Source organism: Enterobacter sp. CPE_E1241, assembly GCF_045618265.1.
In the GTDB taxonomy this organism is placed as follows: domain Bacteria; phylum Pseudomonadota; class Gammaproteobacteria; order Enterobacterales; family Enterobacteriaceae; genus Enterobacter; species Enterobacter adelaidei.
The window spans coordinates 3,990,411-4,048,081 of the sequence record NZ_JBIWYV010000001.1; the positions used below are offsets into that span (position 1 = coordinate 3,990,411).

The window sequence follows — 57,671 nt, forward strand, 5'->3', positions numbered from 1 at the left end:
CATGGATGAAGGCACTGCTCTCTGGTATAACTTAGCGCAACCGCCATCAGTCGGGCTGGCGGCTCCCGTGGAGCGCCTGTTACAGCAATTACGTGCCGGTGCAATGGTTTAGCATCGGCTAAAAAAGAGGAATGAGTATGGCCAGAACGATTTTTTGTACTTTCCTGCAGCGTGACGCTGAAGGCCAGGACTTCCAGCTTTATCCGGGCGATCTGGGTAAGCGCATTTATAACGAAATCTCCAAAGAAGCCTGGGGACAGTGGCAGAAAAAACAGACCATGCTGATCAACGAGAAAAAACTCAGCATGATGAACCCGGAACACCGCAAGCTGCTGGAGCAGGAGATGGTGAGCTTCCTGTTTGAAGGCAAAGACGTACACATCGAAGGCTATACGCCGCCGGAAAAATAACAGCGCGCGGGGATGCCCCCGCCGTTAAAGCAAACACAACACGCACTCCCGGAATGATGAAAAAACTTTTAGCGCTAGCCCTTGTTGCGCCGTTGCTTGTCTCGTGTTCGTCAAAAAAAGGCGAAGATTACAACGAAGCCTGGATCAAGGACACCAACGGTTTTGACATTTTGATGGGGCAGTTTGCCCACAACATCGAGAATATATGGGGATTTAACGAAGTTCTTATTGCCGGACCTAAGGACTACGTTAAGTACACCGACGCTTATCTGACCCGTAGCCACATCAACTTTGATGAAGGTACGATCACGATAGAGACCATCGCAGGTACGGATCCGGCGGCACGGTTAAGGCAGGCAATTATCAAAACCCTGCTGATGGGTGACGATCCAGGCTCTATCGATCTCTACTCCGATGCCGACGATATTACGATCTCGAAAGAGCCGTTCCTGTACGGTCAGGTGGTCGATCAGACCGGACAGCCAATCCGTTGGGAAGGTCGCGCCACAAAATTTGCTGACTATCTGCTGCAGACCCGTCTGAAAAGCCGCTCAAACGGCCTGAAGATTATCTACAGCGTCACCATCAACCTCGTCCCGAACCACCTCGACAAGCGTGCGCATAAATACCTGGGAATGGTGCGTCAGGCCTCACGTAAATATGGTGTGGATGAGTCGCTGATCCTGGCGATCATGCAAACGGAATCTTCGTTTAACCCATACGCGGTAAGTCGTTCCGATGCTCTGGGGCTGATGCAGGTTGTGCAACACAGCGCCGGTAAAGATGTCTTCCGTGCTCAGGGTAAATCCGGTACGCCAAGCCGCGGCTATCTGTTCGATCCACAGAGCAACATTGATACCGGTACGGCTTATCTGGCGATGCTCAACAATGTGTACCTGGGCGGAATTGATAACCCGACGTCACGTCGTTATGCGGTGATTACTGCGTATAACGGTGGTGCGGGCAGCGTGCTGCGCGTGTTCTCGAATGACAAGGTTCAGGCCGCAAACATCATCAACAGCATGGCGCCGGGGGATGTCTACTCAACCCTCACCACTCGCCACCCGTCTGCGGAATCCCGCCGCTATCTGTATAAGGTGAATACGGCACAGAAAAACTACCGCCGCCGTTGATCAACACACCTTCTCCTAAACGGAGAAGGTGTTCTGTTTCCCCCACCCATACGAAAATGTTATTTGCATCACAATCCAAACTGCAAATTAATGTGGATTGCATTTTTTTGCGGGAGGTAACAAAACATATCGTTGCCAACTGATAGAATTGCATCAAATAACAACCCTGAATGTTCCCAAAACAACATATCTCCCGCTCACTTGTGAGGAAAGTAACATGAACCTTAAGCTGCAGCTTAAAATATTGTCGTTTCTGCAGTTCTGCCTGTGGGGTAGCTGGCTGACTACGCTCGGCTCCTATATGTTTGTGACGCTCAAGTTCGATGGCGCGTCAATCGGTGCCGTATACAGCTCGCTCGGTATTGCGGCTGTTTTCATGCCAACGCTGCTGGGTATCGTGGCGGATAAGTGGTTAAGTGCGAAATGGCTGTACATGCTTTGCCATCTGGTAGGCGCGGGGACGCTGTTTATGGCAGCCCAGGTAACCACGCCGGGGGCGATGTTCATGGTGATCCTGCTTAACTCGCTGGCCTACATGCCAACGCTTGGGCTGATCAACACCATCTCCTACTACCGCCTGAAATCCAATGATATGGATATCGTGACCGATTTCCCGCCAATCCGTATCTGGGGCACCATCGGCTTTATTATGGCGATGTGGGGCGTGAGCTTCGCAGGCTTCGAACTGAGCCATATGCAGCTCTATATCGGTGCAGCGCTCTCCGTGGTGCTGGCGATCTTCACCCTGACGCTGCCGCATATTCCGGTCTCAAACCAGCAGAAAAACCAGAGCTGGAGTACCATGCTCGGCCTGGACGCGTTCGCGCTGTTCAAAAACAAACGCATGGCGATCTTCTTTATCTTCTCCATGCTGCTGGGAGCTGAGCTGCAGATCACCAACATGTTTGGCAACACCTTCCTGCACAGCTTCGATAACAACCCGCTGTTCTCTGGCAGCTTTATCGTTGAACATGCGTCAGTGATGATGTCCATCTCTCAGATCTCTGAGACGCTGTTCATCCTGACCATCCCGTTCTTCCTGAGCCGCTACGGCATCAAGAACGTGATGCTTATCAGTATCGCGGCGTGGATGTTGCGCTTCGGTCTGTTCGCCTATGGCGACCCAAGCCCGTTCGGTACCGTGCTGCTGGTTCTGTCGATGATTGTTTACGGCTGTGCCTTCGACTTCTTCAACATCTCCGGTTCGGTGTTTGTGGAAAAAGAGGTGAAGCCTGAAATCCGCGCCAGTGCGCAGGGCATGTTCCTGATGATGACCAACGGCTTCGGCTGTATTCTGGGCGGTGTGGTGAGCGGTAAAGTGGTTGAGATGTATACCACTAACGGCATCACCAACTGGCAGCCAGTGTGGCTCATCTTCGCAGCATATTCGCTGGTGCTGTTCTTCGCGTTCATCGCGCTGTTCAAGTACAAGCACGTCCGCGAAGCACACGGTACACAGCCGATAGCGCATTGATTGTTGTGCCCGGTGGCGCTGCGCTTACCGGGCCTACAAAACCAGACCGTAGGCCGGGTAAGGCGAAGCCGCCACCCGGCTATTTTATTGCAGAGAGCACCCACCCCACCGACAGTAAATCCGCGCTCCCCCCCGGACTCAGATTGCGTTCAATCAATGCCTTATCCATTCTAAGCAACGCCTCGCGATCCCAGCCGTTAGCCAGTAATTCGCGCGCATATCCCTGTACATAGCGCAGCCCCTCAATGCCGCCGCGTGACACCAGATTGCTGTCCTGATTGACTGCCATCAGGCGTAACAGCAGGCCGTGAAGTGAATGTCCGTTCCATTGCGCCAGCGCTTTACGCACCGTAGCAAAGCCGCTTTCTGCCTCACCGCGCGCGCCGGTTAAACCATACTGCTGAAACTGACGCTCTCCCGCCGTCGCCTGTCCGCTGCGGGCGACCAGCTCCCGCGACACCATCCCACTGCAGATGTTACTTACCTCACAGCAGAGGCTTTCTGGGGAGACATTTTTCACACGTCCGGCGGCATAGCACAGTAAACCCAGGGCAAAAATTCCGCCTTTGTGCGTGTTCACCCCGTTCGTCGCGGCGTACATCGCCTGCTCGCAGGCCATTCCCATTGGGCGAATAATCCGTAACTGATCATCTGCGGGCCTATCTGCATGCGCGTTACCGAGTTCTGCAAAGCGCGAAAACCACGGCGTAATCGCCGCAATACTGCGGACAAACAGCGCGTGGTCCATATCGCGATGGGAACCATTATTGAGTTTGTCCACCAGCCCCGGCTTGGGCGTCAGTTCCAGCTCCTGCCACAACGCCGCTTCGGCAAGCGCAGGCACGTCAGCCCGGCGCGGTTTAGTCGCGAGCAAACCAGTCATCGATCATCTTCTCCACGCGAGAAACCACCTGTTCAACGGGATGGTTACGCGAACGGGAACAGGCGTGGGCCGGTTCATCGCAAATCAAACAGCGCCTGAGATTGGTTCCCAGCGACTGGCGCCCGACATGGCCGTGCTGAGGGCAGATCACGTCCAGATCCCACAGCCTGCCGAGCGGGTGCGTTTGCTCCAGCTCCGCACAGTGCGCTTTGATTTCCACCGCCGGATGGGCCACACACCAAAGCGCTTCGGGCCCGGTTGGCAACCACAGCACCTGGCGGTCGAGCACCTGCCAGCGGTTTTCCCACAGCAGTTGATCGCACATCTGTAATGCCACGCCCATGGTATTGCGATAGCGCAGGCTGTCTTTAATTTTTCCTGGCGTAACCAACGTGAGGGAAATCACCGGTTGTTGATAGTGCGTAAGCCAGTCAGCCTGACGCGCTGCGCGGCACTCTTTCGCCGCCAGCAGTTCGTCCAGGCTGACACCCGCCCGCACGGGTGTCGCTAAAGTCATAACTACTCCTTCACCTGTCGAACGGTGTCGATCACGCTGCCATCACGGTAGCGGATCACCCCGACGATCTTGTCGGTAAATTCAATCGGTTTGGGCACGCCCGTCAGGGAAATCGCCCGTTCGTAAAGCGCGTTGATATCCACAACCTTCAGCCCGGCGTCCAGCAGCCGCTCGCGGATCTCCGGGCGCGCCGGGTTGACCGCAATGCCGTGATCGGTAACCAGCACGTCGATGCTTTCGCCCGGCGTGAGGCGCGTGGTGACTCGCTTCACGACCGTCGGAATGCGGCTGCGCAACAGTGGCGCGACCACAATGGTCAGGTTCGCTGCGGCGGCCACGTCGCAGTGCCCGCCGGAGGCGCCGCGCATCACGCCGTCGGAACCGGTGATGACGTTGACGTTGAAATCAACGTCGATCTCCAGCGCACTGAGGATCACCACGTCGAGCTGATCGCAGCTTGCCGCCTTACTGCCCGGGTTGGCGTAAACGTTGGTGGAGATTTCCACGTGGTTCGGGTTGCGCGCCAGCGATGCTGCTGCCTGGCCGTCAAAGCACTGGGTGTCCAGCAGCTTTTCGATCAGCCCTTTTTCGTGCAGATCCACCAGGCTGCCGGTGATGCCGCCGAGCGCAAAACGTGCCTTCACGCCGCTGCGCTCCATCTTCTCTTCCATAAAGCGCGTGCAGGCGGTGGCCGCCGCGCCGGAGCCGGTCTGCATCGAGAAGCCTGGTTTGAAGTAGCCGGAGTGTTCAATCACATCTGCCGCATAACGGGCAATCATCAGCTCGCGCGGATTGCTGGTGACGCGCGCCGCGCCGACGCTAATTTTCGCCGGATCGCCCACGCTCTCGACCTGCACAATGTAGTCCACCTGGTCCTGCACCAGACTGGCGGGCATATTGGGGAACGGCACTAGCTCTTCGGTCAGCAGTACTACCTTGCTGGCAAAGTGCGCGTCCACCATGGCGTAGCCCAGCGAGCCGCAGCTCGATTTGCCGTGCGTGCCGTTGGCATTGCCGAACTCATCGCTGCATGGCACGCCAAGAAACGCCACGTCGATGTTCAGCTCGCCGTCCTGCAACAGCTTCACGCGCCCACCGTGGGAGTGAATTTGCACCGGCTCGTCCATCAGGCCGTGAGAGATGGCATCCGCCAGCTTGCCGCGCATTCCGGAAGTATAAATCCGGGTGATCACGCCGCGTTCAATATGTTCAATCAACGCATCGTTGCAGGTCATCAGTGAGCTGGAGGCCAGGGTCAGGTTTTTGAACCCCATCTTCGCCAACAGTGCCACGACGGTGTTAATCACCCTGTCACCTTCGCGAAACGCATGGTGGAAGGAGATGGTCATCCCGTCCTGCAAGCCGCTACGTAACACGGCCTCTTCAATGGAAGCACACAGTTTACGGGTATGTTTTTCTTCTGGATTGCTCAGCCACGGCGTCGCGCTGTGGGCGGTATCAAACGGTTTTAAGTCCCGCAGATGGGGAAAATTCACATGGAGCAGTTCTGTCTGATTCATTATCTCATCCTTAACGACGCACGCCGGAAGCCGCCGCGCGTTCCAGCACCACCTGCGCGTGGTTAATAATCGGTGCATCCACCATTTTGCCGTTGAGCGACACCACGCCCAGCCCGTTGCGCTCGCCCTCTTCTGCCGCTTCAATCACCCGCTTCGCGTGATCCACCTCTTCCTGCGTCGGGGCATAAGCGTTATGCAGCAGGTCGATCTGGCGCGGGTTAATCAGCGATTTGCCGTTAAAGCCCATCTTGCGGATCAGATCGACCTCGCGCAGGAACCCGGCCTCGTCGTTAACGTCTGACCACACCACGTCGAAGGCGTCGATGCCTGCCGCACGAGCGGCGTGCAGCACGGCACAGCGGGCGTAGAACAGCTCGGTGCCGTCGCCGCGCTCGGTCTGCATATCCATCACGTAGTCAAAGGCGGCCAGCGCGATACCGATCAAGCGCGGAGAGCTGCGGGCAATTGCCACGGCGTTAATCACACCAATGGCTGACTCTATGGCCGCCATCACACGGGTAGAACCGACCTCGCGCCCGCATTCTTGCTCAATGCGCTCCAGGTGGCCTTCCAGTTCGTAGATGTCATCCGGAGTATCGGTTTTCGGCAGACGGATCACGTCCACGCCAGCCCGCACGGCGGCTTCCAGATCCAGCAAGCCAAACGGCGTGCTCAGCGGGTTAATGCGCACCACGGTTTCGATATCCTGGTACATCGGGTGCTGCAACGCGTGGAACACCAGCATGCGGGCGGTGTCTTTCTCGCGCAGAGCGACGGCGTCTTCAAGGTCAAACATGATGGAGTCAGGACGGTAGATAAACGCGGTTGAGAGCATGGCGGCGTTAGCACCAGGCAGGAACAGCATGCTGCGACGGAGTTTGCTCATTTCAGCGCCCCCCAGTTGATAGCCTGTTCATCCGCAGCACGCAGGAGTGCGCTCTGCAGGCGGGCGCGGATCACACAGTCCAGCGCCCCTTTATCTTCAATAATGATTAATCCCTGTTGCACGTTCATAGCGCGCAATGTGTCGTTGACCACCTGGCGGATCTGCTCGCCAAACTGCTTAATCACTTCACTGTGGATGACAACCTCCAGCTCGCCGTGAGCGGGAGCGATTTTCACCATCAGGTCGCTGGACTCCTGTGTTCCGGCCAGCGCCTCCCTAACAATTTTCATGATAAATTCCTGGTAATTAAGCGACTTCCGCACTCGCACGGTAATGCGTTTCGAGATGCGCGAAGGTGGAGTCCGGAACAATCTCCCGGATCCGGGAAAACTGCTGTGTCTTGAGTAAGCGGCGTACTTCTGACGCCGAAATAGCGTTACCGGTGGCCTTGATGCGCGGCATCTCCACCACCTCGATATGCGTGGCCAGCAGGTCGTGCAGCGTCTGGTTGTACTGACGGGTGATATCGCAAAATGGCTCCGAGCCAATAAAGCGATGGGTAATCCCCAGCGCCGGGGCGATGAAGTCCCGGAAGATCAGCACGTCGATTTCGCTCCACGCCTGCTGCACTTTGCCGGTCTCCTTCAGGAAATAGGCCGGAAATGTGGCGCGGGAGATGATGTACTGCGAGCCTTCATGCACCACCACGTTCGGCAGATGCGCCACGCCCGCCCGCACCATCTCGATGCGTGCGCAGAAGGGGAAGAACGAGGCGTCTTCGCGCACCACGAACAGATGCAGGGCATCGCACTGCTGCGCCGCCTGCTCCACCAGATGACGATGGCCGAGGGTGAACGGATTGGCGTTCATTACGATCGCGCCAATGTTCTCCCCGCACTTGCGCTTCGCGCGCAGAGATCGGCAGTAGCGTTCGATCCCCTGCGGGGTGTTCTCCATCAGTACAGCGTTGTTGCCGCTCTGGGCAATCGGCCAGAAACCGCTGCGGGCAAAGCGCTCCCTGTTGCACGGGCGGGTGCAGAGGAAGAGGTGAAAATGGCCGCGCTCCAGCGCCACATTTTGCACCTCTGCCAGCAGGCGCGCGCTGAGGTTCTCCCCACGAAGCTGCTCGTTTACGGCCACACACTTGATGACGTTTGCGGCGAGCCCGACACAACCCACTAACTGCGTGCCGGACCAGGCTTCGACAAACAGCTCAATGTCGTTGTCCAGGCCAAGGCCGCTGTCTGCCAGCAGGTAACGGATCTGGCTTAAGCGTTCCGGGTGTTTCGCCACGAGGGTGTGGCGAAAATCAATGGGTTGCGATTGCATACTGCCGCCTTACTTAATGTGCTGCCGCAAGCGTGGTCGCTGGCGCTTCCATGATCACGTTACTCAGATGGCCGATATGTTCGATCTCCACCTCAATGCGATCTCCCTCTTTCATAAACAGCGGTGGGTTGCGCTTTTTACCGACGCCACCCGGGGAGCCGGTGATGATCACATCGCCCGGGCTCAGTCGGGTGAAAGTGCTGATGTACTCGATCAGTTCCGCGACCTTGTGGATCATGCTGCTGGTGTTGTCTTCCTGCACCATGCGGCCATTCAGCCAGGTGCGGATCGCTAACTGGTGTGGGTCAGGAATTTCATCCGCTGTGGCCATCCACGGACCGAACGCCCCGGTCTGACGCCAGTTCTTCCCGGCGGTAAACCAGGTGTGCTGCCAGTCGCGGGCGGAACCGTCCATGTAGCAGCTGTAACCGGCCACGTGGCGCAGGGCGTCGTCGCGGCTGATGTTCTCCCCGCCTTTACCAATAATCACCGCCAGCTCGCCTTCGTAGTCGAACTCGCTGGAGTGGCGCGGTTTCAGCACCGGCTCGTTGTGGCCGGTCTGGGAATCCGGGAAGCGGACAAACAGCGTTGGCGCCGGGTTGTGCTGGTCGAACTCCTTGCGTTTGTCGGCATAGTTCATGCCCACGCAGAGGATTTTTTCCGGCTGTTCAATCACCGGTAAAAAGGTGATGGCGCTCATCGGCACATCCACGGCATCGTTGAGATAACGGGTGGCCTGTGCCAGCCCGTTCCCCTGCAACAGCGCTTTAAGGTCGCTGTAGCGGTCGCCCAGACGGCGACCTAAATCAATCACACCTTCGGCCTGCACGATGCCGTAGCTGCGTTTACCCTGGTATAAAAAGCTTGCGAGTTTCATTGTTCTTTCCTGAAAACTTAAACGAGGAAGTTGCCCAGTATCAGCAGTGAGACAGAGACGTTAATCGCGCCGCCAATACGGGTGGCAATCTGGGCGAATGGCATCAGGCTCATGCGGTTGCCTGCGGTCAGGATCGCCACGTCACCGGTACCGCCCTGGCCGCTCTGGCAGCAAGAGACGATGGCGACATCAATCGGGTGCATCCCAATCTTTTTACCGACGAAGAACCCGGTTGCGACCAGCGCAGAGACGGTGCTCACAATCACCAGCAGGTTGCTGATGGTGAACGCAGCCACCAGCTCGTGCCACGGGGTGATCGCCACGCCAACGGCGAAGAGAATCGGGTAAGTCACTGAGGTCTGGAAGAATTTGTACACCACCTGAGAACCTTCCAGCAGACGCGGAGAAGCACCGTTGCACAGCTTCACCAGCACTGCCATAAACAACATGCCAACCGGCGCAGGCAGGCCAATCAGCTTGTGACCGAGCATCCCGAGCATGTAGAGCAACACCGCCAGCAGCGCGCCAGACGCAATCGTGGTGACATCCGCTTTACCGGAGAAGGCAGGTTGAGAAACGGTGGCATCCGCATTCGCGCGGTTTGGCATCAGCTGGCCTTCACCGGTCAGGTGCGGGTAGCGTTTACCGAGCTGGTTCAGGCAGCCAGAGATAATGATCGCCGTCAGACCACCGAGCATGACCATCGGCAGCACGCGGCCGAGCGCAACGCCCTGGTCCATATGCAGCAAGGTGGCATAACCAATCGAAAGAGGAATGGCCCCTTCGCCTACGCCGCCGGCCATGATTGGCAGAATAATGAAGAAGAAGATCTGGAAAGGTTCAAGACCCAGCGCCAGGCCAACGCCCATCCCGACAATCATGCCGACGATTTCACCGCACAGCATCGGGAAGAAGATGCGCAGGAAGCCCTGAATCAGCACCGTACGGTTCATGCTCATGATGCTGCCGACAATAATGCAGCAGATGTAGAGATAGAGAATGTTGGTGGATTTGTAGAACTTGGTTGTGGATTCGACCACCACGTCCGGCAGCAGGCCATAATAGACCAGCGCAGACGGGATAAAGGTGGCACAAATCGCCGCCGCACCCAGCTTGCCGACAATCGGCAGGCGTTTGCCAAACTCACCGCAGGCAAAGCCGAAGAACGCCAGCGTCGCCACCATCACCACGATATCGCTTGGCAGTTTTCCGCCCAGACAGTCAATGGCAATCAGCGCGCCCGCCAGGACAAACAGTGGCAGAGGAATAATCCCGACTTTCCAGGTATCCATAATATGCCACCAGCGCTCCTTGAGCGATGGCCGCTGAATATCAATCGGGTCGTGGGTAACAGAGAAAGAGTCGTCAGTTGTGCTCATAATAAGCCCCTTGGTTATTTTGTGCGTTCAGCTTAAAGTCACAAAGGCTTACTTTATGTGAGGAATGGCATATTAAAACCGAAGTTTTAATGGCAGCTATGGTTTTAATGGTTTCTTTTATTTAGTGTGATTTATGCCTTATTAATTGCCGTGGTTTTTATGGTTTCTTTTCTAAATTGAACAAACAAATAACATTTATGAATTTCGTTTCAGGGCGATAAACCTTTCAGATAAATCTTTTACAGGCCGTGCTGTGCAAGGGATCACAAGTTTTCGGCAAACCGGGGGCTGGCGCGAAAAAAGATGATATATTGGCGCTTCTCATTGATACCCTGCATGATAGTTATGAAAGTATCGTTTCAGATCAAGCTGTTTATTTCGCTGGTTGCCTTTTTCTCAGTGCTTTTCGCGTTACTGGGCGGATATTATTATGTCGACGTCGGTAAACAGCTTTATCAGGAAATGAGTGCGCGAGCCAAAATACAGGCTGAAGAAATTGCGATTATTCCTACATTACGTGATGAAGTTGAACAAAAAGATATCAAAAGCATTCACGACTTTATGCAGAAAATAGCTTCACACAGTGACGCCAGCTTTATTGTGATTGGAGATAATAAGGGACAGCACCTTTTTCATTCCGTTTTTGCTGACAGAGTTGGTACTACGCTGGTTGGCGGAGACAACGAAGCCGTTTTGCAGGGAAAAAGTACCACCACCATCCGTAAAGGAGGGTTGGGCATTTCGTTACGCAGTAAAGCCCCCATTTTCAACGATGCCGGGCAGGTGGTGGGCATTGTTTCGGTAGGCTATCTCACCAGCTACCTTGATACCGTTACCGTCAGTAAAGTCGTCAATATCCTGATTGCCGCCGTGCTGTTGTTGATGGCCCTCTTCATCTTCTCCTGGTTCTTTACCCGCAGCATTAAGAAGCAGATTTTCTCCCTCGAACCGCGAGAGATCGGCCTGCTGGTGCGCCAGCAAAAGGCGATGATGGAGTCTATTTATGAAGGGGTGATTGCCATTGACGATCGGCGGCGCATTGAAGTGATCAACCAGGCAGCGCGCAAACTGCTGGGTCTGAGTCAGCCGGCCCGCGAACTGCGCGGACAGCTGATAAACCAGGTGATCGATCCGGTCCCGTTCTTCGACACCCAGACGATGCTGGCGAAAGATACCCACGACGAGATTTGCCGTTTTAACGATCTCACGGTGATTGCCAGCCGGGTGCACATCATGCTTGAGGGGTCGCTGCAGGGTTGGGTGATCACGTTCCGCGATCGCAATGAAATAGACTCGCTGAGCGCCCAGCTCAGCCAGGTAAAACGCTATGTAGATAACCTGCGCATTATGCGCCACGAGCAGTTAAACCGGATGACGACCTTGTCCGGCCTGCTGCATATGGGACGCTATGAAGAGGCGATTGGCTACATTCAGGCGCAGTCTGAACACGCCCAGGAGTTGCTGGACTTTATCTCCTCTCGCTTCAGCTCTCCAACTCTGTGCGGTCTGCTGCTGGGGAAAGCCGCCCGCGCGCGGGAGAAAGGTGTTGAACTGAGTTTCGACCCGGCCTGTCGACTGGACAGACCGTTCCTGCCCCTTGGGGAACAAGAGCTGATTTCAATTATTGGTAACCTGCTGGATAACGCCATTGAAGCGACGCAGCGGTCGCCACTGCCCCACGCGCCGGTGGAGGTACTGATTAAGCTCAGCGAACAGGAGCTGATTATTGAAGTGGCGGACCAGGGCGTGGGCATTCAACCGGAGATCCGTGACAGGATATTTGAACGCGGTATCACCACCAAAACGCGCGGCGATCATGGGATTGGCCTGTATCTGATCGAAAGCTATGTTACGCAGGCTGGCGGCGCGATAGAAGTTGCCGATAATACCCCGCGCGGCGCCATTTTCTCCTTGTTTATCCCGGCCACGGGAACCGCCCGGCAACTGGAAAACACCGACTATGCAACATGAACTTATCGACGTACTGATTGTGGAAGACGAGAACGAGCTGGCGCAGCTGCACGCAGAGCTGATAGGCAAGCATCCGCGTCTGAGGCTGGTGGGCATTGCCTCGTCGTTGGCTGCAGCCCAGGCGGAGCTTGAAAGCAAACAGCCGCAGCTCATGCTGCTGGATAACTACCTGCCTGATGGCAAAGGTATCTCGCTTATCAATAACCCCATGCTCGCCCGTGCCAACTGCTCGGTGATTTTCATTACCGCCGCCAGCGATATGGACACCTGCAGCCAGGCTATTCGTAATGGCGCTTTCGACTACATCCTCAAACCCGTCTCCTGGAAGCGGCTCAGCCAGTCGCTGGAGCGGTTTGTCCAATTCGCCGAGCAACAGCGCGTCTGGAAGATTGTCGACCAGCAAAACGTCGATTCGCTGTATCAGCTACAGGCGAAAAACTACCGCCAGGACAACGGCAGCAAAGGCATTGAGGAAAATACGCTGGCGCGGGTACAGGCGCTGTTTAACGAGCAGGCCACACACTGTTTTTCAGTCGATGAGGTGGTACAGGAAACCGGGTTAAGTAAAACTACTACCCGGCGCTATCTGGAGCACTGTGTGGAAGCGGGGTTTCTGACGGTGGAGATGCTGTACGGCAAGATTGGGCATCCGAGGAGGATGTACAGGCGTAGTGCCGTTTGATGAAATGTTCCCTCTCCCACAGGGAGAGGGTTAGGGCCTGTACTATCTCAACACATACCCATACAGCCGCTTGATCCCGTCGGCATCCTTCTCGCTGTACACACCCTGAAGTTCCGGCGAGAAGCCCGGCAGCAGGTTAATGCCCTCCTCTAGCGCCAGGAAGTAACGCTGTACCGCCCCGCCCCAGATTTCACCCGGTACCACGCACAGTACGCCTGGCGGGTATGGCAGCGCCCCCTCGGCAGCAATGCGTCCTTCCGCATCTCGTATGCGCACCAGCTCTACGTTACCGCGAATATACGCCTGGTTGGCATCCTGCGGATTCATCACCACCTCCGGCAGGCTCTCCTTGCGGAACATCGCCTTCTGCAAATCCTTCACGTCGAAGCTGACGTAGAGATCGTGCATCTCCTGACACAGCTGTCGGAGCGTATAATCCCGATAGCGCACCGGGTATTTCTGGAAGATCGTCGGCAGCACGTCAGCCAGTGGCGTATCGTCTTCGATATGCTGTTCAAACTGCCCCAGCATCGCCACCAGCTGCGCCAGCTTCTCGCTGTTTTCGGCGGGCGTCAGCAGGAACAGGATCGAGTTGAGATCGCATTTCTCCGGCACGATGCCGTTTTCACGCAGGTAGTGTGCCAGAATCGTCGCCGGGATCCCGAAATCCGTGTACTCCCCCGTTTCTGCATCAATGCCCGGCGTGGTCAGCAGCAGCTTGCACGGGTCGACAAAGTACTGCTCGCGGGCATACCCCTCAAACCCGTGCCATTTGGCACCCGGTTCAAAGCTGAAGAAGCGCAGCTCACTGGCGATGGCATGTGTCGGATGATCCTGCCACGGCCGCCCCGCCACCACTGGTGGGATAAACGGTTTGATCATATGACAGTTGGCAATGATTGCCTTGCGCGCTTCAATACCCAGCTCGACGCACTCCGCCCACAGCCTGCGTCCGCTTTCCCCTTCGTGGATCTTGGCATTCACATCCAGCGCTGCGAACAGCGGATAAAATGGACTGGTGGAGGCATGCAGCATAAACGCATTGTTCAGCCGCTTGTGCGGACAGAAACGTGCCTGACCGCGAATATGGTTATCCTTTTTATGGATCTGAGAGGTTTGCGAGAACCCGGCCTGCTGTTTATGCACCGACTGGGTCACGAAAATGCCCGGATCGTTCTCGTTCAGCTCCAGTAACAGCGGGGATGTTTCCGCCATCATCGGAATAAATTGCTCGTAGCCCACCCAGGCCGAGTCAAAAAGGATGTAGTCACACAGATGACCGATCTTGTCGATCACCTGGCGGGCGTTGTAGATCGTCCCATCGTAGGTGCCAAGCTGAATGATCGCCAGGCGGAACGGACGCACCTCGTCGGCTTTCTCCGGAGCCGCCTCGCGGATCAGGTCCCGCAAATAAGCGTCATTAAAGCAGTGCTCGTCAATCCCGCCAATAAAACCAAACGGGTTACGTGCAGCCTCCAGATAAACCGGCGTGGCCCCCGCCTGGATCAGCGCCCCGTGGTGGTTAGATTTATGGTTGTTGCGATCAAAAAGCACCAGGTCGCCGCGGGTCAACAGCGCGTTGGTCACGACCTTGTTGGCCGCCGACGTACCGTTCAGCACAAAGTAGGTTTTATCCGCGTTGAACACTTTTGCCGCGAACTTTTGCGCGTGCTTAGCGGACCCTTCGTGGATCAAAAGATCGCCCAGTTTCACATCAGCATTGCACATATCGGCGCGGAACACGTTCTCCCCGAAGAAATCATAGAACTGCCGCCCTGCTGGGTGTTTTTTGAAAAATGCGCCATGCTGGTGTCCCGGGCAGGCAAAGGTGCTGTTGCCCATCTCCACATACTGGCTCAGGGTGTCGAAAAAGGGTGGCAACAGATTCTCTTCGTAACGGCTGGCAGCAGTTTCGAGTTCCAGAAACTCCTGAGCTTTTCCCGAGATAACCGCGGTGGCGCCGTCGGGTACATCCGTTGGCTCCTGAGAGAAAATAAACACCGGTAGCTGAAAGCCCGTACGTTTCAACAACGCAAGAATGCCGCTGCGACTGTCAGCCGTCGAAATAACGACTGCCGCCACATCGGTGAAATCAGTATTGTCCAGCGTCACCTTTTCACGGTGCGTAGACACAGAAGAGAGCAGCTCGCGGCTGACGGCGATTTTCATGGTTTTCATAAGCGCAGTTACCCTCACCGAGTGGTGAGACAGGGAGGAGAAAATTCGCGCAATAATGTCACCTTTTATTTTCAGGTGCAAGAAGGAATCATTATGCATTAAACCACCCAAAGCCAAGCGTAATGCAGCACTAACATGTCATAATCATGCAATACCAATGATTAAGTAACAGGAGTTAAGCGTGGTTATCGGGCCATTTATCAATGCGGGAGCCGTATTGCTGGGCGGTGTTCTCGGCGCAGTGTTGAGTCAGCGATTGCCGGAGCGTATTCGCTCATCTATGCCTTCTATATTCGGTCTGGCGTCGTTAGGGATTGGCATTCTGCTGGTGATCAAGTGCGCCAACCTGCCGGTGATGGTGCTGGCGACCCTGCTCGGCGCGCTGATTGGCGAATTCTGCTATCTGGAAAAAGGCATTAACAGTGCGGTGAGTAGAGCCAAAAACCTGATTTCCCGACCAGGCGGCAAAGCGAAACACGGCACGCACGAGTCGTTTATTCAGAACTATGTAGCAATCATTATTCTGTTTTGCGCCAGCGGTACGGGGATTTTTGGTTCGATGCAGGAAGGGATGACTGGCGACCCGAGCATATTGATTGCGAAAGCGTTTCTCGATTTCTTCACCGCCACCATTTTCGCCACTACCCTTGGCGTCGCCGTTGCGGTGATTTGCGTCCCGATGCTGATAATCCAGCTGGCGCTCGCCACCTGCGCCACATTGATTCTCCCGCTGACAACGCCGGCGATGATGGCCGATTTCACTGCCGTTGGCGGACTGCTCCTGCTGGCAACCGGGTTGCGCATCTGCGGAATTAAGATGTTTGCCGTGGTGAATATGCTGCCTGCACTATTGATCGCCATGCCACTCTCTGCGCTCTGGACGCACCTTTTCGCTTAAGTTTGCGGCGAAATGGTGAGAGATTGCGCAGTCTGTAACGAAAACAACAAATTTCGTTGACGACCGGGGGCAGATCGGGTTTAATGCGCCCCGTTGCCCGGATAGCTCAGTCGGTAGAGCAGGGGATTGAAAATCCCCGTGTCCTTGGTTCGATTCCGAGTCCGGGCACCACTTTCACTTCAATGTACGTCTCCCAAACATCACAAAACTCAAGTATAATCACTGCTATACGCCACTTTCCAACATTACGAACTCCACTGACCTCAACTCGATTCTCTCTAAATCAAGTTGCATCCGGGGGCTTTTCAGGGGGCTCTTTGTGTTCAATGAAAATTGAGGCCCCCATATGGCACTGACAGCCCGGCAGGTCGAGACCGCCAAGCCTAAAGAGAAGGACTATAAACTCTCTGACGAACGTGGCCTTTTTCTCCTGGTAACCACCACCGGAAAACGCTACTGGCGTATGAAATACCGTATCGCCGGTAAAGAGAAAAAGTTATCTATCGGTGTTTATCCTGAAATCTCTCTGGCTGACGCGCGTGTAAAACGCGATGAAGCCAGAAAAGTGATTGCTGATGGCGGCGATCCGAGTGAGAAAAAGCAGCTCGAAAAACTCGCCAAAAAAATATCCGTCGTAAATACCTTCAGGGCACTCGCCATGGAGTGGCATAAGCATAAGTGTATCTCATGGTCGGAAAGCTACGCAGAAAGCGTTCAGGAGGCGCTGGAGAAGGATATTTTCCCGTATGTGGGCAAACGCCCTGTCGCTGAGATCCTGCCTCTGGAGATGCTGGAAGTTTTACGGCTGATTGAAAAACGCGGTTCGCTGGAAAAATTACGTAAGGTCCGGCAGTACTGCAATCAGATCTTCCGTTACGCCATAGCAACAGGGCGTGCGACGATTAATCCAGCTGCGGAACTGACCGGTACTCTGACCGCACCAAAGACCGAGCACTTCCCTCACCTACAGGCATCCGAGTTACCCGCGTTCCTTGCCAGTCTGGCTAATTACCATGGCAGTTGCATTACGCGTATGGCAACCAGTCTGCTGCTACTGACGGGGGTTCGTACGATTGAACTTCGCGCTGCAGAATGGCAAGAGTTTGATCTGGAGAATGCATTGTGGACAATCCCCGAAAGCCGGATGAAAAAGCGCCGCAAACATCTGGTGCCTTTGTCAGACCAGGTTCTGTCGATCCTGCTGGAACTCCGCACTTATACCGGTCAGTATCAACTCGTGTTTCCAGGGCGCTGCAACATCAACAAACCGATGAGTGAAGCCAGTATCAACATGGTTATCAAACGTATCGGCTACGATGGTAAAGCTACCGGACACGGCTTTCGCCACACTATGAGCACCATTTTGCATGAGCAGGGGTTTAATACAGTCTGGATCGAGATGCAGCTCGCTCACGTGGATAAAAACAGCATTCGCGGCACATATAACCATGCACAGTATCTGGATGGAAGACGAGAAATGATGCAGTGGTACGCTGATTATATTGACAATCTTCTCAGTTCATCGACAAAAAGTTAGTGGTTGTTCACCCGCACCTGAAGGTGCGGGGAACGTAATTCTTTTATTTTTTGTTTGTTCTATAACCTTCTGGCATATTTACCGCGCTGTATGGACTTAAACGTGAAGCGATCCAGTACTGCTTTCCCTGTCGGAGCAAGTTCAGGTAAGCAAGACGTTCGGTCAGATCACGCCGTATTGTTTTTTCGCAAATGCTAAATTCGTCAGCAAGGCTCCTGACGGTCAGTGACTCGCCATTGTTGAGGCGGGTTGACCTGATCCCCGTTGATTAATACACCGCGATGTTTGTAATGTCTTCATCAGCAACGTAAGCGATGAGATGGTCTACCCCCTCCTTCACGGCGACTCTCAATACCGTCATGATGGTGGTAATTCAATCAGCGTTGAAAGGGTGAGAAACCATGTCAAGGCTGAACATTATTGGAATTGATCTTGCGAAAACAAATTTTTATCTTTTCAGCCTTTCACCGGAAGGGAAGCCTGGTGGAAGGATTAAGCTCTCTCGTGAAAAGTTGATTGGCTGGTTTACGACACAGTCCAGGATGATTGTCGCCATGGAGGCATGTGGTGCTTCTCATCACTGGGCCAGAGAAATTCAAAAGACGGGGCATGATGTTGTGATGCTACCCGCTCAGCACGTCAGGGCTTATCAGCGTCGCCAGAAAAACGACTATAACGATGCTCAGGCCATTGCCGAAGCCTGCTGGCACGGAACAATTCGCCCAGTTCCGGTAAAAACGCTATCTCAGCAGGATGAACAAACCTTTTTAAAAATGCGACGACTTGTTTCTGAAGAAAGAACGCAGTTAATCAACCATATCAGAGGGTTAATGGCAGAGTATGGTATTGTTTTGCGTAAAGGCGCAACTGAGCTTCGACGTAAATTACCCGAGTTGCTTGAAGATGCAGAGAATGGATTTACGCCCCAGATGCGTGAACTGTTACAACGGCAATATCAGCGGCTGGCGGCTCTGGATGATGAACTCATATGGTATGACAACCGACAGCGAAAAAATGCCGCCGGGGATTCAGTATGCCAGCGCCTACTTTCTATTCCGGGTTTTGGTCCACTGGTTAGTCTGGCAGTGAAAAGCTGGATGGGTGATGGAAAACAGTTTAAAAGAGGTCGGGATGCTTCAGCGGCTCTTGGGTTGGTTCCACGACAATTCAGCACAGGGGGGCAACAGGTTCTTCTGGGGATCACCAAATGTGGAAACAGCTACGTCAGATCAATGCTGATACATGGTGCCCGAGCTGTTTTGTTCAGATCCGCAGGCAAAACGGATCAACTTAGCTCATGGGTTAACCTGGTCCGGGAGAAACGAGGATTTAACAGGGCAGTCGTCGCCCTGGCAAATAAGTTAATTCGTATTGTCTGGGTTATTATCACTCGTAATGAAGTTTACCGGGTTTCGGTAGCATGAAATAAGAAGTTGAAACAGGGTAATTTATACCGTTAACTCCAGCATTGCGTAGAAAGCAGAAACGATGAAAAACAGGTCAAACCTGCATATCGAAAACCTGGGATCGGGGCTTGGCCAGAATTAATCAAGGCCGTGTAAGCGTTAAGGACGATATGCGCGAATGTTTCATCAAGGCCAGAAGCAGTAGCTTCATCAACAGGCCGAATATACGAAAGCAAACCTGTTACTTTCATTGTCACTGCGTTCTTGCAATACGGGGGAAGACCATATAGGTCCCCCTATTAAGAAGCGTTTTTACAACAAAAACCTTCACATGACCGAACGCCGTTTTCCATTCAGGTTACAAAGTGCCTCATCAGCACGATAAACCTCGGCACGGAAGGCTATTCACTTCACATTTAGCATTCTCAAGTACTTACTTTTTCTATTCACGCAGGAAACACAGTGGTATTGTTTTAAGCTAATATCGATGATGTGATACGTACCACCAAACATTGGATGGTAACTTGTTGCTTTCATGAGCCATTTTCCGTACAGCTGAAAGCGCAATCGACGCAGGGACTTAAAATGACCGGAGTATCTAGCGATCAATACGCTGCTGGTGAACAGGGCTTAGGGTATATCTATCAGCCTCGTTTTGCGCTACTTAAGCTTCTTCAGTGGCCAGAAGATACATCTGTTTTGATCGAAAAAGATGATGACCTAGACTTCGTTAGTTTTGATGGTGTCAAAACACTGGCATCGCTCAAACACAAAGGGGATGGGGATACTCTAACCGACCTGTCTACCGATTTTTGGAAGTCAGTCCGCATCTGGCTTGACCGCTATAATCGTGATGGTAAAACCGAAGCAAATCTTCGTTTCTTTTTGTTTACGACCGGATCTATCTCAAACTCCTCGTTCCTGCAACACTTCTTAGTCGAACCGCCAACAAAAGACGATAATTCAGTATCAATAACTCAACTCACCAACACAGCTCTGGCTAGAAGCAAGTCAAAACTGATCACGGCAATAGCCGATGAGTTCAATAAACTGACTGATGAGCAAAAAGATGACTTCTTATCACGGATAATCATATTTGATGGCGGGCCTCGCATTGAAGACCTCCCAACAATTATCAAAAATCAACACATGCGTATCATTAGACGCGATAACCGAGACGCTATTTTTGAACGACTTGAAGGGTGGTGGAATAACACGATAGTCGATCTGCTAACAGGGAAACGTAAAGAGGCGATTTTTGGTTATGAGATTTCCGACAAACTTGCAGCATTTTCTGAAGAGTACAAATCGGACAATCTGCCGATTACGTTCAGAGGAAAAATTCCCGTTGGAGAAATCGATGCGATGAATGATCCCAGGCTCTTTGTTGTGCAACTCCGTGAAATAGGGGTTTCCTCTAATCGTATCCGAAACGCTATTCTCGACTACTACCGAGCATTTGAGCAGCGTTCTTCATGGGCGCGTGAAAACCTTTTGGTAACAGGAGAGATGGAAGATTATGAAGACCGCCTTGTTGATGAATGGAGTCGCTATAAAGACGTAGTTTTTGAAGAATTAGATGAAAATTCAGCTGACGAAGTACTTATTACTGCGGGAAAAGCATTGTATCAATGGGCCGATCTTGAAAGTGGTAATATTCACTCATTGCGAATCCGAGAACGAGTGACTGAGCCTTATGTAGTTCGAGGAGGATTTCACATCCTTGCGAACAGTAGACCACTACCCAAAATTTTCTGGCATCCCCACTTCCTAAATAGAATTGGGCAATTGTTGGGAGCCCAAGCATGAAGCAATGGGATCAGCGTCCATTCGAGATAAGGAATCTTTTCAATCCTGCATTTTGTGGTGTTGTACTATTCAGAGCAATGCAGAGCTACGAAGAGGAAAACTCACAGGGCATGCCATTTTCTCTCGCTCTTTTAGTTTTACCATTATGTCTGCAAAAAGATTCTCGCCAAGTGTTTGCTGAAAATCCTCGCCGCTACCTTTTGAAAACTATAGAAAACAATCCCAAATTACTCATTAATTTTGCTAACCGCGTCAATAATATGCTGCCATTTACGCTTGAAGCTTTTGGAGTGCTCATGGAACGAGGATGTTTTGTCGTAACGCAAGACGGCCGATTGAAAACAATACCTAATAAAGTTCGCAAATCGGTCATAGGGACTGAAGAATCAATCTCATGCCAGCGTGTCGCGCGCTATATAGGAAAAGAATTTGCCCGTATTGCAGATCGCGTTACGGTGTACACGACCTTTGGAATACGCCCATGAAAATTAAGTCGATTCATGTCTACAGCCATGATGGCCAACGTCGGGACCTGCAATTTAAGGTTAATGGTTTAAATGTCATTACTGGCCGTTCCTCAACCGGTAAATCAGCTCTTTCTGAGATCATTGAATACTGTATGGGTCGATCTACTTTTAACGTACCAGAAGGTATTATTCGCGATAAAGTGTCATGGTTCGCAGTCATTTATCAATTTTCACAGGAACAAGTACTAATCGCGAAACCAACACCAAATGCAGGAGCCACAAGCTGTGGCACCGTTATGCTGCGACGAGGAAATGAACTGACCGCACCAAATTTCAAAGACCTCTCGGTTAACACCGATGATGATTCTGTAGTCGCACTGTTGTCACGATTACTTGGCATCCGCGAGAACCGTACAGACGTGGCAATTGGGCACAGCAGAGAAAGCTTTGAAGCAAACATCAAGCATACTTTTTATTACCTTTTCCAAAAGCAGGGCCTTGTAGCAAATAAAGATCAACTTTTTTATCGACAAAATGAGGCATTTCAGCCACAAGCTATTCGCGACACATTACCGATTCTTTTAGGTATTTCATCAAATGATCGCTATGAACTTGAGGCCAAACTCCGAACAGCACAACGAGATCTGAAAATCAACGCCAAACGTCTTGAACAAGCTCGCGATACAATCGATACATCACTGCTAAAAGGTTCTGGGCTTTTATCTGAAGCCAGAGCCGTGGGTATCATCACACAAGACAAAGAGAGAATCGGAACTGACGAAGTAATTGATGTTTTGCGTTCTGCAATGCAATGGATTCCGTCCCCCCTACCTGAAGACGATGGACATAGAATATCCATTCTTGAAAATGAAATTGCTGGTTTACGACAAGACAGACGTCAGACCCAGTCCCGAATTGATTCTGCTCGGATGTATGCCAAGCAATCAGGTAATTTTGAAAACGAAGTTTTAGAGCAGCAAGACCGATTATCTTCTATCAAGGCTCTACCGAAAAATCCGGAAACTGGTGAATGGCAATGGCCATTCTGTGAAGCAAATTTAGCACTGGAATCTCCAATTGCTAAAGCACTCCTGAGCGAACTAACAACTCTCGACGCTGAAATGAGCATTGTGGCTGGCCAACGCCCTAAAATGGATGTTTATCTTACTGAACTAGAAGATGAGGTTCAGACCATTGTAAGTTCGATAAGAGCCAAAGAAGTGGAGCTTGCTGCGGCAATCGCGGCAAACGAAGTTATTGAGCAATTAGGCACACGCAATAATGCTGCGGCAAGAGTAATTGGTCGTATAAGTTTGTTCCTTGAAGACCTTGTACCTAACTCAGAACTGGCCACATATGAAGCAGAAAATCGTCGTCTAAAGCTCAAAGTCGAAGACCTACAAAGGAAATTTGGAGCTGATAGCAGCCATGAAAGACTCATATCTATTCTGAATAACATTTCGTCACAGATTACACGCTACATCCAGGCTTTTGATGCAGAATTTCAGGGGCTCCCTGCACGGTTTGATCTAAGCCAAATGACTATTATCTTTGATCGTACAGATCGTCCGGTACCAATGAGTCGAACTGGCGGTGGCGAAAATCATCTCGCTTATCACCTGTCTGCCTTGTTAGCCCTTCATCTCTTTGCTTCAAAGAACAATTGCCCCATTCCTCAGTTTCTTTTAATTGATCAGCCTACCCAAGTTTATTTCCCTTCTGAAAAAATTTACCAGGAAGCTGATGGTACTGTTCAGAAAACGGAAGCTGATGCTGACTTAGCAGCAGTACGTAGACTGTTTGCGTTACTGCTGAAGTTTACACAAGAAGAAGTCCCAGGCTTCCAGCTTATCGTGACAGAGCACGCAAATCTTCGCGACCAGTGGTTCCAGGATGCTTTAACCGAGCTTCCCTGGACCAAGCCCCCTGCCCTGGTACCAGAAGACTGGCCTTTACCGTCAGAATTACCAAATTAAGCACGAGTTTTGAAAATCCCCGCATCTTTGGTTCGATTGCGAGTCTTGCACCAAATTCATATCAACGGACCTCCATGGTGGTCCGTTTTTGCATTCTAAGCCCGCCGAAATCAACACTTCTACAATACCTTAACTCCGCCTGACCGTAAGCGCACCGTGAAGGACGTGGGGTAAAAATTAGTTTACAGAGAGGGTGACGTTCCAGGGCAGCAGTTCTTTCACGCGGTTGGCGGGCCAGGTGTTGATGACGCTGATCACATGGCGCAGCCAGGCTTCCGGCTCGATGCCGTTAAGTTTGCAGCTACCGATCAGGCTGTACATCACTGCCGCACTGTCACCACCACCATCAGAGCCGAAGAACATGTAGTTACGGCGCCCCAGCGCAACCACCCGGAGGGCGTTTTCATACTGAACCGCCCCGGTTTTCCTGGAGAGAGTTAAGTTCGGAAGTTCAGGCTGCCAGAACCTTGTTCCCGATGGAAGCGTAATACGCTTTTTCTGCCTCTATCGGAGGGATGTGACCAAGTCGTTCCAGCAACCGACGATTGTTGTACCAGTCCCCCCATGCCAGCGTAGCCAGTTCCACTTCTGAGCGCTTCTTCCAGGCCTGACGGTGGATGACCTCCGCTTTGTACAGACCGTTGATACTCTCCGCCATCGCGTTATCATACGAGTCACCGGTACTCCCCGTGGAAGCCAGCAGCTCTGCATCCTGCAACCGCTGCGTGTAGGCCAGCGAGACATACTGAGAGCCTTTGTCGCTGTGATGGATGGTGCCCGAAGGTCGCCGTGACCACAGTGCCTGTTCCAGCGCATCCAGGACGAACGACGTTTCCATCGATGATGAGACCCGCCAGCCCACGATGACGCCAGCGAACACGTCGATAATGAACGCCACATAGGCGAAGCCCTGCCAGGTGATGACGTAGGTAAAATCTGCACACCAAAGCTGGTTGGGACATTCCGCTACGAACTGGCGGTTTACCCTGTCCTGTGCTGCGGTATCTCTGCGACTGGTTGTGGTGCGGACTTTTTTGCCCTGGAGCACGCCTGCGAGCCCCATCAGTTTCATCAACCGTACCACTGTACATCTGGCCACGCCGATGCCCTCCCGCTGTAACTGACGCCAGACCTTGCGGGCTCCATAGACGCCATAGTTATCGTCGTACACCCGCTGTATCTGCACCTTCAGAAGCGCATCACGCTGCGAGCGCAGGCTGTGTTTTTCCGGCGATTGCTGACGTTGCTGATGCCAGTAATATGTCGACGGGGCAATATCCAGCTCGCGGCATACCGGCCCGACCCCGTGGGCACCACTCAGACGTTCGAGCAGTGGCATTATTTTTTCCAGTGGCGGTCGAGCTCCGCCTGAGCAAAATAGGCTGATGCCTGACGCAGAATATCATTGCTGCGACGCAACTCCCGGTTTTCCCTCTCCAGCTCTTTTAAACGTTGACGTTCGTTACTGGTCAGCTCGCCATCACCAGTCCTGACGGGGCTGATACCACCGCGTAAGTCATTTCTGTGCTGGCGTAGCCAGCCTTTCAGGGTATCGTAATGACAACCAATTTTTGACGATATGGCACGGATAGCATCCGGTTCAGAGTCATATTCATCAAGATGCTCAATGAGCATTCTGACAGCGCGCTCACGTAATTCCGGCGGGTAACGATTAGCTGATTTTGATTTCATCAGGGATCTCCTTTTACTGAGAGTTTAGTCTCCAGGATTCCCGGGGCGGTTCAATCGAAGAAGCAATACGGGGCCTCCCTGCAACTGAGCGGCTGGCAGCCAGGCAGTCCCGAAGTAAGCCGCTGCTGATATCCCTGCATGACTGGTTAGTGGAGAAAAGCGCCACTCTGTCGAAAAAATCCCGTCTGGGCGAAGCGTTCGCTTATGCCCTGAACCAGTGGGATGCGCTGTGCTACTACTGTGATGATGGCCTGGCAGAGCCTGATAACAACACAGCCGAACGAGCCCTTCGTGCCGTCTGTCTTGGGAAAAAGAATTTTATCTTCTTCGGCAGCGACCACGGCGGTGAGCGCGGAGCCCTGCTGTATGGTCTTATCGGAACATGCAGGCTCAATGGTATCGATCCGGAGGCCTACCTTCGCCATATCCTGAGCGTACTGCCGGAATGGCCCAGCAACAAAGTGGCGGAACTGCTGCCATGGAACGTGGTTCTTACCGATAAATAACCGTCAATACGGCGCTCGTTTAACGCTTACACATTCCGGCGGTGATCGCGTTGCGTATTCTGGCGGAACGTGAACGCTATTTCTGGTTTTGCGTGAACGCGTATTCCGGCGGAAAATACCCCGATTTTGCACCATGACCAGAATCACTGTTCATTTTGCCAGAATCGGTGTTCACCCGACCGGAATTGCCGTTCACGTTGCCAGAATCATTCTTAACGCATTGATTTTTGATGCTATATCTATCCCTTTTATTCCAGGGTGTGATATATGCCAAACAAGAGAATCGCAATGCATAAAATCCATGAAATTTTAAGGCTGCGTTTTGAAGTCGGCCTGTCCTTCCGCCAGATAAGCCAGTGCGCAGATGTCAGCACGGGTGCCATCCAGAAAATGCTCAAACGACTTGAAGCCGCTGGGATCTCCTGGCCACTTCCGGAAGGAATGTCAGAGCCCCTACTTGCCAGTCTGCTTTATCCTGAGTCTGACAGTCGTCCTGGCGCGCTGGAGGATCCCGACTGGGCTGAAATCCATATGGAGCTGCGTAAAAAGGCGTCACCCGCCACCTGCTGTGGGAGGAATACTGCCAGAGGATGCCGGTTCGGGCGTACAGCTACTCGCAGTTCTGCTGCCGCTACCAGACCTGGTGCCAGTCACAGAAACGCTCCATGCGCCAGCAGCATCTTGCCGGTGAAAAATGCTTTATCGACTATTGTGGACCCACAGTGTCGGTTATCTCACCTGAGACGGGTGAATGCCGGCAGGCCCAGATCTTCGTGGCGGTGCTGGGCGCATCAAACTACACCTTCGCGGAGGCTACCTATACGCAGTCGCTGTCAGACTGGCTTCTCAGCCACGTCAGGATGCTGGAGTTCTTCGGTGGAGTCCCCGAAATCCTGGTTCCGGATAACCTGAAAAGCGGGGTTAGCAAAGCCAGTCGTTACGATCCCGAACTGAATCCCTCCTATCAGCAGCTGGCTGAGCATTATCAGGTTGCGGTGATACCTGCCCGCCCCAGAAAACCCAGAGACAAGCCGAAGGCGGAAGTTGGCGTTCAGATCGTCGAACGCTGGATCCTGGCCCGGCTCCGTCACCAGGTCTTCTTCTCGCTTGCTGAGCTGAACCACTGTATCCGTACGCTGGTAACCGGGCTCAACGAACGTCCCTTCAAAAAACTGCCGGGCAATCGCCGTGAGGCCTTCGAAAGGCTGGACAAAACTGTGCTCAGGCCATTACCGGTGCAGCAGTGGCGCTACCGGCACATCAAAAAAGCGAAGGTGAATATCGATTATCACGTGGAATATGAACAGCATCACTACTCAGTCCCCCATCAGCACGTCGGTAAAACGGTGGAGCTTCATGCCTTCGACAACCTGCTTGAAGTCTGGTCTGACGGGCAGATGATCGCCAGTCACCCGCGGCGTCTTCATCCGGGCAACAGTACGGCAGCAGAACATATGCCGGAGCGCCATCGTCATCATCAGCAGTGGACGCCAGAGCGGCTGAAAAGCTGGGCGGCCGGTGTGGGCTCCGACACCTTCACGTGGGTCAGCGAGCGTCTGGCTGAAAAAGCGCATCCGGAACAGGCCTATCGCCTGTGTCTGGGGCTGCTGAGCCTGACGCGTGAATATCCTTCTGAGCGCGTCAATAACAGCTGTCGGCTGGCCAATGCAGAGGGGTTAACCCGGCTGAAGCAGATAAAGTCGATCCTGAAGAATAACCGCGACCTGGTTCCGGCGGACAAAGATCTGCACCCGTCCCGGGAGCTTCCTCAGGAACATGAAAACATCCGTGGCCCACGCCACTTCCACTGAAACAAGGGATCCGATAATGCCACATACGCTGATGAAACAGCTGACAGAAATGAAACTGACGGGAATGGCGGCCGCGCTGTCCTCACAGATGGAGCAACCCGGCACTTACGAAGAGCTCTCCTTCAGGGAAAGACTGGCGTTGCTGGTCACGCGCGAATCACTCGAAAGGGATCAGCGTAAACAGAAACGTCTGCTACAAAAAGCCCGCCTGAGGCTTGAAGCCTCGGTCCAGGACATCGACTACCAGCCAGCGAGAAACCTGGAACGTTCTCGGATCGCTCAGCTAAGCCAGAACGAATGGGTGGTCAGGGGGCAGAACCTGCTGATAACCGGCCCCTGCGGTTGCGGCAAAACCTATGTGGGCTGCGCCCTTGGCAACAACGCCTGCCAGCAGGGTTACAGCGTACAGTACTGGAGACTGAACCGGTTGCTGGTTGAACTGACGCACAGCCGCGCAGACGGTAGTTACCGAAAGCAGCTGGCTCAGCTGTCAAAAACGCAGCTGCTTATCCTGGATGACTGGGGCCTTGAGCCGTTGCTGCCAGCGCAGCGTAACGATCTGCTGGAACTGATGGATGACAGATACGGAAAGAACGCCACGGTGATGATAAGCCAGCTGCCAACGGATGAGTGGTATGGCTGCGTTGGCGATAACACGCTGGCAGACGCGATCCTTGATCGTCTGATGCATAACTCCCACCGGCTGGAAATGAAGGGTGAGTCGATGAGAAAACGACTGGCACAGGTTGACTGAAAGTGAACGGTCGGTGTAATAAAAAGAAGTTAGGGCGCGTTAGGGAATAACGCGTTCACGTTCCTCCGGAATAACCGTTCAACTTCGCCAGAATACGCACGCGTACTTAATCAGTAGCCGTAACATCATAAACCCTCACTAATCCTGTAAGTTAACTTGCCCTGCACCGACCTATCTCCCCAGCGCAATCCCGGTTTCGCGGTGTCTGTTACGGCCGTATTTTCTCATTTCTCGTCAGCCACAGTGAGGCTCTTTCAAGAGCTGGGTTGTATGAAAACGACAAAAACACAGCCGACAATAATTTACAAAATAACTTGTTGACCCTGTATTTACTACAGGGTTTTTAATACACATCAACAGGTGAGACGGCGATGACGCCGGTATCACCAGATGACCAGATGACCAGATAACCCAAGGAATATGACCATGAAAAACATCAAACTGCTTGCTGCTGCCGGTATGCTCTCCGTAGTTTCTTTCTCCGGCTTCGCCCAGTCCGTCAGCGTTACTGCTGACACCCTGAACAACGCGGAAGCGAAAATTGCCGCTATCGCCCAGGAATCCGGTGCTTCGTCCTACCGCATCACCAGTGCAGACCAGAAAAACGTTGCCCGCGTGACTGCAGTACTTGATAAGTAATCCGGGACGGTATTACCCTGAACCTGAGCAGTAAACGCGTGAGATGGTCGCAGAGGGAACTGCCGGACTGACTGCCACTATAGTGGGGGTCACCTCCGGTTCCGCCGGCGACCTCACATGCGGACACACCCTCCAGGACAACCCTATCCCTGTTGTCCGTTTTCCTTGATGACTGTTTTAGTCAGGTTACCCCCAGGTAGCCTTTTTTTTTGTCCTTATCCCACCAGAAAAAACAGCGTAAGGGTGTTGACCCTGTATGAACCACAGGGTTTTTAATACACATTAACAGGTGAAACGGCGATATCTGATGAAGAGGAATATACAGATGAAAAAATTTAGCGTGACTGCAGTACTGATTCTGACTGGCATGCTCTCATCCGGAGCTATGGCAACCTCGTTCCTGCCGGAAACTTGCTCGGATATGGACATCTCTGTCCGGACAGACTATGTCAACCATGAAGACGTGAGCCACGTCTTTGACTGTCAGCCAGTGATCTGATGTAAAAAAACGGTCGGATTAATTTTCCTTTTAAGTGCGTTAGTGCCTTTGAATTTTTTTCGGGTCCAGAACTTCACCGCGGTCAGACCCAGCGGGAGCCCTGATGTCGTCACTGCCAGGCTCGAATGCATCAGGATCCCACAATTGACACCTGCATCATTCCCCATCTTGATTAGGTGTGATTGCCTGCAAATCCTACTGCATCAGGGTTATCCCGGTGGTAGCCAAATGTTGTGGTGTCCTGAAGCAGTAGAATCTTCTCACCTTGCAGCGCATATATCCTTTGACTGGTAGCCTCGGAATGTCCCTGCAGCAGGTGCTGCTCATCAATCCTGTCACTGGAAAGGAACCGGTAAGCGGCTTTTGTTGCTGCATTATCCTGGCAGGCAAAAGGGAGGCTGTTGCCCATCCCCCGCCAGAGTTTTTGCATGAGACTTTTAAAACGACTGGCACGGCGGCGATCGCTAAAGACAGAAGAATTAATTTCCTCATCGAGCCATGAAAGCGAAGTCTGTTCCTGATTAATCATTCAACCATCCCTGAAAGTAATTTAGCTGATTATCATAATGATTACCTTAATATAATTGTGGGTAGTTGCAAGTCTCGCTGGACGCTTACAATTAACCCAATTCGCTTGATACATCAGATTGATTCCCTCCCTGAAAACAGTGCCGGTCTAAACGGAAGTCTCCTGTCTTACAACCAGCAGAAACACGGTGCATAGGGCCAATCCATGGTATAAGCAGTCAGTCTGAAAAAAAAAGTCTTGACCCTGTAGCCACTTCATGGTTTTTGATATGAACTGGATTCGTACTTAGTGCAGCGGTAAACAAATACCTCATTATTTTCTGCCATTTTCCCTTCGTGTTACCGCGTATATTGATATCAGGCAAGCTAAAGGAATTACCTGAATGAGAATAGTTACACTCGTAATATCTGCTGTAGCTTTGATGCCGGGAGTTACAGTCCCTAATGCGATAGCCGGTTTTATTGAAGACAGTAAGGCCAATCTCACACTCCGCAATTTCTATATTAATACAGATAATCGCAGTGGGGACGGGTTCAGTAAACAGGAAGAATGGGGACAGGGGTTCATCCTCAATTACGATTCAGGTTATACTGAAGGGCCAGTGGGATTCGGACTGAGCACTCTGGGGCTACTGGGCATCAGACTTGACGGAGGAGGTAAAGCAGGCTCACCGGCGTCAGGTCGGCAACCCGGTACAGTATTTCCGCTAGACAATGATGGCAGAGCGGTTCATCAGTTCGGTAGCCTGGGGGTTACCGGCAGGGCAAAAATATCTGATACGGAACTCCGTTATGGAACGCTTCAGCCCAAAAATCCCGTCGTTATATACAACGATGCCCGCCTTTTGCCCATGACATATCAGGGAGGACAAATATCATCAACAGATATCGACGATCTGAGTCTGACCGGCGGCGTTCTCACACATACAAAAGGACGTAACTCCACAGATATGCGCGGAATGTCCATTGCCGGAGCCAATGGAAGTGGTCCCACTTCACGGAGCAGTAATCGTTTTTATTTCGCCGGTGGTGACTATACTCTTATGAAAGACATGACTCTCTCATACTATTACGGTGAGCTGGATAATTTTTACAGACAAAACTATATCGGACTGGCACATAACCTGAAAATCGTTTCCGGGAACCTGAAATCAGATATTCGTATATTCATCAGCGATGCAGACGGAAAGAACGGAAGTGCTGCAGGACGGAGTGCCGGATATGTAAGTACTGGTTATTACGGAAATAATCGCACAAAGGGAGAAGTGGACAACAATGTTTATAGCGGTCAGTTGACATGGTCTTCTGGAGGTCACAGTGTGAGCAGTGGTTATCAGTGGCTGACGGGGAAAAGTGACTTTCCATATCTGAATCGTGGTGATGGAGAAGGAACAAGCACCTGGTTAATTACTGATGCACAATTGCTAAAATTCAGCAGGGCGGGGGAGCGAACCTGGCTGGCACGGTACGCCTATAATTTTGCTGATGCAGGGCTCAAAGGGCTGAATCTAAGTATCCTCTATCTGAACGCCGATAATATTGATACCGGGAATGGGCGAAAGGGGGAATGGGAACGGGATATTGCCCTGAGTTATACTATCCCCGAGGGAATACTTAACGGACTTGGCATCTCCGTAAAAAATGCCACAATGCGCAGCGCTCTGCCTGACACAAGTAGAAAAGGCTCTGCTGGACAGCGTGACCAGGATGAAACCCGGGTTACAGTCAGTTATACCCTTCCTCTTCTCTGATATAGTGTTTCCGGTCTGTTGTGCTGTTGAGCAGGACAGACCGGAATGACGTTCGCAGGCAGCAGAAGATTTATATCTGGCTGTCAGTCCGGTAGTTATTTCTGTCCCGGTTCTCCACTCAGGTCCGACTTAAAACATATCGTTTTTACTGCCATTTAAATAAAGAGTAGCCTTGCATGTCATTATTATCAGTTTTAAAGTATCCGGATCCCAAATTGAAGATCATTGCAATGCCCGTCGAACATATTTCACCGATAACCCGGCAATTTATTAAGGATATGATTACCACTATGTACGGTACATCCAGTGTAGGTTTAACAGCAACCCAGGTTGGTGTTCACCAAAGGATTGCTGTAATTGATGTCCCTGAATCGCTGGTGCAACCAATAGTATTAATTAATCCGGTAATTGCTGAGAGTAAGGAAGAAAAAAATATCACTGAGGAAAAATGTCTTTCTATACCAGGAACCAGTCGTTTTGTATACCGTGCAGAGAAAATAAATGTCACCGCTCTTGATGCTTTTGGGAATACAATAAATTTTAGTGCAAGTGGTACTCTCTCGATCTGTATACAGCATATGATAGACCATATGAACGGGATTCTATTAACTAAGAGCCTATCTCAATAGGACTTTATTCCAGACGATAAGACCACAGGCAAAATGCAACATAGCCTCGTAATTTTCGGCCTTCTTTTTCCATCGGGTCAGAACCCGGCGAAAGCGATTCATCCAGCTATGAGTCCTCTCAACGCCCCAGAGAGGGGCTTTGAAGTCCCTGTTTTTACTGGCGTCAGACTCCTCTTTACGGGACTGAATATGTGGCTCGTAACGGCGACTCTGCAGATACGTTTTCAGCCATCCAGCTTCGTAACCTTTGTCCAGACAGAGCCTGAGTTTCCCCCCGGATGCCCCGCCTGAAGGGCATCGAGCGTATCCGCAACCAATTTGATGTCGTGCGTGTTCGCTGCTGCGACGACCAGCGACAGAGGAAGCCCCCTGGCGTCCGTCAGCAGGCTGCGCTTTACACCTTGTTTCCCTTTGTCCTTAGGATTGCGACCTGTTTTTTGTTCCTGACAGCGGCGATTTGGTCATACAACCGTCCATCGACAACCAGGACCAGTCAATGCTGTCCAGATGCTCGCAGGCAAGCAAACCGTTCTGCCAGAAGCGCTCAAAAATGCCTGAATCGTGCCACTCCTTAAAGCGCCGGTGTGCAGAACTCGATGAACATATCCCGGTGGCGTTCAGACAACCAGTCCTGAGGAAGAAGAATATGGCATCCATGGCAGCGCGGTTATCAACGCGTTTCCTGTATGTATCGAGTGGATGGCTGGTTTTGTGCTCAGGGATACCCGGTCATTTTTTTAGGCTCGATGCAGAAAAACAATGAAGTTTCAATTTTATCATTGCAAGCCTTTCATTCACTAAAACTCCTCGGCCAATCCGAAACTGGTGACTGTAGTAATTTCTTACAGGCTAAGACTTGCAGTAACTTGAAGGTAAGGGGGAGGATGATAAAAATTCATGAAGATCGCACTGAAATAATTCATTAAATCGGTTATTGAGTTGGATTGGCGCAAAATAATTAAAAATGTCTTTAAAACATAGCGTTATCCATTGAATAACATCAGACCACTAAAATGGCCTGATGTAAAGGATGCTAATACCTATCTCAGGCATCAATAGTGATATCACCGGCAGGAATGCACTGGCATGTCAAACATGCACCCTCATCAGAGGGTTCCACACCATTCAGATGCTGCACGTTCCCGGCAATCACCTTAGTTGAACAGCTTTCACATTGTCCAACACGACAACCACTAGGCATTTTAATCCCAAGTTTTTCTCCAAAATTCAGCAGAGTACCTTTATCCGTGGTCCAGATCTCTTCTCTTCCTGATTTTGCAAAAATTACTTTATGACGTAATGAGGGATCATTATTTATTTTTGTCGGAGAACGAAATATCTCGTAGAAAATAGCAAATGCAGGTACACCTCTCTCCTGAAGCCCTCGGGATATCGCATCCATCATAGGCTGCGGACCACACATGTAATAACGAGCATTATTCTCAATAAGATATGCCTCGACATCTCCCGCACCAACATAACCAGCTCTATCATAATCCAATCCTGGAATATCACAGTCGAGGGGCTGGTTGTAGATATTAATTACTTTAAGCCTGTCAATAGACGCATTTAGCTCCGCAATTCTTTTCTTAAACGCATGTAGCCTACTATTTTGATTAGCATAGAAAAGCCAGATTTCCGGACCTTCCGCTTGGGGGTTAATAGACTCCAGATAGGAAATGAATGGAGTAATTCCAATACCGCCAGCAAATATTACGACAGGCTGGACGGCATTGAGCGGGACAATGAAATTCCCCCCAGGAGGCGTAAGTTCAACATCCTTGCCTATCTGCAAATGCGTGTTTATGTAGGATGACATTATTCCTTCTACATATTCACCTTTCTCATCAGTCGCTTTCTGATGACGGACAGAAATGGAATAGGTTTTACGGTCATGAACAAACGCAGGGCCTGTCAGCGAATACGCCCGGGTAACGATCTCTTCAGAATCGCTCATCGGACAACAGCTAACAGTGATATGCTGGCCCGGTTCATAATCAGGTAAGTAGCCTTCACTATTCGATTGGAAGGTAACTGTCGTAACATTATCTGCTTCTTTTTTCAGTTCAATGACTTTGAATGTTTTACGACCTTCCCAGGGGCGTCTTATCAGCTCAAAATCATTCAAGCGGCGAATGCGGCAGCGGAATGAACGCAAAGGTAAAGCACCGCTGACTGGATCATAGCTATCACCGCTGATTAAGCTATTGTAATTGCTACTGTACTCACCTTTAACCGGGTATGAAGGTTTGCCAAAATCAGGACAAGCCTGCCACCACCCAAACTCAGCAATTACAGTTTCATGAGAGAGTTTGGCTTCCACTTTTGCTCTAAATCGAGCAAGACCTGCTCTCGTTTCAATTTCTACCCAATCCCCCGTCTTGATACCTTCTTCGTCAGCCAGAGCTGCCGAAATGTCTACCGTTGGATAAGGTGCTTTTTTTCGTAGGCTAGTCAGGCTTCGATGTTGGCTATGACAGAAGAATCCGCTTTTAACGGATGTCAGCATTAGTGGATAATCAGGATCGTTGCGCTGGTATTCTTGCGGCTGTACATACTCAGGTAAAGGATTGTAACCATAGCGATGAAGGATCTCAGAGTAAAACTCTGCACGTTTTGTTTCTGTATTGAAACCTGCCAGATATCCACTATTTGGGTCTCTGAAAGCATATTTTCTGACTTTATGCTCAAGCGGGATATCGTAACCTTCTGGCTTATTTCTGAGCATCTCAACAGTCAAACCTAATGGTTCTAGTTGATAATTCCAGGCTGCCTCAATATTGCCGTCGAAGAACGCTTCATTCATTCCTAACCGGCATGCAAGATCGAAAACAATCTCAAGGTCGGAACGGCTTTCACCGCGCGGAGAGACCATTTTTTTTCTCAACTGAATGTGGTCCTGAGCAGCAGCACTACTTTCAAACCCGGTTCTTAGGCCTTCGCGCTCCCAGGCAGTGTTTACTGGCAGAAGGATATCAGCATACTTTGATGTAGGCGTTTCAAACAAATCTACATGGGCATAAAACTCAAGTGCCTCAAGCGCCTGTTGTCCGAGAGAAGTATCACTTTGTGAAAGTAATATGTTGGCACCAAAGCCAATTAACCCGCGAATTTTATAGGGTGTACCTTCTAATACTGAATGCCAGATATCCTGAGAATGAACCCAACCTTGTGAAGGCGGCCCGATAGGCCTTTCTTCAAGACCTAATGCTTTATCCCATTGTGATTTTGGCATCAGTGTCGGTGAATTAACCACATTCACCGGGTGGCTGGCATAGATTCGATTACATCCTTCCTGATCGAAACAACCGGTTAAAGCATACAGTGTCGCAATCGCACGTTCTGTTTGGGTGGCATTAGTGTGTTGTGCCACTCCAGACCAACTGTGGTAGGCGATTTTCTTGGCCCCGGCAATCAAACTCGCAGCGGCTTCAATTGATGCAACAGATACCCCGGTGATACGGCTTACGTTTTCTGGGTCATAATTAGCCAACATATCTTTAAAAGATGAAAACGCCGTTTGGCAGGAAATTTTTGCACCATCAGCTATTGCAACTTCAACATTACCCTCAAGTGCAGCTGTAGGCGTCAGCGTTTCTTCAGTTCGAGTCTCGGAATCGATAAATGTGACTTGCTGGTTGTGTTCGTCCCAAACTGTATAGCGATTACTGATGGCAAGTGGGTTAATATCTTTTTCCCGAAGAAAATAACCATTATCATTTCGAACCAACAAAGGACCATTAGTCCAGTTTCGAACAAACTCATGATTAAACAGGTTTCTTTCTACCAGGAGATGGCTTAACCCCAAAGCTAATGCACCGTCAGTTCCAGGATTGACATCAAGCCAGGCATTTGCTTCTTTCGCTAAAGGTGTCGGGCGAGGATCCACGACGATCAGTTTTGCACCGTTATTTCGACCAGTACCAATCGCACTAGCCTGGGCAAGCCAAGTATTCGCGGGGTTATGCCCCCAAAGAAGGATAAGATCGGCATGGGAATAGTCAGCAACAGGGATGCCGCAGCCAAAGGTCCATCGATGTGCAACGTCTTTATGCCAGTTACATATTTCAGTTCCATAGCTGGTGTTTGGGCTGCCATAGATACGAACAAATCGCTCTAACCATTCAATTGCATCGCTGAGGGGGGTACCGCTTGGGCTCGTAAAACCGAAAGCGACAGATTCAGCTCCGTTCTCTCGTTTAAATTTTTCCAGTTGTCCGGCTATCGTTGACATAGCCTCTTCCCAACTTATACGTTTCCAGCCCGGGTTCTCGGCACCTTTAGGATGGGTTCTCTTCATCGGGTACAGAATTCTATTTGCGCTGTCCACCAGCTCAGGTGCCGCTTTGCCCTTCATACACATGGCCTTACCATTAGGATGTTCAGGGTTGGCCCGTACCGGCTTTGTTGAATAAATCAGATTTCGGGTAAGTCTCCCCGTAGCGGGTTGTGTTTTCAGGCAATACGCACGCTTTCAGGCATACCTGCTTTCGTCATTTTGTTCAGCGCTCGTACCGGGGCCATAGCCTCCGCAACCTGACCATCGTAGTCACGCAGCGTCAGTGAACCCCGAACAGCTGTTTTACCCGGTACATCGCCGTTTCCGCTATCGAGCGACGGTTGTAATCTGTTGTCCATTTCCACCGCGCATTACTCCCGGTCATTCGCTGATTAGCCACTGCACGGTTACGGTCTGCATATTCACCGGGCCAGTAACCCGCACCTTTTCGGGGAGGGATAAGCGCGCTGATTTTCTTACGCCGCAGTTCATCGTGACATAGCCGGGTATCGTAAGCGCCATCGGCGGCGGCTGACCTGATTTTCCGGTGGGTTTGCCGGATTAACCCGGGGAAGGCCTCTGAGTCCGTAACATTGTTCAGCGACAGGTCAGCGCAGATGATTTCATGTGTTTTACTGTCAACGGCGAGATGCAGCTTACGCCAGATACGGCGGCGTTCCTGGCCATGCTTTTTGACTTTCCACTCGCCTTCACCGAAGACCTTCAGCCCGGTGGAATCAATTACCAGTGTGCGATTTCACCCCGGGTGGACGTTTTGAAACTGACATTAACCGACTTTGCCCGCCTGCTGACACAGCTGTAATCCGGGCAGCGTAGCGGAACGTTCATCAGAGAAAAAATGGAATCAATAAAGCCCTGCGCAGCGCGCAGGGTCAGCCTGAATACGCGTTTAATGACCAGCACAGTCGTGATGGCAAGGTCAGAATAGCGCTGAGGTCTGCCTCGTGAAGAAGGTGTTGCTGACTCATACCAGGCCTGAATAGCTTCATCATCCAGCCAGAAAGTTATGGAGCCACGGTTGATGAGGGCTTTATTGTAGGTGGGCCAGTTGGTGATTTTGAACTTTTGCTTTGCCACGGAACGGTCTGCGTTGTCGGGAAGATGCGTGATCTGATCCTTCAACTCAGCAAAAGTTCGATTTATTCAACAAAGCCGCCCGTACCTTGATCAGGTGGTCATTTGCTACTTCATTCAACGTCCCGCAACGCGAACGGCAAAGTGTGCAATATCCGGGAATAATATCTGACATTGTAAACCTCACTACTAAAAACAGTTAATATATTTTAAAAACCACATTGCTTTCTTTTCACCCAAGAATTACTAACCCAATTAATGTTAATATCATCTTGTTTTGTGGGCGTAATTTCAGTTGAAATTACTGTCATATATGGGTAGCGGCTAAGTAATTTCAGGGCCAGAATCTGATTCCTGCAAACCGTTAACATCTGCAAGATACAGTGCACGCAAAATAGGGCATTCAGGCTTATCATCCCCTGCACAGCAATCAGAAAGCGTTGTAAGTATTGATGCCATACGCTGAAATTCTTGAATTTTTACAGTCAACTCGCGGATGTGTGACTCGACTAATTTTTTCACATCAGCGCTTTGGCGCGAATGGTTACCCCAAAGACAGAGAAGTTCTCCTGTTTGCGCCAGAGAGAAACCTAACTCCCGACATCGACGTATAAAATGCAATTTGTACACATCAATATCGCTGTACATCCGATACCCGGCTGCAGTTCTTGCAACTTCCGGTATTAATCCCGCCTCTTCGTAATAGCGGATCATTTTGGCGGAAACTCCGGATAACCGGGCAGCATCACCAATGTTCATCCTTACCTCCCAAAATGTATTCTGTTAATATCAGATCCAGTTTCAAATGACGTCGTTTCTGACACTCTTACCTTGCATACGTAGTGATACGGTTACCGTTTGGCTCATCAAGACTTAGTCGATATCCAGCCTAGACCTTCCCGTGGTGGTAAGGTCAAGAAAAAAATCATCAAGATAAGCTGTGTAAAAAACCAGATGTGACGAACATACTCATATCCCTTATGACCACATACTTAATGACTCAAAACACTCTTCTTTGGGTTTAGAAAGGATGGTTTCTCTAGTGGCATCATTTTTATATTCACCAACACTCACTAATTCCCATGATTCGACATCATTCAACAGTGCAAGCATCAACTTATTATTTAATGCATGCCCTGACTTATAAGCATGGTAGGCGCCAATAATATTATGGCCTGATACAAAGAGGTCTCCAATCGCATCCAGTGTTTTATGTCGCACAAGTTCGTTATTAAATCGCAGACCTTCCGGATTCAGAACGCTATATTCATCAAGCCCTATCGCATTGTTCAAACTTGCCCCTAACCCAAGACCTTTTTGTTGTAGAAGTTCTACATCACGAACAAATCCGAAAGTTCTGGCATCAGCAATCTCGCTAATATAGTTTTCTTTCGACACTTCAATATTTAATCTATTAGTCTCAGCAGAAATCAAGGGATGCTTAAAATCAATCATAAAATCGATCGAGAACTTTGAGTCTGGATGCAAAAGAGCCCATTTGTCGCCATCTTTTACGGAAACCGTTTTTTTTATCAGAAGATATTTTTTTAGCGCACACTGCTCTATCAAACCAGCGTGCATTATTGAGTCTATGAATCCTCTGGCACTCCCATCGAGAATGGGAAGTTCTGGAGCATCGAGCTCCACCAAGAGGTTATCAAGCCCCATGCTAGACACCGCAGAAAGGAAATGCTCGATTGTTGAAACTCGAACTCCCTGAGGGTTGATAATGCTTGTTGCCAGCATAGTGTCATGAATCTGATCGGCACGGAGCTGAATATCAACAACAGGAGTTACATCTGTTCTACGGAACCGTATGCCACTATCGGCACCAGCAGGCATGATTTTCATGTTAACGGTTTTACCGCTATGCAAGCCAATACCGTTTAATTCAACAATATTCTTGATAGTTTTTTGCTTGATCATGGAGACCTCTGTTTGCTCTAGCGACTAGGCAGAACGTCCGCAACAAGGTTCCATTGATGATTCCCCCTATTGCTCTGTTCATCGTCCTCGCTACTCTCGACTTGGTTCCATTAAAAACCATGAAGTTGATATAGGGTCAAGATTTTATACGATATACACATCAAGCATCTTGCATGAGTCGCACTGACTGACCCGGGTTAGTTACCATCATATTCTTTATGGTTGAGACCATACGGAAATCAGTGAATTAAAAATATTTATTCATCCAAAACACAAATGGTTTTAAGAAAGCCTAATGCCCTTCTTGTAAAATTATTCAAGATAGTCAAGTATGTTTTTTATATTGTCAATTAAGGCGACATGCAGGTCAGGGTCATCACATTCATCTGAATGGCAATAGGAAATATGTTGAAGTATAATTCTTTTTTTGAATTCACTAACTGTACACTCCAACTCATACACCGACCGTACGATATCAATACAAGGTTCATCATCGATTAAAAAATCCTGCATTTTATTATACTTATCAGTCAGATCTTCTATCATAGAAATTAATACGGGGTCATTAACTAACATTGGCATATCTCTCCTCATAATCTGAAAGTAAAGATGGACACAGCGCTGATAAATTCCAATTCCCTTGCTTGCGGTACCGACCGGGAGGAAGATGAAACTTGTTTTTAAAAGCTCTCGTGAAAGTTTGTTGCGAATTAAAACCATACTGAAGTGCAATGTCTAGGACTGTTCTGGAAGTCAATTTCAGATCAATCGCAGCACATGATAATCGACGAGCACGAACATATTCACCCAGCGCAACACCGGTCGTCTGTTTAAACAAACGTTGAAAATGCCATCGTGAATACCCAGACTTCTCAGCAATAAATTCTACTGGCAAGGTTGTATTCAATGAACTTTCAACCCACTGCAAAATATCTTTGACAACACTTTCAGAATATTTCCTGGTGTCCATTCTCTCCCCCCAAACCATATTCTATGAATATATTCAAACCAGAATACGGTCTCTGAGTCTGTCATCCATGAAGAACTCAGGGACCCAACTCTTTATTTTCGTAATAACCTCAGGCCATTTGCCACAACCAGAAGACTGGCACCAACATCAGCAAATACAGCCATCCACATAGTTCCCATTCCCATGAGCGTGAGTACAAGGAATACGGCTTTAATACCTAGAGCGAGGCTGATATTTTGCACGAGTAAGCTGTACGTTTGTCGGGATAATTTTACAAAGGCTGGGATTTTACGCAGGTCATCATCCATTAAGGCTACATCTGCAGTTTCAATCGCCGTATCAGTACCCATTGCGCCCATAGCAAAACCGATATCAGCTGCAGCCAGAGCCGGTGCATCATTGATACCATCACCAACCATCCCAGTGATTCCAATCCGTGAATGCTCTTCAACTGCACGATGTTTATCTTCTGGCAATTGATTCCCTCGAGCCTCATCGATTCCAACCTGAGATGCGATTGCTTTAGCTGTATGTGGGTTATCACCAGTCAGCATAATAGTTTTAACGCCAAGTTCATGAAGTTGTTCAATCGCTTCACGGCTGCTGTTTTTAACAGTATCAGCAACAGCGAACAACCCAAGCACTTGCTTACCATCATTGAGTAAAATAACTGTTTTACCCTGGCTTTCCAGCCTTTGTACTGTTGCTTTAATCTCTGATGGACAATTAAAGTGTTCTTCAGTCAAACGCAGGTTACCAAGGTAAAAATCCTTACCTGTAATCGCGCCATGCACACCTCGCCCAACAATCGCTTCAAAGCTGTCAACATCCTGCTTTTTCAAATCAGCAGAAGCATTCACAATTGCCAGTGAAACAGGGTGATCAGAGTAACTAGCGAGACTAGCTGCAGTAGTACGAACTTCACGCTCGCTCCACCCATTGAATACCATTACGTCGGTTTGTACTGGTTTCCCATAGGTAATAGTTCCTGTTTTATCCAGCGCAAGGGCTTTTAGCTTACGTCCCTGCTCAAGATAAACACCGCCTTTAATGAGAATCCCTTTGCGAGCAGCTGCAGTAAGTCCACTAACAATCGTTACTGGCGTAGAAATAACCAGGGCACATGGACACGCAATGACAAGCATAACTAAAGCTTTATAGATCCACTCCTGCCATGTTCCTGCCCCAAACAATGGTGGCAATACAGCAACCGCAACAGCAATACCCATAACGACGGGGGTATAAATCTGGGAAAAGCGGTCAACAAAACGTTGTGTAGCTGCTTTGGCGCCTTGCGCCTGCTCAACGGCATGAATGATGCGAGCAAGGGTTGTATTATTTGCAGCTGCAGTGACTTTATATTCAAAAGAGCCTGACTGATTTATTGTTCCAGCAAATACAGCATCGCCCGCAATTTTATCGACAGGCATACTTTCACCTGTAATTGGAGCTTGGTTAATGGTGGTTTGGCCTTTGACGATTTCTCCGTCGAGACCAATTCGTTCACCTGGTTTTACCCTGACAATACTGCCCGGTTGTACGCTACTGGCGTCAACTTCCTGCCATGTTCCATCAGCTTGTTGGACCATTGCAGTTTCAGGAGTCAGGTTCATCAGGGAACCTATTGCATTTCTGGCTCTATCAAGTGATTTGGCTTCTATCAGCTCGGCAATGGTGAATAACACCATAACCATCGCCGCTTCTGGCCACTGCCCAAGGACCAAAGCCCCAGTAACGGCAATACTCATTAGTGCATTGATATTCAAGTTGCCATTGCGAATCGAAATCCAACCTTTTTTGTAGGTTGTCAGACCACAAGAAAGCACTGCTATCAAAGCCAACCCAGCTTCTAGCCAGTCAGGCATATCAGCCCAGTGCATCACTTCGGCTGCAAGAGCAGCTACGCCAGCAAGAGCTAATGGCCACCAGGGCTTTTTTTTCTCCTGGGTATTTTTCTTGCCGCTAGTATTATCAGAGACTTCTGGCGCGAATCCCAACGAGCGAATTGCAGCCATGATAGCTTCAAGCGAATCCGGTGTATGGGTTACAGTCAAAACACGCTGCATCAGGTTGAAATCAAGCTCTTTAACAGCGCTCATTCCACCCAGTTTCTTTTTGATAAGATTTTCTTCAACAGGACAATCCATCTGCATAATGCGAATTTCTGTCCGTAATCCACCAGCCACAACCTGCGAGCCCCCTAGGCTACTCAATTGTTCTGGAGCAGCGGAGCAACAATCCCCCTCATGGCCGTGATCGTGGCCTTCATGAGAATGCTCTTGCGCGGCATGAGCATGGTTACATCCCTTATGATTATGCTCATCATGCGAATGCCCTTCGCCGCCATGGCTATGGGCATCATGATTATGGCCTTCATGGTTATGGCCTTCATGGTTATGACCTTCATGGGAATGATCATCACTGCATTTCTTGTGATTATGAGCCTGCTGATCATGTGCATGATCATTTGCTTTATGTGATTCACCAGTATTCTTAACCCGGAGTCCTGTCCCTAAATTGAACGTTTCACAGCAACTAGCCGCTTCGTCTCCTGCAGGGTTTTTGCTATTTTTTACACCACCACTCATTTTCATTGCCTCATCTGTTAACTATACTGACGATTAAAGACCCTAATCTAACTAGAGGGTCAAGCGCATAAGGGGGGAGGCATGAAAATTGGTGAATTGGCCCGTAAGGCGGATTGTCCGGTGGAAACTATTCGGTACTATGAGAAAGAAGGATTACTTCAGGCTCCATTAAGAGATATTGAAAATAACTATCGCCGTTACAACAATACTCATCTGGAAAAGTTATTATTTATCCGACGCTGCCGCTCTCTTGATATGACCCATGAGGAAATACGTGCATTGCTACTGGCAATGAATAATCACGGTAAAGACTGTGGCCCCATTGATGCAATAATCAGTGCCCATCTCACTCATGTTCAGCATCGTATTAAAGAATTAATAGCCCTGGAAATACAACTCAAAGAACTTAATAACTATTGCAGCTCAGACCGGAGCGTGGACGAATGCGGGATAGTACAGAAATTGACTGCTGATGAAGAGAATGGTGATCTTCCTTTAACCGTACCAACTGACCACTTGGGGGGTGTGCATTAGTGGTGTGCGCTTATAAGTTGATTAGACTGATGGCGTAACACAAGCCCATACAGCTTTGTGCTACGCCATCATGCCCTTAAAATAAGGGGTCAGGCTTTTTCCATTTCGTTACCACGAGAACGACGTTGCACTGCCCCTTCTCTCTTACCGGGATGGCTTTTAGCATCAGCGGTCATTAATGTCTGGAGTATTGGGCATTCAACTCGCTCATCCCCAGCACAGCTTTTGATCAGAGCTCTGAGTGTATCTGCCATTCGTCGCATATTTTCCATACGTCGCTCTAAATCATCCATATGCTCTTGTGCCAGACGTTTAACATCGGCGCTCTGGCGAGATTTGTCATTCCATAACTTGAGCAAATCGGCTATCTCTTCAAGAGAAAAACCAAGATCGCGCGCACTGCGGATAAAAATCAGACGATGGACATCATTGGGTGCATAATCACGGTAGCCCGCTTCGGTACGGCCAGTAGCAGGAATCAGACCAATTTGCTCGTAATAGCGAATCATCTTTGCGGAGATTCCTGATTCGTTCGATGCTTTACCAATGTTCATAGCTCCCCTTTTCTTAGTGCTCAGAGTCTTCTGCCAGCGGAGGCTGGAACCGACGCAAACGAAGTGCGTTGCCCAGGACAAATACACTGGATAGCGCCATCGCGCCTGCAGCAAAGATTGGTGAAAGCAGCAATCCATAGGCAGGGTACAGCAGGCCTGCTGCTACAGGGATCAATGCGGCATTATAACCAAACGCCCAAAAAAGATTTTGCCTGATGTTACCTATGGTTGCCTTAGACAATCCAATAGCATTAGGCACACCCTGTAGGTTGCCGGACATTAAGACAACATCAGCAGATTCCACCGCTATATCGGTACCTGTACCAATTGCAAGCCCAATATCTGCCACGGCTAAAGCTGGGGCATCATTAATGCCATCACCAACATAAGCGACCTTACCGTAAGACTCCTTCAACCGACGAACTGCTTCAACTTTCCCTTCTGGCAACACTTCGGCAACCACTTCATCAATACCAAGCTGTCTCGCAATCGCATTTGCTGTATTGGCATTGTCACCGGTAATCATTGCGACTTTGAGCCCCAGTTGGTGCAATGCATTTATGGCAATCGGCGTACTTGATTTAATAGGGTCAGCGACTGCGATAATGGCAGCCAGACGTCCATCAATAGCAACATAGAGTGGCGATTTTCCTTCGTTTCCAAGGCGTATCGCAGTCTTTGAAAAATACTCGATATCCAAGCCTAACTCACGCATAAATCGATCGGCCCCGACCTCTACGCGCTCTCCGTCTACGGTAGCCCTGACGCCCATCCCAGTAATTGAATCAAACTCAGTCAACGCTGGCAGCGATATCTCTTTTCCTAGAGCAGCTTCAACGATAGCGCGGGCAATAGGATGTTCCGAACGTGATTCAACAGCGGCAACTTTTGCTAATACTAAGTCAAGCTCAAACCCTTCGGCCAACTCCAGGTCTGTCATTACTGGGCGCCCTTCAGTCAAAGTACCTGTTTTGTCTACAGCGACAACCCTGGCATCTTTAAGCAACTGCAGAGCTTCTCCCTTACGGAACAAGATCCCCATTTCTGCACCACGCCCAGTACCTACCATGATAGAGGTTGGGGTAGCCAATCCCATTGCACATGGGCAGGCAATGATCAATACAGCCACGGCATTAACCAGTGCGAAAGACAGGGCCGGTGATGGCCCAAATGTTAACCAGGCAAGGAAAGTTAACAACGCTGCCAGCATCACCACAGGAACAAACCATAATGTCACCTTATCGACCACGGCTTGTATAGGTAGTTTAGAGCCCTGGGCTTGCTCTACCATTCTGATTATTTGTGACAACATCGTCTGGCCACCAACGGCTGTTGCACGCAACCTCAATGCTCCTTTCTGGTTAACAGTCCCGCCAACCATTAAGCTTCCGGGAACTTTCTCGACGGGGATAGGCTCCCCCGTTATCATCGATTCATCGACAAAACTTGTTCCTTCACTCACCTCACCATCAACAGGTATCCGCTCACCTGGTCGAACTTCGATAATGTCATCAAGGGCTACATCACTAATGGGAATATCGATGACAATGCCGTTACGCAGCACATGCGCCTCTTTGGCCTGCAATCCAACCAAACGCTTGATAGCCTCAGACGTTCGACCTTTAGCTCGCGCCTCCATAAATCGTCCTAAAAGAATAAGAGCGACGATTACCGCAGCAGCTTCGTAATACACATTGACGGTACCTTGAGGCAAAAGACCTGGAGCAAAGGTCGCAATCATTGAATAACCGAATGCAGCGAGAGTCCCGACGGAGACGAGAGAGTTCATGTCTGGGCCAAGTCTTAATAACGCGGGAATACCTTTCAGGTAAAAGCGCCGCCCCGGAATAGCCAACACCAGCAATGTTAATACAAACTGGAGATACCAGCTTTCCTGGAGCCCAATGGTATCCATTATCCATTGATGCATTCCCGGTATCACATGCGACCCCATTTCCAGAATAAATACTGGTAACGCAAGTACGGTCGCCAGAACTAAATCTTTCTTCAACGCAACCTTTTCAGCATCTTTTTTTTCTGCGGCACTATCATTATTCTGGCTTTGGTTATCAACCAGGCTGGCTTCATAACCGATTTTTTCGATAGCAGTTATGAGGTCATCAACTCCTGCGGTTCCACGTACAGTAGCTCTTTCAGTCGCTAAATTAACAGTGGCTTCTTTTACACCTTTAACCGCTCGGAGCGATTTTTCGACACGCCCTACGCATGATGCACATGTCATGCCCTGAACTGATAACTCTACAGAAGCTTGAGGAACCTCATAACCAACCTTTTCAACTGCTTCAACCAACGCCATACGATTAACGAATGCATTTAGGCGGATATCTGCACGCTCTGTTGCAAGGTTAACGCTTACGTTTTGTACGCCTTCAACCTTAGCCAGAGCGGCTTCAACTCGTCCAACGCAGCTTGCACAAGTCATTCCCTCAATGGGCAAGCTGACTTGAGTTTCACCATCATTAGAATGCTGTTTTTTTTGAATGCTCATGATGTATTTCTCATCGTTATGGTCAGATAAAGAACAACCTTAAGGCTTACCATCGTGGGAAGGTCAAGCGCATTATTTTGAACATGCCGATGCCGTGGAAGGAATGGATATAAAAACCCTTTACATGAACACATATTCATATGTTATATTGAAGGCATCATGTATAACCAACCGCTTGAGGCCCTATGTCACAATCACATGATCACGAGCATGACCATACTCCAGCAGTAACCAGTGCAAACGAGCGTAAAGTCCTTATCTCCTTCCTCATGATATTCACATTTATGGTGGTCGAAGCTGTTGGAGGGATACTTTCTGGCTCATTAGCATTGCTGGCAGATGCAGGCCACATGCTTACAGATGCAGTAGCTTTGGCGCTGGCTTATGCGGCATTCCGTTTTGGCCGTCGAGCTGCTGATAGCAAACGAACCTTTGGATATTTGCGATTTGAAGTCATCGCGGGATTCTTTAATGCCCTGACACTCTTCGCTATTGTGGCGTGGATTGCATATGAGGCATGGGAAAGGTTACAAGCTCCACCAATTATACTGGCAGGCCCAATGCTGATCGTTGCCATTGCAGGATTGTTGGTCAACATATTGGTATTATGGATCATGACCCGTGGTGAGACCGATCATGTTAATGTCAAAGGTGCTATTTTACATGTGATGGGTGATCTATTGGGTTCTGTTGGCGCTATTGTCGCCGCTATTGTCATTTACTACACGGGCTGGACACCGATTGACCCAATACTTTCCGTTCTTGTCGCAGCACTGGTTTTACGTAGTGCCTGGAAATTATTAGCAAAATCGCTGCACATCCTGTTAGAAGGAGCGCCTGAAGATGCCTCCCCAGACAAGGTGGAACAGAGACTAATCAGTTCTGTTAAGGGCTTAGCAGCCGTAAGTCATATTCATGTCTGGCAAATAACCTCAGGTCGGACGATGGCAACACTGGAAGTAAGAGCCAAGGAAGATGTGGACGTAAAAGACGTTGTGAAGCTTGTAAAACAAGAACTTTATGAGCAGTTCAAAATAGAACATGCAACTGTGGGAATCGACTGGAATTACGATCAAAACGATAATACATGCAGCCTTTCACCGACAAAACTGCGTAACGAACACGAACACGAACACGAACACGAACACGGAAAAAAGCATAACCATTCTAGTCCAGGCCACAAACATTAATCAGGCCTCTGGTGATGCACTATCAATTTAGGAGGGAGAATCATAATGTCCAGCACATCAGATTGCGGCAACATACAAGACTGTTCCGCGACAGATCATGTCGCGGAGCCAGATCTATCAATGCTCTCGCAAAACGACATTGGGCAACTTTCCGAGATTTTCCATCTACTGGGGGACCAGTCAAGACTACGAATCCTGCTTTACTGTATGCGTGGTTCGGTCTCTGTAGGCGACATTGCTGAGTCGCTCCAGTTATCACAATCTCTGGTCAGTCATCATCTGAGGTTGTTACGAAGTGCAAGGCTTGTTCGCGGAGAGAGAAAGGGTAAGTACATATTTTATAGCATAATGGATCACCATGTAAGTCATGTTCTTCAGGACATGGTATTTCACATAGCTGAAGAATAACCCGAATGAATTTTGATAAGTAGAGCTTGTGTAATTCCAACTCACCTTAGTTTTTCATTACTTTGGTGAGTTGTTTCATCATTAATTTATTAAAACCTTAATAATTAACCTTTTAATAATGAAACCTGCCCCCTTCCCTTGTATGTAATAAATACCTGATGGTTCACTATCACCAGATAAAGCGAAGTGAGCAGGCCACCTCATGAAGGAGAAACCTTGCTTTGCAAGCTTATTGAATAGCCACGGATAATCTAGTTTGTCTGCTTCGTGCCAAAAGCGGACATTGCTACATCACAATGCGTTATGGTCAACATCAGAATGCAGCCCTTGTGTTGTGACGTGTAGTCTGGCCTAAACGCAGTTGCACTACATTACCTCGTGGGGTCAGCGACGGCCCCGTTTCAGTTCACGTACACAGGGATCATACTCATCTGCATAGCCACCAAAGTCATGGCTGGGCATGAAGTACCACTTTTCACCTTTCCAACCAGCGATCCGGGTGGTCGGTTTGGTTTTATTCAGAACAACAATACAGACGCCGACGGGAGACACTGGAGGAAGAAGTCGTTGCACCACACACTCACGATTGCCCACATCAATCCAGTCTTTGACGTGAATTTCAGGATGGTTCATTGTTTATCTTCATGTGATGGAATTGCTTACCGTAATGCATCCGATTACCGTGCAAGATCATGTATCCTGTCGCCTTCCTGCTCCCTTGAGGTGGCGCTGCCTTGGTACAGTCAGCACTCTGAATGTCAGGCCCAGCCGCGAGGCCGGAAGCTCATCAGGTCGCTGCGGTAGGGGAAAACGGTCCGGGTAACAGACCGTAATCGCCTGCTGGTGGTTATTGGCCCTGACTGGAGCCGCACTGAAAACTGAAGCGCATTAATATACTCGCGCCTCCGACAGGTCAGGCAATTTCTTCCAGCGCATCGTCATTTGCCGGTGGAGGAGGAAGTATAAGCGCGTCGCACTCCCTGATGACATATTCAGGAATGAGATCAAACCGGGCAGGATCCAGCTGACAGATAAATTCATTTTCAATGTGGTAGGTCTCATTCATGAATTTACGTATTACTGCGTTCTCGAGTCCGGTCTGAAGCAACCTGAACACCTGCAGTTTCTCGTAGCCATTACGGCAGAGCAGATAAAGCGCACGTATACGATCCGGGTCGGTGAGCTGAACGAAAGTGGCCTGGTAGTCAAAGCCGGGAATGCGATCGGCGATTGCCTGGCAGCCGAAGGCAACTTTTTCTGCGGACATTTCAGGATGTCCCACTCCCTGCACAACGGGTTCACGGGTGTCGATGGGCGTTTCACGGTGATGAAAAAGGTTTGACAGCACCTGATAGGCATCACCGAGGTCGTCCATAATTTCATAATGTCGGCGAAGATAGATCAACTTGATGATGTCTTCACTATCAGAGTCAGTGACAGACTGGCAGATCTGAGCAAAAGTGCGGATATCACTTTCACCGATGAGCTGCTCGGTGATGCAGCCTGCGCTGTAGTGCAAGTGTGAGGCCGTAACCAGATTACTGAACAGCTTCCTGACGGACTTCAGTGTATCAATAATAGGCTCAACATCGTGAGTCAGCATCAGTACCGTTTCATTTTTCAGGCACTCACCGGTATTGCGGCGAAACAGCATCTCCAGGATGGCAAATTTCTTGTTCTTATCAAACGATGAAATCGGGTCGTCAAGAATGATCAGACCTGGCTTCTTGGCTAAGCATTCATACATAAACAGAACAATGGCAAAGGCGTTGCGTTCACCGTAGCTGAGATGCTGGCTGCCGCCGCTGACGTAGCCTTCAAAGTCTTCGTGGCGCAGTTTCAGCCGACATTTATCGCCTTCCCCAGTGATATCCACCTGATAACGATAGCCTGCGTAAGCCAGAAAGGTATTGATATCGGTTTTATGCTTGAGGATCAGCTTCTGCATGCCCTGACGCTGCTTATTTATTTGACCCTGCAGGCGTCCGGCCTGCGTCGTCAGGTCGTCTAAAGAGGTATTGAGACTGGCTACGGTGCGGGCCGTTTTATCCGACTGCAGCTCCGGGAAAAACTTCACGTCTAGGCGACAGGCTTCCAGTGCAGCCTTGACGTTGGTTGAAGCGCTGAACGTAAAGCCGTTAAGAGTCTTAAGGGTATTCAGCATATTTATCAGGCTGTCTGTCTGCTTCTTCACTGTCACGAGATATTCTTCGTGCTGTTTTTCCAGCCCACTTTTTAGGGTTGTAATATCAGCGAGGCGGGCACGGGCAGGCTCTGAAAAATATTCGCCGAGTTTATCTAGCACGCCGATCAGGCCGATCAGGTTTTTAATGACAGCCTTATCATACTCCGCGCTGACGCGGCTAATCTGCTCGGCCTTTTCACGGGAGTCGCCAGTACAGAACGGACAGCAGCCGTCGGATAGCGCGGAGAATTTCTCATACCCCCGGGTCTGCCACTCGATCCACTCTACGCTGCTTTTACTTTGGATGTACGGCTTATAAGATTCCAAACCGTCGGGAATGTGCTGAAGCTTGTTGCCAGCGGATAAGCCTTTCATACCGGTAGACGTTTTTGCAATCCCGGTACTACTCAGCTTAAATGCGGCGCTGAGTTCCCCCAGGTGCGTGATGAATTCTTCAAGCCCGACGTTATCAGCAAACTGCTGCCGTATGGCCACGACCATGGCTTCGATTTCGCGTTCTGTCTCGTGATACGCTTCACTTTTGATGAAGATGTCAAAACTATTACTTACTAACTCGTCTGGTTGAAAAGTGAATTGATCGACATATTTTTCATTAAAGCACATGACGTTTTGCAGGCCATCGACACCAGTTACCCTAGGCTGTACTGCATCGGGATTAGAACCACGGTATCTAAACGGAAGCAGGTCGCTGAGACCCTGTTCATCCCCGTTTACCGTACACTGAATCGCGCGGGAAATGGTGCTTTTTCCGGTGCCGTTAGGCGCAAATTTAATATTTAGTTTTTTTTCTGCCAGAGTTATATTTGCTTTATCGATGTTATTACAGCAATTAATTTCAATTTCCATACCTAATCCTTTACGGCAAAGACACTGAGCAGGCCCCGTATATTGCAGGCCCGATTAATTATTTAAGCTGAAGCCAGAACATATAAGCACCGTTTCATTTTTGAGTAAAGCACTCCGGGATTCGCCCTTGGTACCGCAGCGCCGGAGCAGTTGTTTTATAGAGCGTATGTACGGCGCTTGTGATGTATGTCCGCTTCGTGCCAAGAGCGGACATTTGCACCCTCAGTACCCGCACCAGACTAAGCCGGCTCAGCAATGTCGGCGTTGCTGATACTGACAGACGTTATGCCGTTTTAAAGCGACGTTTCCGGTGTATCACCATGAGAGCGACAATTACCGCCACCGCAATTGTCGCGGTCCCCCGGAAGACGACTGATGAATCTCCTAGGATGATTTCCATGAATGATGATAAAAACTGGCCGGAGAATATAGCCATAGAAAGCCAGGCAAGGTTACGTCCCCGGACGCGAGCGTGACTCTGCTCGACTGTCATATGATTCACAAGCGGCACCGACAGACCAAACCCACAACTCATTAAAACCCCGCCAGCGATGTAGAACACTACATTATCAGCGAATGAAAATATGAAATGTCCGGCAGCGTAGCAGCTAAACGCCGTGTACAGATTTCCGTACTCACGTAAACGCGCTATGAGGCGCGGCATCATCGCAGCAGCCCCGACGGCGACCAGTGAGATAAACGACAGAAAGTATCCGGTTTCTGCTGCCCCAATAGCCATGCAGCTAAACACCTGCGGAATGATGATAATGCTGGTGAAGAAGCAAATCATGGACAGCAGGGCTGCAAAAAGCACAGGCGCTAATCGAGTCGCACTCACCGATTCGCTTTCTCCGGCGTTTTCATTCATGTTTTCTGTCCCAGAGGACAATTGTTACGGCACAAACGCCAGCTGCATAACCAGAAGAACCTAGGCAAAAAGATGAAGCAAAAACGGCCACTGCCAGCCAAGGGTTGCAAGTAATCCGCCTATAAACAGAAAAATGACACCGCCCAGCTCAATCAACATTCCCTGCGAAGGTATCATTTTCAGGCAAGCCTGACCGCTATGAAACGAGGAAATCAATCCGGTTCCTGCTGACATGACGATGGCGGTATCTGACTGAAATCTGGATGTATCTTCTTCCAGATCTACTTAAAACTCGTTCTGATAACCATACCGAGAAATAACTGTCAATCCATCCATATCTAGGGTTTGATATAGTAAAATTACCTATATATAGTTTTTTTAGTTTTCATCTCACTTGGACGCCATTTCATGAAAAGTCACGAGTACATTGTGATTTGCGGTTTTAACCGCAGTAAAGTCGGCCGATATATTGCCATTGTTGCCTCAGTTATATCGTTCGTTCTGATTTTACTAGCACTCACACTAATCGAATGGCTGAAAAACTTTCACATTAACAGCCACATACCTGCCTCAGTTTTTTCACTTATTAGCGCCGGTGGGATCTACATGGGGTTGTATACATGGTTTGATAAAAATCTCTGGCATAACACCTACCTCGGGAAATTTTTATGTGTGCCAAATCTTGCAGGCCGCTGGAATGTTGAAGGCCATACCCGATCTGAAGGTGGTAAACCCTGGGAAGGTGAGCTGAGAATTGTCCAGTCATGGGACAAAGTCAGAATTCATCTGAAAACTCAATCATCGCATTCGGATAGTGTGACAGCCTCCATCATTCATGACGAGGGAATTGGTTACCAGCTGCTTTATAACTACCGCAACCAACCCAAGACAGGTGAAGAACACCTGACTTCACATGTTGGATTCGCAGAGTTCAGGTTCGACGACGGACTCAAATCTGCTGAAGGCCATTATTTTAACGGTCAAGGCCGGGCTACTTACGGAACAATGACAATCACTAGGATCGACAATGTCTAATTCATTTAGTGCGCGAATTGAACGCATGAAGTCTCGTCGTAAAGGGACATTCGATCAATTAAACGTAGCCAGAGAGTCAATCAGTAACCAGAGGATTGATGGACTGGAAAACTATGCTTTGCTAGAAGGTTTCCTGGATTTAAATGAAAGTTGGGAAACCAGGGGAAAACAAGATTCTGCAACCCGCTATGTTATAGGTGCCATGCAACCGGTTGATAACCGCTATACCGAAATTTCTTTTGAAACTGCCAAGCGTATTGAGAACCAACTGGTAAAGAAATTAGATCTTAATCTGGAGTTTCGTGTCCAAGGCTCTGTACCACTGGATATTCATATTAAAAGTTTCAGTGATGTGGATCTGCTGATTATAGACACTCAGATGCTTATTTATGATAGCGACGGTATTGGCCGCTACACCCCTACGAACAAAAATGATGGGGATGTCATCCTTGAACTCAGGGATGCCGCTAGGGATGCCCTGAAAGCAACTTTCCCTGCGGCAGATGTTGATGACAACAACGCCAAATCTTTGAGAATAACGGGAGGGTCTTTGCAGAGAGAAGTGGATGTGGTGCCAAGCATCTGGTGGGATACCAAAGAGTACCAACATACTAAAGATGTAGATCAACGTGGGGTCACTATTATAGATAAAAACACACGTCAACGTATCTACAACCTACCTTTCCTCCACATCAAACGAATTAAAGACAAATGCGATCAATGTAATGGAGGATTGCGTAAGTCTATTCGTTTTCTTAAGACACTAAAAGCGGATAGTGAAGCTGAGGGTACTAAAATTGAACTCAGTAGTTATGATATTGCCTCGCTGATGTACCACGCAGATGGTAACAATCTCCGACATAGCCAATACTACGAGCTGGCTGTCCTTGTAGAGACTCACAGATGGCTAAATTATCTTGCACAGAACCCTAATGCTGCAATGCTGCTCTACGTTCCAAATGGCACCAGAAAGATAATTGACAAGAATGAAACTTTTGCCGAATTGCTTAAACTGACGGGAATGGTCAATAGTATTGTCACTGAGGTGCTGCGTGAAATAACCGGCCAGCCTACTGAATATTACACACCCGCCAAAGGAATTTTACTTATAAAACAAGCGGTTTACTAACAGGATGCTATCAAGATCCACTTAATAAGTGGATCTTGAATCATCCGCGACTATTTGCCGGACAGCGCTAGTCATTCCGGCTTAAGCGCTATTATGAGATTTATTTCCAGTTTAGTATGAGTCTCCGTACTAATCGTTGATTGAAGAGACATACATGCTGGATAACTCTTAATGGGGTCAGTTTGGATATCGAAAATTATTGTACTATAAGGACTTCCCCGGCATGTCAAAGCCGGTATTTATGGTTTCTGTCTGCTCTTCAGTAAAAATAAAGGGGAGAGACTGCGGTACTATAAACGGCCATGATGAATCGTCATCGATTCGGGCCCTGATGAAAGACGCGCGCGAGGTTCTTGTTCGTTAAGCGGATACGTATATCCTGTACAATAGCCAGATAGGCCTCACGGGGTCTAACCCTTTATCATCAACGAATTGCAGGTCAGATGGTTATACAGCTTCGAGCTTTAGTTGACTGAGTACAGCCGGAAATCATCACCGTAATGTAGTGATGCCCAACACAGCCGCGCATTTTTGGCGGCGATGGCCACAACAGCCCGCCAGTACCCTCTGCGCTCAACCAACATACAAACCCAACGGCTGAATGAGTCAGTCCTTTTCCCGGCGCCAATAAGCACTGAACGAGCCCCCTGAACCAGAAGCGTTCGCAGATACGAATCACCGGCTTTTGTGATCCTGCCGAGTTTCGACTTTCCCCCGCTGCTGTATTGTGATGGCGTCAGCCCCAGCCAGGCTGCCAGTTGACGTCCATTTTTAAAATCATGTGCATTACCGATACTGGCGACCAGTGCACAGGCCGTTGTGGGACCAACGCCCTTTAGCTCCATCAGCCGCTGACTGCGATGATCTGTTTTGGCTATGTGGGACAAAATTCGGTCATATTCAGTGATGTTAGCTTCAATGCGATCAACGTGTTCCATCAAATCATCAACACATTGCTGAACCTGAAGCGGTAAAGAGCTCTTCTGCACAGAAACCATGTGGCGCAGGGCATCAGCACTTTGTGGCGCGATGACACCGAATTCAGATATCAATCCTCGCAGACGATTATACGTTGCTGTTTTCTCTTCGATAAAACCCTGACGGGTACGATGTAAACACTGCATGGCCTGCTGGCTTTCGTCTTTCACTGGTACGAACCGCATATGCGGACGACGAACAGCTTCACAGATAGCCTGAGCATCAGCTGCATCATTTTTTCCTGATTTTCCGGCCATACGATAAGGCGATACAAACTTAGCAGCCATCAGACGTGGCTCATGACCATACTGCCGAAACAATCTTGCCCAGTAGTGAGCCCCGGAGCATGCTTCCATCCCGATAACACAGGGAGGCAAACTTGCAATTAACTCAGGAAGTGCAGCACGCGATACTTTAGGCTTAACCAGAACAGTTCTACCATTTTGATCAACACCGTGAACAGCAAACACATTTTTAGCAAGATCGATACCGACAGTCGTGATAGTCATAACGAATTCCTCCGGGACGATGTGTACCCCATGATTGCACAAGAGTTAATCAGGAGCATAATCAGGGGAAGTCCCTTCCATTCGTTAAGGCTGATTTTTTGTAAGTACCCCACTTAAACGCCCCATTCTCTTTCAGAGACCCTCTGGCACATGGATTAGGTTTTCCGAAAGCGAACTTCCGCTCTTCGCTCATAGATGCCGGTCAAACATCCCGCATTCAGCATGTGAGGCGGTAGCCTCATCTCTGATGTACTGAATAACAGTAACGTCTTGCTGGTGTGTCTATCCCGGCTTTACCATGACGTATAGCGATAGGGTCAGTGGGTTCGTAAATGCTCAACGGCACTCTCAGTGAGAGTCAGTACCGATTTAACGCTGATGCTTATTCTATCGATAATGGCCTGCCGGGGACCATGACGCCATGCTTCGCTATCATAAAAGGTGTCCTGGGCAGTTTTCAGGTGAGAGAGGCTGTTATAAGCCCTGATCAGATAGTAAGCATCGTCGTCATGTGCTGATATACCATAAGAAATAACATCCATTCCCACTGAACGGTGAAGTGGAACACTCACTTCTTTCATTATTCTATGAAAGTCTTTTCCAGTACCGGGTTTGAGGGTGTACAGCAAAAATTCGACAGTTTTCATCTTCGATATCCTATTCTGTTTTTCTCATCATAGCGAATTATGGCGACGTGTAGTCGTGAAACCGAACAGAAGAACTGGACTGCCAGGCTGTCCCCAGCAGTTATGGCTCTGAATGTCTCATGCGTGCCAGGAGCGGACGTTGCTAACATAGAGATGCTCTAATCTGCAAGGAGCAGCTCCCCCTTTATCAGACAATCTTGTCTGACGCTCCGGACAGAAATATGCTGGTTTTATCTGTTCAGAACACTGAACTATGTTCGGGAAATCACAGAGTCAGGCTAACGGAATAGAATAGTGAGCGGTGTCTTAACCCCTTAAATCGTAAAAGCACCGGTTGATAGCTGATGATGAACGCTTCTCTGATTTAACCAAGCATCGGCATTGAGAATGAATCAAAAAAGTGAAAATATCAAAGGGTAATAGCCTCCGTTTGAACCGGACACCTCACCAGTAAGACATAGTCATAGAGCTATGTTTAAGGAGTGTCCTGTGCAAAGAATCGAAGTGATCACTGGCGAGCAAAAACGCCGTCGTTATACTCCTGAAGAGAAAGCCCGTTTTGTTGCGCTCGCCATGCAGCCCGGCTACACCGTCTCACTCGTTGCCCGGCAATATGACATCACACCCAGTCTTCTTTTTAAGTGGAAACGGCTCATGAACGAGGGTGGAAAGTCTGCGATCGTCGCTGGCGACGAGGTCGTCAGTGTCTCCGAGGTCCAAGCGCTGGAGAAAAAAGTCAAACAGCTTGAACAAATGCTGGGCCGCAAGACGATGGAAGCCGAAATCCATAGGAACGCGCTTGAGATAGCCTAGGCAAAAAAGTTGATATCGCGCATGCCATTGCTGCCACCGGACGATACCTCCTCATCCGAATAGCAGAAGTGCTCTGCGTATCGCGTTCGAATCTTTATGAACGGCTGCTAAAGAAGCGCCAGCAGCGGCCAGCCCGCTATAGCAAAGATGATGACGCCCGACTGTTACCGCTTATCCGCCAGATATGCAGCGAGCGGGCGACAAACGGCTACCGTCGCGTGACGGCACACCTCAATCGTGCGCTGAAGGAACAAAACTGGCGGGTTAACCACAAACGCATTTACCGGATCATGCAGGCGAATAACCTGTTGCTGGCAAAATCTGGCCATAGAAAGCCAGAGCACAGTCATACCGGCAACGTCGTGACACTCAAGCCGGATACGCACTGGTGTTGAAATCCGCTGCTTGAATCGGGAAGTCGTGCGGGTAGTGTTCAGCCTTGACTG

47 protein-coding genes, 1 tRNA gene, 6 pseudogenes and 1 other annotated feature (2 of these 55 cut by a window edge) are annotated in these 57,671 nt (G+C 49.7%); of the genes and pseudogenes, 26 read left to right on the forward strand and 28 right to left on the reverse strand.

Features of this window, described 5'->3' with window-relative positions; all coding sequences use genetic code 11:
• From mutY to ACJ9Y9_RS19535, 4 genes are all read left to right on the forward strand, one after another.
• Positions 1 to 112 carry the end of an A/G-specific adenine glycosylase gene (gene mutY / locus ACJ9Y9_RS19520; protein WP_176691075.1) on the forward strand. Its footprint begins 941 nt before the window's first position, so the window shows 112 of its 1,053 coding nt (coding positions 942–1,053); its start codon lies off the left edge, out of view; it ends in the stop codon at positions 110 to 112.
• Positions 113 to 137: 25 nt separating this feature from the next.
• A complete protein-coding gene (locus tag ACJ9Y9_RS19525; RefSeq protein ID WP_023309138.1) occupies positions 138 to 410 on the forward strand; it encodes an oxidative damage protection protein in 273 nt (90 codons plus the stop codon).
• Positions 411 to 466: 56 nt separating this feature from the next.
• The gene (gene mltC / locus ACJ9Y9_RS19530; RefSeq protein ID WP_028018392.1) at positions 467 to 1,543 is read left to right on the forward strand and encodes a membrane-bound lytic murein transglycosylase MltC; all 1,077 of its coding nucleotides are present in this window, start codon (positions 467 to 469) and stop codon (positions 1,541 to 1,543) included.
• Between the two features lie 217 nt (positions 1,544 to 1,760).
• Positions 1,761 to 3,017: a nucleoside permease gene (locus ACJ9Y9_RS19535; protein WP_028018393.1), complete on the forward strand. Its 1,257-nt coding sequence runs from the start codon at positions 1,761 to 1,763 to the stop codon at positions 3,015 to 3,017.
• A 79-nt stretch (positions 3,018 to 3,096) separates the two neighbouring features.
• Here the strand turns inward: ACJ9Y9_RS19535 and citG are convergent, their stop codons facing one another.
• The 8 genes from citG to ACJ9Y9_RS19575 are packed head-to-tail and all read right to left on the reverse strand — an operon-like array spanning position 3,097 to position 10,408.
• On the reverse strand, positions 3,097 to 3,900 hold the full coding sequence (gene citG, locus ACJ9Y9_RS19540; protein ID WP_028018394.1) for a triphosphoribosyl-dephospho-CoA synthase CitG: 804 nt from the start codon (positions 3,898 to 3,900) through the stop codon (positions 3,097 to 3,099).
• Positions 3,878 to 4,417, reverse strand: a complete 540-nt coding sequence (gene citX / locus ACJ9Y9_RS19545) for a citrate lyase holo-[acyl-carrier protein] synthase (RefSeq protein ID WP_028018395.1) — start codon at positions 4,415 to 4,417, stop codon at positions 3,878 to 3,880. Before citX ends, citG begins: the two co-directional genes overlap by 23 nt.
• A gap of 2 nt (positions 4,418 to 4,419) precedes the next feature.
• Positions 4,420 to 5,937, reverse strand: coding sequence for a citrate lyase subunit alpha (gene citF / locus ACJ9Y9_RS19550; RefSeq protein WP_028018396.1), 1,518 nt, complete (start codon positions 5,935 to 5,937; stop codon positions 4,420 to 4,422).
• Positions 5,938 to 5,947: 10 nt separating this feature from the next.
• Positions 5,948 to 6,823, reverse strand: coding sequence for a citrate (pro-3S)-lyase subunit beta (citE, locus tag ACJ9Y9_RS19555; protein WP_023306921.1), 876 nt, complete (start codon positions 6,821 to 6,823; stop codon positions 5,948 to 5,950).
• Entirely contained in the window at positions 6,820 to 7,113 is a 294-nt protein-coding gene (citD, locus tag ACJ9Y9_RS19560; protein WP_028018397.1) for a citrate lyase acyl carrier protein, read from the reverse strand. The genes citE and citD overlap by 4 nt, the downstream gene beginning before the upstream one ends.
• A 16-nt stretch (positions 7,114 to 7,129) precedes the next feature.
• Positions 7,130 to 8,152: a [citrate (pro-3S)-lyase] ligase gene (citC, locus tag ACJ9Y9_RS19565; RefSeq protein ID WP_028018398.1), complete on the reverse strand. Its 1,023-nt coding sequence runs from the start codon at positions 8,150 to 8,152 to the stop codon at positions 7,130 to 7,132.
• Positions 8,153 to 8,165: 13 nt separating this feature from the next.
• The gene (locus tag ACJ9Y9_RS19570) at positions 8,166 to 9,029 is read right to left on the reverse strand and encodes a fumarylacetoacetate hydrolase family protein (RefSeq protein ID WP_014071717.1); all 864 of its coding nucleotides are present in this window, start codon (positions 9,027 to 9,029) and stop codon (positions 8,166 to 8,168) included.
• A 17-nt stretch (positions 9,030 to 9,046) separates the two neighbouring features.
• Entirely contained in the window at positions 9,047 to 10,408 is a 1,362-nt protein-coding gene (locus ACJ9Y9_RS19575; protein ID WP_028018399.1) for a 2-hydroxycarboxylate transporter family protein, read from the reverse strand.
• 345 nt (positions 10,409 to 10,753) lie between these two features.
• Here ACJ9Y9_RS19575 and ACJ9Y9_RS19580 point away from each other — a divergent pair, with 345 nt between their 5' ends.
• On the forward strand, positions 10,754 to 12,379 hold the full coding sequence (locus tag ACJ9Y9_RS19580; protein WP_028018400.1) for a sensor histidine kinase: 1,626 nt from the start codon (positions 10,754 to 10,756) through the stop codon (positions 12,377 to 12,379).
• Entirely contained in the window at positions 12,369 to 13,061 is a 693-nt protein-coding gene (locus ACJ9Y9_RS19585; protein ID WP_028018401.1) for a response regulator, read from the forward strand. The genes ACJ9Y9_RS19580 and ACJ9Y9_RS19585 overlap by 11 nt, the downstream gene beginning before the upstream one ends.
• A 42-nt stretch (positions 13,062 to 13,103) precedes the next feature.
• On the opposite strand, the gene ACJ9Y9_RS19590 is transcribed toward ACJ9Y9_RS19585, so the two are convergent.
• Positions 13,104 to 15,239 (reverse strand): ornithine decarboxylase, encoded by a 2,136-nt coding sequence (locus ACJ9Y9_RS19590; RefSeq protein WP_028018402.1) that lies wholly within the window; start codon positions 15,237 to 15,239, stop codon positions 13,104 to 13,106.
• A gap of 181 nt (positions 15,240 to 15,420) precedes the next feature.
• Between ACJ9Y9_RS19590 and ACJ9Y9_RS19595 the strand changes: the two genes are divergently transcribed.
• The 3 genes from ACJ9Y9_RS19595 to ACJ9Y9_RS19605 all read left to right on the forward strand — a co-directional run bounded on the left by ACJ9Y9_RS19595 (position 15,421) and on the right by ACJ9Y9_RS19605 (position 17,674).
• Positions 15,421 to 16,137, forward strand: coding sequence for a DUF554 domain-containing protein (locus tag ACJ9Y9_RS19595; RefSeq protein ID WP_028018403.1), 717 nt, complete (start codon positions 15,421 to 15,423; stop codon positions 16,135 to 16,137).
• Positions 16,138 to 16,232: 95 nt separating this feature from the next.
• A tRNA-Phe gene (locus tag ACJ9Y9_RS19600) sits at positions 16,233 to 16,308 on the forward strand.
• 175 nt (positions 16,309 to 16,483) lie between these two features.
• Positions 16,484 to 17,674 carry a phage integrase central domain-containing protein gene (locus tag ACJ9Y9_RS19605; RefSeq protein WP_016154414.1) on the forward strand — a complete coding sequence of 397 codons (1,191 nt, stop codon included), beginning with the start codon at positions 16,484 to 16,486 and terminating at the stop codon, positions 17,672 to 17,674.
• A gap of 43 nt (positions 17,675 to 17,717) precedes the next feature.
• Here ACJ9Y9_RS19605 and ACJ9Y9_RS19610 read toward each other — a convergent pair whose 3' ends face one another.
• Positions 17,718 to 17,933, reverse strand: coding sequence for a DeoR family transcriptional regulator (locus ACJ9Y9_RS19610; protein WP_223822565.1), 216 nt, complete (start codon positions 17,931 to 17,933; stop codon positions 17,718 to 17,720).
• 142 nt (positions 17,934 to 18,075) lie between these two features.
• Here ACJ9Y9_RS19610 and ACJ9Y9_RS19615 point away from each other — a divergent pair, with 142 nt between their 5' ends.
• From ACJ9Y9_RS19615 to ACJ9Y9_RS19630, 4 genes are all read left to right on the forward strand, one after another.
• Positions 18,076 to 19,098 carry an IS110 family transposase gene (locus ACJ9Y9_RS19615; protein WP_016154415.1) on the forward strand — a complete coding sequence of 341 codons (1,023 nt, stop codon included), beginning with the start codon at positions 18,076 to 18,078 and terminating at the stop codon, positions 19,096 to 19,098.
• Between the two features lie 567 nt (positions 19,099 to 19,665).
• Positions 19,666 to 20,889 (forward strand): ABC-three component system protein, encoded by a 1,224-nt coding sequence (locus ACJ9Y9_RS19620; protein WP_016154416.1) that lies wholly within the window; start codon positions 19,666 to 19,668, stop codon positions 20,887 to 20,889.
• On the forward strand, positions 20,886 to 21,374 hold the full coding sequence (locus ACJ9Y9_RS19625; protein WP_016154417.1) for a three component ABC system middle component: 489 nt from the start codon (positions 20,886 to 20,888) through the stop codon (positions 21,372 to 21,374). Before ACJ9Y9_RS19620 ends, ACJ9Y9_RS19625 begins: the two co-directional genes overlap by 4 nt.
• A complete protein-coding gene (locus ACJ9Y9_RS19630; RefSeq protein WP_016154418.1) occupies positions 21,371 to 23,332 on the forward strand; it encodes a DUF3732 domain-containing protein in 1,962 nt (653 codons plus the stop codon). The genes ACJ9Y9_RS19625 and ACJ9Y9_RS19630 overlap by 4 nt, the downstream gene beginning before the upstream one ends.
• 177 nt (positions 23,333 to 23,509) lie before the next feature.
• Here the strand turns inward: ACJ9Y9_RS19630 and ACJ9Y9_RS19635 are convergent.
• Together ACJ9Y9_RS19635 and ACJ9Y9_RS19640 are read right to left on the reverse strand one after the other, a co-directional pair.
• Positions 23,510 to 23,737 (reverse strand): annotated as a pseudogene (locus ACJ9Y9_RS19635) (transposase domain-containing protein); the annotation flags it as partial.
• Between the two features lie 46 nt (positions 23,738 to 23,783).
• Positions 23,784 to 25,024, reverse strand: a protein-coding gene (locus ACJ9Y9_RS19640) for an IS3 family transposase (protein WP_162838707.1) whose coding sequence is annotated in 2 segments (ribosomal slippage) — positions 23,784 to 24,709 and positions 24,709 to 25,024 — 1,242 coding nt in all. Because the reading frame shifts where the segments join, the coding sequence is not laid out codon by codon here.
• Positions 24,600 to 24,716, reverse strand: a sequence feature (AL1L pseudoknot). (Overlaps the previous gene by 117 nt.)
• A 50-nt stretch (positions 25,025 to 25,074) precedes the next feature.
• Here ACJ9Y9_RS19640 and ACJ9Y9_RS19645 point away from each other — a divergent pair.
• The 5 genes and pseudogenes from ACJ9Y9_RS19645 to ACJ9Y9_RS19665 all read left to right on the forward strand — a co-directional run.
• Positions 25,075 to 25,530 (forward strand): annotated as a pseudogene (locus tag ACJ9Y9_RS19645) (transposase); the annotation flags it as partial.
• A gap of 267 nt (positions 25,531 to 25,797) precedes the next feature.
• Positions 25,798 to 27,341: pseudogene (gene istA, locus ACJ9Y9_RS19650) on the forward strand (IS21 family transposase).
• Positions 27,342 to 27,354: 13 nt separating this feature from the next.
• Complete coding sequence (gene istB, locus ACJ9Y9_RS19655; RefSeq protein ID WP_269150626.1) at positions 27,355 to 28,095, forward strand: IS21-like element helper ATPase IstB; 741 nt, start codon at positions 27,355 to 27,357, stop codon at positions 28,093 to 28,095.
• 426 nt (positions 28,096 to 28,521) lie between these two features.
• Positions 28,522 to 28,734 carry a DUF1471 domain-containing protein gene (locus ACJ9Y9_RS19660; protein ID WP_016154425.1) on the forward strand — a complete coding sequence of 71 codons (213 nt, stop codon included), beginning with the start codon at positions 28,522 to 28,524 and terminating at the stop codon, positions 28,732 to 28,734.
• 325 nt (positions 28,735 to 29,059) lie between these two features.
• Complete coding sequence (locus ACJ9Y9_RS19665; RefSeq protein ID WP_016154426.1) at positions 29,060 to 29,233, forward strand: hypothetical protein; 174 nt, start codon at positions 29,060 to 29,062, stop codon at positions 29,231 to 29,233.
• A gap of 172 nt (positions 29,234 to 29,405) precedes the next feature.
• Here ACJ9Y9_RS19665 and ACJ9Y9_RS19670 read toward each other — a convergent pair whose 3' ends face one another.
• The gene (locus tag ACJ9Y9_RS19670) at positions 29,406 to 29,762 is read right to left on the reverse strand and encodes a transposase DNA-binding-containing protein (RefSeq protein ID WP_016154428.1); all 357 of its coding nucleotides are present in this window, start codon (positions 29,760 to 29,762) and stop codon (positions 29,406 to 29,408) included.
• 382 nt (positions 29,763 to 30,144) lie between these two features.
• On the opposite strand from ACJ9Y9_RS19670, the gene ACJ9Y9_RS19675 reads away from it, so the two are divergent.
• Together ACJ9Y9_RS19675 and def are read left to right on the forward strand one after the other, a co-directional pair.
• Positions 30,145 to 31,512 (forward strand): OprD family outer membrane porin, encoded by a 1,368-nt coding sequence (locus tag ACJ9Y9_RS19675; protein ID WP_016154429.1) that lies wholly within the window; start codon positions 30,145 to 30,147, stop codon positions 31,510 to 31,512.
• A 176-nt stretch (positions 31,513 to 31,688) separates the two neighbouring features.
• Positions 31,689 to 32,141, forward strand: a complete 453-nt coding sequence (gene def / locus ACJ9Y9_RS19680) for a peptide deformylase (protein WP_016154430.1) — start codon at positions 31,689 to 31,691, stop codon at positions 32,139 to 32,141.
• On the opposite strand, the pseudogene ACJ9Y9_RS19685 reads toward def, so the two are convergent.
• From ACJ9Y9_RS19685 to ACJ9Y9_RS19720, 8 genes and pseudogenes are all read right to left on the reverse strand, one after another.
• Positions 32,130 to 32,864 (reverse strand): annotated as a pseudogene (locus ACJ9Y9_RS19685) (IS5 family transposase). The gene def and the pseudogene ACJ9Y9_RS19685 sit on opposite strands and share 12 nt — an antisense overlap.
• Positions 32,865 to 33,186: 322 nt before the next feature.
• Positions 33,187 to 36,498: a molybdopterin-dependent oxidoreductase gene (locus ACJ9Y9_RS19690; protein ID WP_259657578.1), complete on the reverse strand. Its 3,312-nt coding sequence runs from the start codon at positions 36,496 to 36,498 to the stop codon at positions 33,187 to 33,189.
• A 98-nt stretch (positions 36,499 to 36,596) separates the two neighbouring features.
• A pseudogene (locus tag ACJ9Y9_RS19695) lies at positions 36,597 to 37,563 on the reverse strand (IS5-like element IS903B family transposase).
• A gap of 276 nt (positions 37,564 to 37,839) precedes the next feature.
• Complete coding sequence (cueR, locus tag ACJ9Y9_RS19700) at positions 37,840 to 38,274, reverse strand: Cu(I)-responsive transcriptional regulator (RefSeq protein ID WP_023336667.1); 435 nt, start codon at positions 38,272 to 38,274, stop codon at positions 37,840 to 37,842.
• A 219-nt stretch (positions 38,275 to 38,493) separates the two neighbouring features.
• Complete coding sequence (gene lpxC / locus ACJ9Y9_RS19705) at positions 38,494 to 39,441, reverse strand: UDP-3-O-acyl-N-acetylglucosamine deacetylase (protein ID WP_023302364.1); 948 nt, start codon at positions 39,439 to 39,441, stop codon at positions 38,494 to 38,496.
• A 312-nt stretch (positions 39,442 to 39,753) separates the two neighbouring features.
• Positions 39,754 to 40,023 (reverse strand): hypothetical protein, encoded by a 270-nt coding sequence (locus tag ACJ9Y9_RS19710; RefSeq protein ID WP_223175622.1) that lies wholly within the window; start codon positions 40,021 to 40,023, stop codon positions 39,754 to 39,756.
• Positions 40,007 to 40,411 carry a helix-turn-helix domain-containing protein gene (locus ACJ9Y9_RS19715; protein ID WP_071532327.1) on the reverse strand — a complete coding sequence of 135 codons (405 nt, stop codon included), beginning with the start codon at positions 40,409 to 40,411 and terminating at the stop codon, positions 40,007 to 40,009. Before ACJ9Y9_RS19715 ends, ACJ9Y9_RS19710 begins: the two co-directional genes overlap by 17 nt.
• 92 nt (positions 40,412 to 40,503) lie before the next feature.
• Positions 40,504 to 42,999, reverse strand: a complete 2,496-nt coding sequence (locus ACJ9Y9_RS19720; protein WP_016154432.1) for a heavy metal translocating P-type ATPase — start codon at positions 42,997 to 42,999, stop codon at positions 40,504 to 40,506.
• Positions 43,000 to 43,080: 81 nt separating this feature from the next.
• On the opposite strand from ACJ9Y9_RS19720, the gene ACJ9Y9_RS19725 reads away from it, so the two are divergent.
• Positions 43,081 to 43,533 carry a Cd(II)/Pb(II)-responsive transcriptional regulator gene (locus ACJ9Y9_RS19725; protein ID WP_009654812.1) on the forward strand — a complete coding sequence of 151 codons (453 nt, stop codon included), beginning with the start codon at positions 43,081 to 43,083 and terminating at the stop codon, positions 43,531 to 43,533.
• 89 nt (positions 43,534 to 43,622) lie between these two features.
• On the opposite strand, the gene cueR (ACJ9Y9_RS19730) is transcribed toward ACJ9Y9_RS19725, so the two are convergent.
• A complete protein-coding gene (cueR, locus tag ACJ9Y9_RS19730) occupies positions 43,623 to 44,087 on the reverse strand; it encodes a Cu(I)-responsive transcriptional regulator (RefSeq protein ID WP_016154433.1) in 465 nt (154 codons plus the stop codon).
• Positions 44,088 to 44,100: 13 nt separating this feature from the next.
• Positions 44,101 to 46,596: a heavy metal translocating P-type ATPase gene (locus ACJ9Y9_RS19735; protein WP_009654818.1), complete on the reverse strand. Its 2,496-nt coding sequence runs from the start codon at positions 46,594 to 46,596 to the stop codon at positions 44,101 to 44,103.
• A gap of 185 nt (positions 46,597 to 46,781) precedes the next feature.
• Between ACJ9Y9_RS19735 and ACJ9Y9_RS19740 the strand changes: the two genes are divergently transcribed.
• The gene (locus ACJ9Y9_RS19740; RefSeq protein WP_009654826.1) at positions 46,782 to 47,786 is read left to right on the forward strand and encodes a cation diffusion facilitator family transporter; all 1,005 of its coding nucleotides are present in this window, start codon (positions 46,782 to 46,784) and stop codon (positions 47,784 to 47,786) included.
• A 45-nt stretch (positions 47,787 to 47,831) separates the two neighbouring features.
• Positions 47,832 to 48,194, forward strand: a complete 363-nt coding sequence (locus tag ACJ9Y9_RS19745) for a helix-turn-helix transcriptional regulator (protein WP_016154435.1) — start codon at positions 47,832 to 47,834, stop codon at positions 48,192 to 48,194.
• A 384-nt stretch (positions 48,195 to 48,578) separates the two neighbouring features.
• Here the strand turns inward: ACJ9Y9_RS19745 and ACJ9Y9_RS19750 are convergent, their stop codons facing one another.
• The 3 genes from ACJ9Y9_RS19750 to ACJ9Y9_RS19760 form a co-directional block, all read right to left on the reverse strand.
• Positions 48,579 to 48,827, reverse strand: coding sequence for a hypothetical protein (locus tag ACJ9Y9_RS19750; protein ID WP_016154436.1), 249 nt, complete (start codon positions 48,825 to 48,827; stop codon positions 48,579 to 48,581).
• A gap of 280 nt (positions 48,828 to 49,107) precedes the next feature.
• Positions 49,108 to 51,246 (reverse strand): AAA family ATPase, encoded by a 2,139-nt coding sequence (locus ACJ9Y9_RS19755; protein ID WP_009654821.1) that lies wholly within the window; start codon positions 51,244 to 51,246, stop codon positions 49,108 to 49,110.
• Positions 51,247 to 51,529: 283 nt separating this feature from the next.
• Positions 51,530 to 52,114, reverse strand: coding sequence for an MFS transporter (locus ACJ9Y9_RS19760; protein WP_009654820.1), 585 nt, complete (start codon positions 52,112 to 52,114; stop codon positions 51,530 to 51,532).
• A gap of 408 nt (positions 52,115 to 52,522) precedes the next feature.
• On the opposite strand from ACJ9Y9_RS19760, the gene ACJ9Y9_RS19765 reads away from it, so the two are divergent.
• Positions 52,523 to 53,149 carry a hypothetical protein gene (locus ACJ9Y9_RS19765; RefSeq protein WP_016154438.1) on the forward strand — a complete coding sequence of 209 codons (627 nt, stop codon included), beginning with the start codon at positions 52,523 to 52,525 and terminating at the stop codon, positions 53,147 to 53,149.
• On the forward strand, positions 53,142 to 54,278 hold the full coding sequence (locus ACJ9Y9_RS19770) for a hypothetical protein (protein ID WP_009654824.1): 1,137 nt from the start codon (positions 53,142 to 53,144) through the stop codon (positions 54,276 to 54,278). Before ACJ9Y9_RS19765 ends, ACJ9Y9_RS19770 begins: the two co-directional genes overlap by 8 nt.
• A gap of 464 nt (positions 54,279 to 54,742) precedes the next feature.
• Here the strand turns inward: ACJ9Y9_RS19770 and ACJ9Y9_RS19775 are convergent, their stop codons facing one another.
• Together ACJ9Y9_RS19775 and ACJ9Y9_RS19780 are read right to left on the reverse strand one after the other, a co-directional pair.
• Positions 54,743 to 55,765, reverse strand: coding sequence for an IS110 family transposase (locus ACJ9Y9_RS19775; protein WP_000156887.1), 1,023 nt, complete (start codon positions 55,763 to 55,765; stop codon positions 54,743 to 54,745).
• 317 nt (positions 55,766 to 56,082) lie between these two features.
• On the reverse strand, positions 56,083 to 56,412 hold the full coding sequence (locus tag ACJ9Y9_RS19780) for an NIPSNAP family protein (RefSeq protein ID WP_016154439.1): 330 nt from the start codon (positions 56,410 to 56,412) through the stop codon (positions 56,083 to 56,085).
• Between the two features lie 489 nt (positions 56,413 to 56,901).
• On the opposite strand from ACJ9Y9_RS19780, the pseudogene ACJ9Y9_RS19785 reads away from it, so the two are divergent.
• Positions 56,902 to 57,671, forward strand: a pseudogene (locus ACJ9Y9_RS19785) (IS3 family transposase); it runs 427 nt beyond the window's last position.

Bases quoted from the DNA above. Each gene is read 5' to 3' on its own strand.
- ACJ9Y9_RS19525 (WP_023309138.1), top strand. From the start codon at position 138: ATGGCCAGAACGATTTTTTGTACTTTCCTGCAGCGTGACGCTGAAGGC.
- mltC (WP_028018392.1), top strand. From the start codon at position 467: ATGAAAAAACTTTTAGCGCTAGCCCTTGTTGCGCCGTTGCTTGTCTCG.
- ACJ9Y9_RS19535 (WP_028018393.1), top strand. From the start codon at position 1,761: ATGAACCTTAAGCTGCAGCTTAAAATATTGTCGTTTCTGCAGTTCTGC.
- citG (WP_028018394.1), bottom strand. From the start codon at position 3,900: ATGACTGGTTTGCTCGCGACTAAACCGCGCCGGGCTGACGTGCCTGCG.
- citX (WP_028018395.1), bottom strand. From the start codon at position 4,417: ATGACTTTAGCGACACCCGTGCGGGCGGGTGTCAGCCTGGACGAACTG.
- citF (WP_028018396.1), bottom strand. From the start codon at position 5,937: ATGAATCAGACAGAACTGCTCCATGTGAATTTTCCCCATCTGCGGGAC.
- citE (WP_023306921.1), bottom strand. From the start codon at position 6,823: ATGAGCAAACTCCGTCGCAGCATGCTGTTCCTGCCTGGTGCTAACGCC.
- citD (WP_028018397.1), bottom strand. From the start codon at position 7,113: ATGAAAATTGTTAGGGAGGCGCTGGCCGGAACACAGGAGTCCAGCGAC.
- citC (WP_028018398.1), bottom strand. From the start codon at position 8,152: ATGCAATCGCAACCCATTGATTTTCGCCACACCCTCGTGGCGAAACAC.
- ACJ9Y9_RS19570 (WP_014071717.1), bottom strand. From the start codon at position 9,029: ATGAAACTCGCAAGCTTTTTATACCAGGGTAAACGCAGCTACGGCATC.
- ACJ9Y9_RS19575 (WP_028018399.1), bottom strand. From the start codon at position 10,408: ATGAGCACAACTGACGACTCTTTCTCTGTTACCCACGACCCGATTGAT.
- ACJ9Y9_RS19580 (WP_028018400.1), top strand. From the start codon at position 10,754: ATGAAAGTATCGTTTCAGATCAAGCTGTTTATTTCGCTGGTTGCCTTT.
- ACJ9Y9_RS19585 (WP_028018401.1), top strand. From the start codon at position 12,369: ATGCAACATGAACTTATCGACGTACTGATTGTGGAAGACGAGAACGAG.
- ACJ9Y9_RS19590 (WP_028018402.1), bottom strand. From the start codon at position 15,239: ATGAAAACCATGAAAATCGCCGTCAGCCGCGAGCTGCTCTCTTCTGTG.
- ACJ9Y9_RS19605 (WP_016154414.1), top strand. From the start codon at position 16,484: ATGGCACTGACAGCCCGGCAGGTCGAGACCGCCAAGCCTAAAGAGAAG.
- ACJ9Y9_RS19615 (WP_016154415.1), top strand. From the start codon at position 18,076: ATGTCAAGGCTGAACATTATTGGAATTGATCTTGCGAAAACAAATTTT.
- ACJ9Y9_RS19620 (WP_016154416.1), top strand. From the start codon at position 19,666: ATGACCGGAGTATCTAGCGATCAATACGCTGCTGGTGAACAGGGCTTA.
- ACJ9Y9_RS19625 (WP_016154417.1), top strand. From the start codon at position 20,886: ATGAAGCAATGGGATCAGCGTCCATTCGAGATAAGGAATCTTTTCAAT.
- ACJ9Y9_RS19630 (WP_016154418.1), top strand. From the start codon at position 21,371: ATGAAAATTAAGTCGATTCATGTCTACAGCCATGATGGCCAACGTCGG.
- ACJ9Y9_RS19660 (WP_016154425.1), top strand. From the start codon at position 28,522: ATGAAAAACATCAAACTGCTTGCTGCTGCCGGTATGCTCTCCGTAGTT.
- ACJ9Y9_RS19665 (WP_016154426.1), top strand. From the start codon at position 29,060: ATGAAAAAATTTAGCGTGACTGCAGTACTGATTCTGACTGGCATGCTC.
- ACJ9Y9_RS19670 (WP_016154428.1), bottom strand. From the start codon at position 29,762: ATGATTAATCAGGAACAGACTTCGCTTTCATGGCTCGATGAGGAAATT.
- ACJ9Y9_RS19675 (WP_016154429.1), top strand. From the start codon at position 30,145: ATGAGAATAGTTACACTCGTAATATCTGCTGTAGCTTTGATGCCGGGA.
- def (WP_016154430.1), top strand. From the start codon at position 31,689: ATGTCATTATTATCAGTTTTAAAGTATCCGGATCCCAAATTGAAGATC.
- ACJ9Y9_RS19690 (WP_259657578.1), bottom strand. From the start codon at position 36,498: ATGAAGGGCAAAGCGGCACCTGAGCTGGTGGACAGCGCAAATAGAATT.
- cueR (WP_023336667.1), bottom strand. From the start codon at position 38,274: ATGAACATTGGTGATGCTGCCCGGTTATCCGGAGTTTCCGCCAAAATG.
- lpxC (WP_023302364.1), bottom strand. From the start codon at position 39,441: ATGATCAAGCAAAAAACTATCAAGAATATTGTTGAATTAAACGGTATT.
- ACJ9Y9_RS19710 (WP_223175622.1), bottom strand. From the start codon at position 40,023: ATGCCAATGTTAGTTAATGACCCCGTATTAATTTCTATGATAGAAGAT.
- ACJ9Y9_RS19715 (WP_071532327.1), bottom strand. From the start codon at position 40,411: ATGGACACCAGGAAATATTCTGAAAGTGTTGTCAAAGATATTTTGCAG.
- ACJ9Y9_RS19720 (WP_016154432.1), bottom strand. From the start codon at position 42,999: ATGAGTGGTGGTGTAAAAAATAGCAAAAACCCTGCAGGAGACGAAGCG.
- ACJ9Y9_RS19725 (WP_009654812.1), top strand. From the start codon at position 43,081: ATGAAAATTGGTGAATTGGCCCGTAAGGCGGATTGTCCGGTGGAAACT.
- cueR (WP_016154433.1), bottom strand. From the start codon at position 44,087: ATGAACATTGGTAAAGCATCGAACGAATCAGGAATCTCCGCAAAGATG.
- ACJ9Y9_RS19735 (WP_009654818.1), bottom strand. From the start codon at position 46,596: ATGAGCATTCAAAAAAAACAGCATTCTAATGATGGTGAAACTCAAGTC.
- ACJ9Y9_RS19740 (WP_009654826.1), top strand. From the start codon at position 46,782: ATGTCACAATCACATGATCACGAGCATGACCATACTCCAGCAGTAACC.
- ACJ9Y9_RS19745 (WP_016154435.1), top strand. From the start codon at position 47,832: ATGTCCAGCACATCAGATTGCGGCAACATACAAGACTGTTCCGCGACA.
- ACJ9Y9_RS19750 (WP_016154436.1), bottom strand. From the start codon at position 48,827: ATGAACCATCCTGAAATTCACGTCAAAGACTGGATTGATGTGGGCAAT.
- ACJ9Y9_RS19755 (WP_009654821.1), bottom strand. From the start codon at position 51,246: ATGGAAATTGAAATTAATTGCTGTAATAACATCGATAAAGCAAATATA.
- ACJ9Y9_RS19760 (WP_009654820.1), bottom strand. From the start codon at position 52,114: ATGAATGAAAACGCCGGAGAAAGCGAATCGGTGAGTGCGACTCGATTA.
- ACJ9Y9_RS19765 (WP_016154438.1), top strand. From the start codon at position 52,523: ATGAAAAGTCACGAGTACATTGTGATTTGCGGTTTTAACCGCAGTAAA.
- ACJ9Y9_RS19770 (WP_009654824.1), top strand. From the start codon at position 53,142: ATGTCTAATTCATTTAGTGCGCGAATTGAACGCATGAAGTCTCGTCGT.
- ACJ9Y9_RS19775 (WP_000156887.1), bottom strand. From the start codon at position 55,765: ATGACTATCACGACTGTCGGTATCGATCTTGCTAAAAATGTGTTTGCT.
- ACJ9Y9_RS19780 (WP_016154439.1), bottom strand. From the start codon at position 56,412: ATGAAAACTGTCGAATTTTTGCTGTACACCCTCAAACCCGGTACTGGA.